At 64.0% G+C, this 57,671-nt stretch carries 49 protein-coding genes, 2 tRNA genes and 1 other RNA gene; 28 read left to right on the top strand and 24 right to left on the bottom strand.

The window, feature by feature from the left end; genetic code table 11:
* Positions 1-396: 396 nt before the first annotated feature.
* Entirely contained in the window at positions 397-1,065 is a 669-nt protein-coding gene (locus tag BJP07_RS05090; RefSeq protein ID WP_071566416.1) for a queuosine precursor transporter, read from the bottom strand.
* On the opposite strand from BJP07_RS05090, the gene gluQRS reads away from it, so the two are divergent.
* Together gluQRS and BJP07_RS05100 are read left to right on the top strand one after the other, a co-directional pair.
* Positions 1,064-1,984: a tRNA glutamyl-Q(34) synthetase GluQRS gene (gluQRS, locus tag BJP07_RS05095; protein WP_071566417.1), complete on the top strand. Its 921-nt coding sequence runs from the start codon at positions 1,064-1,066 to the stop codon at positions 1,982-1,984. The genes BJP07_RS05090 and gluQRS overlap by 2 nt on opposite strands.
* Positions 1,985-2,156: 172 nt before the next feature.
* A complete protein-coding gene (locus BJP07_RS05100) occupies positions 2,157-5,798 on the top strand; it encodes a YPDG domain-containing protein (protein ID WP_143109676.1) in 3,642 nt (1,213 codons plus the stop codon).
* Positions 5,799-6,319: 521 nt separating this feature from the next.
* On the opposite strand, the gene BJP07_RS05105 is transcribed toward BJP07_RS05100, so the two are convergent.
* Positions 6,320-6,405, bottom strand: a tRNA-Ser gene (locus tag BJP07_RS05105).
* A 113-nt stretch (positions 6,406-6,518) separates the two neighbouring features.
* On the opposite strand from BJP07_RS05105, the gene ffs reads away from it, so the two are divergent.
* The 6 genes from ffs (at position 6,519) to recR (ending at position 11,664) form a co-directional block, all read left to right on the top strand.
* An RNA gene (gene ffs, locus BJP07_RS05110) (signal recognition particle sRNA small type) lies at positions 6,519-6,617 on the top strand.
* A 114-nt stretch (positions 6,618-6,731) separates the two neighbouring features.
* Positions 6,732-8,018, top strand: a complete 1,287-nt coding sequence (locus tag BJP07_RS05115; protein WP_255365927.1) for an aminotransferase class I/II-fold pyridoxal phosphate-dependent enzyme — start codon at positions 6,732-6,734, stop codon at positions 8,016-8,018.
* Positions 8,015-8,551, top strand: coding sequence for a hypothetical protein (locus BJP07_RS05120; RefSeq protein ID WP_071566419.1), 537 nt, complete (start codon positions 8,015-8,017; stop codon positions 8,549-8,551). Before BJP07_RS05115 ends, BJP07_RS05120 begins: the two co-directional genes overlap by 4 nt.
* A gap of 18 nt (positions 8,552-8,569) precedes the next feature.
* On the top strand, positions 8,570-10,528 hold the full coding sequence (locus tag BJP07_RS05125) for a DNA polymerase III subunit gamma and tau (protein WP_071566420.1): 1,959 nt from the start codon (positions 8,570-8,572) through the stop codon (positions 10,526-10,528).
* 73 nt (positions 10,529-10,601) lie between these two features.
* Positions 10,602-10,979, top strand: coding sequence for a YbaB/EbfC family nucleoid-associated protein (locus tag BJP07_RS05130; RefSeq protein WP_070363280.1), 378 nt, complete (start codon positions 10,602-10,604; stop codon positions 10,977-10,979).
* Positions 10,980-11,037: 58 nt separating this feature from the next.
* Positions 11,038-11,664: a recombination mediator RecR gene (gene recR, locus BJP07_RS05135; protein ID WP_071566421.1), complete on the top strand. Its 627-nt coding sequence runs from the start codon at positions 11,038-11,040 to the stop codon at positions 11,662-11,664.
* Between the two features lie 209 nt (positions 11,665-11,873).
* Here recR and BJP07_RS05140 read toward each other — a convergent pair whose 3' ends face one another.
* From BJP07_RS05140 to BJP07_RS05165, 6 genes are all read right to left on the bottom strand, one after another.
* Complete coding sequence (locus tag BJP07_RS05140; RefSeq protein WP_071566422.1) at positions 11,874-12,593, bottom strand: type 1 glutamine amidotransferase; 720 nt, start codon at positions 12,591-12,593, stop codon at positions 11,874-11,876.
* Positions 12,586-13,845: a Mur ligase family protein gene (locus tag BJP07_RS05145; RefSeq protein ID WP_070477278.1), complete on the bottom strand. Its 1,260-nt coding sequence runs from the start codon at positions 13,843-13,845 to the stop codon at positions 12,586-12,588. Before BJP07_RS05145 ends, BJP07_RS05140 begins: the two co-directional genes overlap by 8 nt.
* 9 nt (positions 13,846-13,854) lie before the next feature.
* Complete coding sequence (locus BJP07_RS05150; RefSeq protein WP_071566423.1) at positions 13,855-14,847, bottom strand: hypothetical protein; 993 nt, start codon at positions 14,845-14,847, stop codon at positions 13,855-13,857.
* 14 nt (positions 14,848-14,861) lie between these two features.
* Entirely contained in the window at positions 14,862-16,271 is a 1,410-nt protein-coding gene (locus BJP07_RS05155) for a hypothetical protein (RefSeq protein ID WP_071566424.1), read from the bottom strand.
* A gap of 227 nt (positions 16,272-16,498) precedes the next feature.
* Entirely contained in the window at positions 16,499-18,259 is a 1,761-nt protein-coding gene (gene leuA / locus BJP07_RS05160) for a 2-isopropylmalate synthase (RefSeq protein ID WP_083584095.1), read from the bottom strand.
* A 151-nt stretch (positions 18,260-18,410) separates the two neighbouring features.
* Entirely contained in the window at positions 18,411-19,268 is an 858-nt protein-coding gene (locus tag BJP07_RS05165) for a DMT family transporter (protein WP_071566426.1), read from the bottom strand.
* A 114-nt stretch (positions 19,269-19,382) separates the two neighbouring features.
* Between BJP07_RS05165 and BJP07_RS05170 the strand changes: the two genes are divergently transcribed.
* Together BJP07_RS05170 and BJP07_RS05175 are read left to right on the top strand one after the other, a co-directional pair.
* Complete coding sequence (locus BJP07_RS05170) at positions 19,383-20,648, top strand: aspartate kinase (protein ID WP_071566428.1); 1,266 nt, start codon at positions 19,383-19,385, stop codon at positions 20,646-20,648.
* Positions 20,649-20,663: 15 nt separating this feature from the next.
* Positions 20,664-21,698, top strand: coding sequence for an aspartate-semialdehyde dehydrogenase (locus BJP07_RS05175; RefSeq protein ID WP_071566429.1), 1,035 nt, complete (start codon positions 20,664-20,666; stop codon positions 21,696-21,698).
* 402 nt (positions 21,699-22,100) lie between these two features.
* Here the strand turns inward: BJP07_RS05175 and BJP07_RS05180 are convergent, their stop codons facing one another.
* From BJP07_RS05180 to BJP07_RS05190, 3 genes are all read right to left on the bottom strand, one after another.
* Positions 22,101-23,375: a hypothetical protein gene (locus BJP07_RS05180; protein ID WP_071566430.1), complete on the bottom strand. Its 1,275-nt coding sequence runs from the start codon at positions 23,373-23,375 to the stop codon at positions 22,101-22,103.
* Between the two features lie 72 nt (positions 23,376-23,447).
* Positions 23,448-23,840 (bottom strand): helix-turn-helix domain-containing protein, encoded by a 393-nt coding sequence (locus BJP07_RS05185; RefSeq protein ID WP_177222521.1) that lies wholly within the window; start codon positions 23,838-23,840, stop codon positions 23,448-23,450.
* Between the two features lie 64 nt (positions 23,841-23,904).
* A complete protein-coding gene (locus tag BJP07_RS05190; protein ID WP_083584096.1) occupies positions 23,905-24,498 on the bottom strand; it encodes a sigma-70 family RNA polymerase sigma factor in 594 nt (197 codons plus the stop codon).
* A gap of 48 nt (positions 24,499-24,546) precedes the next feature.
* On the opposite strand from BJP07_RS05190, the gene BJP07_RS05195 reads away from it, so the two are divergent.
* Positions 24,547-26,103, top strand: a complete 1,557-nt coding sequence (locus BJP07_RS05195) for a catalase (RefSeq protein ID WP_071566433.1) — start codon at positions 24,547-24,549, stop codon at positions 26,101-26,103.
* Positions 26,104-26,404: 301 nt separating this feature from the next.
* Here the strand turns inward: BJP07_RS05195 and BJP07_RS05200 are convergent, their stop codons facing one another.
* Genes BJP07_RS05200 through BJP07_RS05225 form a run of 6 tightly spaced genes read right to left on the bottom strand, consistent with a single transcriptional unit; the run spans position 26,405 to position 32,328 of the window.
* Positions 26,405-26,749 (bottom strand): Na+/H+ antiporter subunit G, encoded by a 345-nt coding sequence (locus BJP07_RS05200; RefSeq protein ID WP_071566435.1) that lies wholly within the window; start codon positions 26,747-26,749, stop codon positions 26,405-26,407.
* Complete coding sequence (locus BJP07_RS05205; RefSeq protein ID WP_070477293.1) at positions 26,749-27,015, bottom strand: cation:proton antiporter; 267 nt, start codon at positions 27,013-27,015, stop codon at positions 26,749-26,751. Before BJP07_RS05205 ends, BJP07_RS05200 begins: the two co-directional genes overlap by 1 nt.
* A 3-nt stretch (positions 27,016-27,018) precedes the next feature.
* Complete coding sequence (locus tag BJP07_RS05210) at positions 27,019-27,456, bottom strand: monovalent cation/H+ antiporter subunit E (protein WP_083584097.1); 438 nt, start codon at positions 27,454-27,456, stop codon at positions 27,019-27,021.
* 2 nt (positions 27,457-27,458) lie between these two features.
* On the bottom strand, positions 27,459-28,988 hold the full coding sequence (locus BJP07_RS05215; RefSeq protein WP_071566436.1) for a monovalent cation/H+ antiporter subunit D family protein: 1,530 nt from the start codon (positions 28,986-28,988) through the stop codon (positions 27,459-27,461).
* Positions 28,985-29,413, bottom strand: a complete 429-nt coding sequence (locus BJP07_RS05220) for a cation:proton antiporter subunit C (protein ID WP_071566438.1) — start codon at positions 29,411-29,413, stop codon at positions 28,985-28,987. Before BJP07_RS05220 ends, BJP07_RS05215 begins: the two co-directional genes overlap by 4 nt.
* Before the next feature lie 5 nt (positions 29,414-29,418).
* Entirely contained in the window at positions 29,419-32,328 is a 2,910-nt protein-coding gene (locus BJP07_RS05225) for a DUF4040 family protein (protein WP_071566439.1), read from the bottom strand.
* A gap of 137 nt (positions 32,329-32,465) precedes the next feature.
* Here BJP07_RS05225 and BJP07_RS05230 point away from each other — a divergent pair, with 137 nt between their 5' ends.
* Complete coding sequence (locus tag BJP07_RS05230; protein WP_071566440.1) at positions 32,466-33,875, top strand: hypothetical protein; 1,410 nt, start codon at positions 32,466-32,468, stop codon at positions 33,873-33,875.
* 282 nt (positions 33,876-34,157) lie between these two features.
* The gene (locus BJP07_RS05235) at positions 34,158-40,595 is read left to right on the top strand and encodes a YPDG domain-containing protein (protein ID WP_071566441.1); all 6,438 of its coding nucleotides are present in this window, start codon (positions 34,158-34,160) and stop codon (positions 40,593-40,595) included.
* A 566-nt stretch (positions 40,596-41,161) separates the two neighbouring features.
* Here the strand turns inward: BJP07_RS05235 and BJP07_RS05240 are convergent.
* Positions 41,162-41,238 (bottom strand) — tRNA-Pro (locus BJP07_RS05240).
* Positions 41,239-41,288: 50 nt separating this feature from the next.
* Positions 41,289-42,185 carry a metallophosphoesterase gene (locus BJP07_RS05245; RefSeq protein ID WP_071566472.1) on the bottom strand — a complete coding sequence of 299 codons (897 nt, stop codon included), beginning with the start codon at positions 42,183-42,185 and terminating at the stop codon, positions 41,289-41,291.
* Positions 42,186-42,241: 56 nt separating this feature from the next.
* Here BJP07_RS05245 and BJP07_RS05250 point away from each other — a divergent pair, with 56 nt between their 5' ends.
* Positions 42,242-42,691: a GatB/YqeY domain-containing protein gene (locus BJP07_RS05250; protein ID WP_071566442.1), complete on the top strand. Its 450-nt coding sequence runs from the start codon at positions 42,242-42,244 to the stop codon at positions 42,689-42,691.
* A 17-nt stretch (positions 42,692-42,708) separates the two neighbouring features.
* Here the strand turns inward: BJP07_RS05250 and BJP07_RS05255 are convergent, their stop codons facing one another.
* On the bottom strand, positions 42,709-45,102 hold the full coding sequence (locus BJP07_RS05255) for a transglycosylase domain-containing protein (RefSeq protein WP_071566443.1): 2,394 nt from the start codon (positions 45,100-45,102) through the stop codon (positions 42,709-42,711).
* Between the two features lie 155 nt (positions 45,103-45,257).
* On the opposite strand from BJP07_RS05255, the gene BJP07_RS05260 reads away from it, so the two are divergent.
* The 4 genes from BJP07_RS05260 to BJP07_RS05275 all read left to right on the top strand — a co-directional run bounded on the left by BJP07_RS05260 (position 45,258) and on the right by BJP07_RS05275 (position 47,149).
* Positions 45,258-45,614, top strand: coding sequence for a WhiB family transcriptional regulator (locus BJP07_RS05260; protein WP_083584099.1), 357 nt, complete (start codon positions 45,258-45,260; stop codon positions 45,612-45,614).
* Between the two features lie 21 nt (positions 45,615-45,635).
* The gene (locus BJP07_RS11015; RefSeq protein WP_071566444.1) at positions 45,636-45,791 is read left to right on the top strand and encodes a DUF4177 domain-containing protein; all 156 of its coding nucleotides are present in this window, start codon (positions 45,636-45,638) and stop codon (positions 45,789-45,791) included.
* Between the two features lie 5 nt (positions 45,792-45,796).
* Positions 45,797-46,261, top strand: a complete 465-nt coding sequence (locus BJP07_RS05270; protein WP_071566445.1) for a RidA family protein — start codon at positions 45,797-45,799, stop codon at positions 46,259-46,261.
* A 78-nt stretch (positions 46,262-46,339) separates the two neighbouring features.
* Positions 46,340-47,149, top strand: a complete 810-nt coding sequence (locus tag BJP07_RS05275; protein WP_071566446.1) for an MBL fold metallo-hydrolase — start codon at positions 46,340-46,342, stop codon at positions 47,147-47,149.
* 634 nt (positions 47,150-47,783) lie between these two features.
* Here the strand turns inward: BJP07_RS05275 and glxR are convergent.
* A complete protein-coding gene (glxR, locus tag BJP07_RS05280; protein WP_071566447.1) occupies positions 47,784-48,467 on the bottom strand; it encodes a CRP-like cAMP-activated global transcriptional regulator GlxR in 684 nt (227 codons plus the stop codon).
* 225 nt (positions 48,468-48,692) lie between these two features.
* Here glxR and nth point away from each other — a divergent pair, with 225 nt between their 5' ends.
* Genes nth through BJP07_RS05295 form a run of 3 tightly spaced genes read left to right on the top strand, consistent with a single transcriptional unit; the run spans position 48,693 to position 51,198 of the window.
* A complete protein-coding gene (nth, locus tag BJP07_RS05285) occupies positions 48,693-49,466 on the top strand; it encodes an endonuclease III (protein WP_071566448.1) in 774 nt (257 codons plus the stop codon).
* Entirely contained in the window at positions 49,463-50,017 is a 555-nt protein-coding gene (locus BJP07_RS05290) for a TlpA disulfide reductase family protein (protein ID WP_071566449.1), read from the top strand. Before nth ends, BJP07_RS05290 begins: the two co-directional genes overlap by 4 nt.
* Positions 50,017-51,198 carry a MarP family serine protease gene (locus BJP07_RS05295; RefSeq protein ID WP_071566450.1) on the top strand — a complete coding sequence of 394 codons (1,182 nt, stop codon included), beginning with the start codon at positions 50,017-50,019 and terminating at the stop codon, positions 51,196-51,198. Before BJP07_RS05290 ends, BJP07_RS05295 begins: the two co-directional genes overlap by 1 nt.
* Before the next feature lie 14 nt (positions 51,199-51,212).
* On the opposite strand, the gene BJP07_RS05300 is transcribed toward BJP07_RS05295, so the two are convergent.
* From BJP07_RS05300 to BJP07_RS05310, 3 genes are all read right to left on the bottom strand, one after another.
* Complete coding sequence (locus tag BJP07_RS05300; RefSeq protein ID WP_071566451.1) at positions 51,213-51,839, bottom strand: alpha/beta fold hydrolase; 627 nt, start codon at positions 51,837-51,839, stop codon at positions 51,213-51,215.
* 3 nt (positions 51,840-51,842) lie between these two features.
* Positions 51,843-52,355 (bottom strand): phage holin family protein, encoded by a 513-nt coding sequence (locus BJP07_RS05305; RefSeq protein WP_071566452.1) that lies wholly within the window; start codon positions 52,353-52,355, stop codon positions 51,843-51,845.
* Positions 52,356-52,436: 81 nt separating this feature from the next.
* Positions 52,437-53,243, bottom strand: coding sequence for an HAD family phosphatase (locus tag BJP07_RS05310; protein WP_071566453.1), 807 nt, complete (start codon positions 53,241-53,243; stop codon positions 52,437-52,439).
* Positions 53,244-53,396: 153 nt separating this feature from the next.
* Between BJP07_RS05310 and BJP07_RS05315 the strand changes: the two genes are divergently transcribed.
* The 7 genes from BJP07_RS05315 to BJP07_RS05345 all read left to right on the top strand — a co-directional run bounded on the left by BJP07_RS05315 (position 53,397) and on the right by BJP07_RS05345 (position 57,626).
* Positions 53,397-54,392 (top strand): hypothetical protein, encoded by a 996-nt coding sequence (locus BJP07_RS05315; protein ID WP_255365928.1) that lies wholly within the window; start codon positions 53,397-53,399, stop codon positions 54,390-54,392.
* Positions 54,393-54,397: 5 nt separating this feature from the next.
* Complete coding sequence (locus tag BJP07_RS05320) at positions 54,398-55,486, top strand: TadA family conjugal transfer-associated ATPase (RefSeq protein WP_071566475.1); 1,089 nt, start codon at positions 54,398-54,400, stop codon at positions 55,484-55,486.
* Positions 55,483-56,232, top strand: a complete 750-nt coding sequence (locus BJP07_RS05325) for a type II secretion system F family protein (protein ID WP_071566454.1) — start codon at positions 55,483-55,485, stop codon at positions 56,230-56,232. Before BJP07_RS05320 ends, BJP07_RS05325 begins: the two co-directional genes overlap by 4 nt.
* Positions 56,229-56,783, top strand: a complete 555-nt coding sequence (locus BJP07_RS05330) for a type II secretion system F family protein (protein WP_071566455.1) — start codon at positions 56,229-56,231, stop codon at positions 56,781-56,783. Before BJP07_RS05325 ends, BJP07_RS05330 begins: the two co-directional genes overlap by 4 nt.
* 79 nt (positions 56,784-56,862) lie before the next feature.
* Positions 56,863-57,033 carry a DUF4244 domain-containing protein gene (locus BJP07_RS05335; RefSeq protein WP_083584108.1) on the top strand — a complete coding sequence of 57 codons (171 nt, stop codon included), beginning with the start codon at positions 56,863-56,865 and terminating at the stop codon, positions 57,031-57,033.
* A gap of 3 nt (positions 57,034-57,036) precedes the next feature.
* Positions 57,037-57,300 (top strand): hypothetical protein, encoded by a 264-nt coding sequence (locus BJP07_RS05340; RefSeq protein ID WP_071566457.1) that lies wholly within the window; start codon positions 57,037-57,039, stop codon positions 57,298-57,300.
* Positions 57,301-57,302: 2 nt separating this feature from the next.
* The gene (locus BJP07_RS05345) at positions 57,303-57,626 is read left to right on the top strand and encodes an Rv3654c family TadE-like protein (RefSeq protein WP_071566458.1); all 324 of its coding nucleotides are present in this window, start codon (positions 57,303-57,305) and stop codon (positions 57,624-57,626) included.
* Positions 57,627-57,671: the final 45 nt, after the last annotated feature.

Consider the following 57,671-nt stretch of genomic DNA (forward strand, 5'->3'; position numbering starts at 1 on the left):
AACACCGACTGGGTTGCCTGAGAAAGTCACGATTATCCGCACAACAAGTAAGACCGCGCCGACGCCGTGTGCGTTGATGATGCATTGTTAACCATGATTCCAGTCCACAACCACTTGACACCGAACGTCCAAACATCTAGCACTTTTCGCACCAGCACTTTTGAATGTATGGCCCAAATGTGGTTGCGTCTTTTGTTACTCGGGCTGGCTGGGGCGACACCAAAATCCCTGTTTTTGGGAAACGCCGTCAGCATTTCCCCAGGTCGTCGGTGCTGCGTGGAGGAATTTGGTGCGTGCTGCCTCAGGGTGTGCACCGAATTCCCTGATTTCGGGAAGGCCAATAAGAAAAAGCCCAGGTCGGTCCTGGGCTGTGATGGAATGTGGTGCGTGGTTCCTTTAAAGCGCTTGCTCGCGGCGTCGCACCCACGCGATGGTCGGGTAGGTGATTGGGAGGAGGACGACTTCGAGCAGGGTCTTCCACAGGAAGCCGACGACGACGTAGTTGATGAACTGGCCCGGCGTTTCGATGCCGATCACTGCCGCTGCGATGGCGCAGAACAGGAGGGTATCGGCGAACTCGCCGACGATGGTGGAGCCGATGAGGCGTGCCCACAGTCGGTCGTGCCCGAACCGGTCTTTCATTTTCTGCAACACCCACGCGTTGAGTAGCTGGCCTGCGATGTAGCCTGCCAGGGATGCCATGACGATGCGTGGCATGAGGCCGAGGATCGTCGAGAAGGGTTCTTGCATGTCGTAGAAGTCGGCGCCGGGGAGCCAGATGGCGATGTAGAAGGATACGACGGCCAGGATGGCGATGCCGAACCCGGTGAAGATTGCCCGGCGGGCGGCTTTGAATCCGTAGACTTCGGCGAGCACGTCGCCGAGGACGTATGCAAGTGGGAAGAGGAAGAAGGCGCCGTCGGTGATGAATGGTCCGAGGGCGACTCCCTTCTGTGCTGTGATGTTGGAAATGAGGAAGACGGCGCAGAACACAGATACCAGTACAGGGTAAAGCGATCGCGCAATAGTTTCTTGGTTTGTCACGGCTACATATCCTATACACATGAATGCTGGACGGTATGCACCTTCTCCGAGTGGGGATCTTCATTTTGGTAATTTGCGCACGGCGCTGTTGGCGTGGTTGTTCGCGCGGCAGAGTGGGCGGCGTTTTTGGTTGCGGGTGGAGGATGTTGATTCGGAGCGTTCGTCGGAGGAGGCGGGGCGTCGTCAGATAGGGGATTTGGTGGCGTTGGGTCTTGATTTTGATCCGCCGGTGGTGTGGCAGTCGCAGCGGTCGGCGTTGTATAAGGCGGCGTTGTCGCAGCTCCCGGTGTATGAGTGTTACTGCACGCGCCGAGAGATTCGGGAGGCTGCGAGTGCGCCGCATGCGCAGCCTGGGCTGTACCCGGGCACGTGCAGGGACTTGGATGAGGAGCAGCGAGCTTTTCGACGTCACCAGCTTTCGCAAGAGGGCCGCATGCCTGCCCTTCGCCTCCGTGCCGAGGTGCGGGAGTGGACGGTGCGGGACTTCTTCGCGGGGGAGGTGACGGGGCCCGTTGATGACGTGGTGGTGCGTCGCGGTGGGAATCTTGCGCAGGCGCAGGCGGGTGACTGGGCGTATAACTTAGCCGTGGTTGTCGACGACGTGGAGCAGGGGGTTGACCAGGTGGTTCGCGGGGATGACCTGTTGATGTCGGCGCCCGCGCAGGCGTACATGACGCACTTGTTGGGCGGGCGGGAGCCGGAGTATGTGCACGTGCCGTTGGTGCTCAACGCGGAGGGGAAGCGGCTGGCGAAGCGTGATGGGGCGGTGACGTTCGCGGAGATGTCGCAACGTGTTGGGGCGGAGGGGGTTGTGCGGGCGCTGGCGGAATCGGTCGGGTGTGCGGGTGCTGGGACTGTGCAGGAGATCCTTGCGCGCTTTGATCCTGAGAGGCTTTCAGGGGATCCATTCGTCTGGACAAATACACCCGCGCGGGGGTAATCGCAGGTCGGATTACATGCATGTGATGGAAAGATTTTGACGACAACTGTGCAGGTCCAGGCACTCGCTGAAATTTAACTGTCAAAAGTGCTTGAAACTTCTTAAAAAACGTTCATGATGAATGGATAACTACAGATAACAGACAGCTGCCTCTGAGGGGAGTTTCAAGAACATGCGAAATCGTAGAATGTCAGCCACGGTGGTGGCGCTGGCACTGGGGGCGTCGGCGCTCGTAGCGCCACAGGTGGATGCGCAGAGCATGGGGGACAACCGCTGCCACGACGTGTTGAGCGCGAACACCCTGTTCCCGCACCAGCACGTCGGTGCGGTGAGTACGCCGAACGAGGGGTCGTTTGAGACGGGTACCCGTGCCGTCGTGAACGAGCATGGCCAGGTCGAGGTGTACTACTGGGTCAGCCTTCACGGTGATGGCGAACATGCTGTGGACTCGATGGTTTCCGAGCTTCGCATGAACCAGACCCGTATTGCTGCCGAGTTCGATGAAACTTTCACGCTGTCAGCGGTTTCAGTGGGGGAGACGATCCCGGGTGCGGGACGCACCGGAGAAGACAGCACGACCAATATGGACCTGAAGGTCACCGGAAGCGCCCTCGTCGACCGGACGGAGCTGCACCTGTCAGAGAGCACCCCGGAGGTTTCTGCGAAGGTGACCCTTGAAGGTGGCAAGGACATCGTCGAAGGCGAAACACGGACCTTCGCATGGGTCGCTCGAAGCGCAGGTACCGGCTACGAGAACTTCTCGAACCGGCTGGGGTTCGAAGCCCGAAATATTGCCGAGGTAGACCTGCTGCCAGTGCCGGCAGAGAACGCGCAGTGCTACCCGCTGCAGGCGGCCCAGGACAAGGTGCCGGTTGTTACCGCGAACGGCAAGGAATTTGCTACGAACATCCAGGTAAGCAACGGTTCTGAGGTCGACTACGGTCGTGTGATTGCCGTAGTGAAGCGCGACGGTAAGCCTGTTGAGGGCGCGAATGCGCGCGTCGACAAGGATGGGCGCGTTTACGTCACCCTGCCTGTCGGTGGGACTGGTGATGTCGACAACGAAAAGCCGGAAACCCTTCAGGTGGAGGTGTACGCCACCCCGCGCGCAGGCGCCGACGAGCTCAACCTGCAGAAGTACAAGGAAAACGCCAAGATCGGCGAAACCTTCCAGCTCAAGACCAAGCAGTGGGCCCCAAGCTACAGCGACAAGAAAACCTCTCCAGGCAAGACCGCAACTATCCCGCTGAACCCAGGCGAGCCGGCGTACCCCGACGGCACCACCTTCAAGGTCATCGGCGCCACCCCAAGTAGCGAAGATCGCCAATGGAACGTCGTCCTCGAGCCAAAAAGCAACGCGCTCAAGGTGACCGCTCCTCTCAATGCTCGCCTCGAAGACACCGTGACCGTGCAGGTCAAGGCATCTTACCCGGACGGCTCCCACGACGTGCTGACGTCCGTGGTCGGCGTTGACACGACCCTGGCGCAGGGCCACAACCCTGGCTACGACGTCGTGATCACCCGCCCATCCGTCACGGTCACCCTGCCGCAGGTCCGTGACCCAGAGTTGCCGGTCGGCTCGACGTTCAAGACCGCCCCTGATCAGCAGTTCGGTGACTGGAAGGTGGGCGTCGATAAGCGGACGGGCGTAATCACCGCCACGCCGCCAGCCAACGCCCGCGACGGCGAAACCAAGACCATCAACGTCGAGGTGACCTTCCCGGACGGCTCCACCAAGATTGTCCCAGGCACCGTCATCGTCAGCGCACCACCGCGTGCTGAGAACCCAGACGCCTACTACCTGGCGGAAACCACCCGCCCAGGCGTCGAAGTCACGGTCCCTGCCCCAGAGTTCAGCGCGGAAGCGCCGAAGGGAACCAAGTTCTCCATCCACGACGCCTACAAGATTCCGAAGGGCTGGAAGGCCAACGTCGGCCAGGACGGCTCCGTCACCGCCACCCCACCTGCCGACGCCAAGCCAGGCGACCGCATCGTGGTCCCCGTCCAGATCACCTACCCAGACGGCTCCTCGATCACCCGCCCGGCAGTCGTCGTCGTAATTGACGACGCCCCCAAGGGCACCAACGACGTCCAGTTCCCACCAAAGTCGACCAAACCGGGCACCGTCGTAGTCGTCACCCCGAAGGATGGTGCCGAAGGCTCCACCTACGTCGTCGAGCAGAAGGACGTCCCTGCGGGCTGGACCATCAACATCGACAAAAACACCGGTGTCGCGCACGTCACCCCACCTGCCGACGCCAAACCAGGCGACTTCGGCGTCATCAACGTGAAGGTCACCGATCCGAAGGGCAACACCATCACGCGGCCAATCGTCGTGACCGTCGTCGACGATCCAGCCGCCCCCGTCGACCCGAAGCCGGCCACCCCTGCTGCTCCGGACCAGAACTACGCCCCGAAGCAGACCAAGCCGAACCAGACCGTCACCGTCAACCCGACGCCACGCGCGCCGGGCGGCACCACCTTCGTCATCTCGCCTGGGTACAAGGCGCCGAAGGGCTGGAAGGTCACCGTCGGCGAGGACGGCGGCGTCACCGCCACCCCACCTGCCGACGCCAAGTCCGGCGACTACACCGTCGTCCCAGTCGACATCACCTACCCAGACGGCCAGAAAGTCACGCGCCCAGCAACCATCCTCGTTGTTGACGACGCCGACACCCCAGAAGGCCAACCACCAGTCGACTACAACCCAAGCCGCACCAAGGGCGGCGTCACCGTCGTCGTGCCGCCGAGCACCAAGCCAGACGGCGCGACTTTCAAGATCGTCGACGGCTGGAAAGCCCCCGAAGGCTGGGACGTCAACGTGAACGGCGACGGTTCCGTCTCCGTCACGCCACCTAGCAACGCTAAGCCAGGCGACCAGGTCGTCGTCCCGGTAGAGATCACCTACCCAGGCGGCAAGACCGTCACCCGCCCAGCCGTCGTTACCGTCACCGGCGACACCCCGTCGACCTCTGCCGGCAACACCCCTCCAACCATCGAGGTCACCCCTAAACCAGGCTCCACGGAGAAGATCGTTGTTACCCCGGGCACGCTGAACATCGTGATCAACGTGCCAGGCGCCAACATCGGCAACCTCAAACTGCCCGAAGGTTGGACCGCTAAGCGCGAGGGCGACAAGGTCATCATCGTCCCTCCAGCAAACCGGACCCCAGACCCCAAGGGCTTCGACATCAAGATCCCAGGCCGCGACGGCGACGTCACCGTCCACGTCGTAGTCGAGGGCGACAAGGACAAGCCGAAAACCCCAGGCAAGAGCTCGGCCGATGACCTGCAGCGCTGCTTCGCCGACATGTCCTCCCACGGCGGGCCACTCCTGTGGCTCATCCCGCTCGGGCTGGCAGTCGCCGTCGGCGCGCCGCTGCTCGCAGCAATGGGCCCAGAGATCAGTGCCTCTGCCCGCCGCGTCTCCGAGCAGATGAACATCCCGAACCCATTCGGCAACTTCGGCGACAACCGACCTGACTTCCTGAAGCAGCTCGACATCGAAGCCGCACGCCTGAACGCCAAGTTTGGCCCGCAGGCCACCGAGGCCCTCGGCGCCATCGCGGCAGTCACGCTCGGCATCGGTGCCCTGGCCGGCCTGCTCTCCCTGTGTGCCCCAGGTGAGAATGGCGCAGCCAACAAGATCCAGCAGAGCTCCAACGAGGGTTCCTCGCTCGGCGACTTCCTCGGGCGGAAGCCTTCGACAACTGCCACGGCTACCGCTACGGAGTCCGCTACCACCACGGCAGCAGCTCCTACGACGACGGAGCCTACAACCACCGCTGGACCGACCACTCCTAAGGAGAAGTAACCTCCCCTTGGGCCCCGCCTAAACCCCGCGACCTACCCCATAGGCCGCGGGGTTTTGTTTATGACCTCGCGCCGGACGCGCGCACCAAATTCCCTCGCGCGGAGGGCGTGACCTGGGGAAACGCCTTGGCGCCTTCCCAAAAGCAGGAATTTGGTGCGCACCGAGAAGGAAACGACACCAAATTCCCTCGCGCGGAGGGCGTGACCTGGGGAAACGTCTCGGCGCCTTCCCAAAAACAGGAATTTGGTGTCTTGCCGTGGGGTTTGAGTGACAATGGACGCAATTCTTGTTGGGGGAGAGGCTGAAAGCCCAGGTCGTAAAAATGGGGGGTGCGTCTTTTGTCACTGGTGCGGGGGAAGGAGCACCAAATTCCCTCGCGCGGCGGGCGCGACCTGGGGAAATGCCTTGGCGCCTTCCCAAATCCAGGAATTTGGTGCCCAAGCCCGAGCCACGAGCACAAGCCGAACACGAAAACAGCGCACCCGGCGAAAAACTTCGGTCGGGTGCGCTGTGAAAAAGCGCGGAGGATGTGGGATTTGAACCCACGAGGGTCGTGAAACCCGCACGCGTTCCAGGCGTGTGACATAGGCCGCTAGTCGAATCCTCCTAGTTGCGACACATCAAGCGTCGAGGGACTACTTTAACCCATTCACCGGCTTCATACAAAACGCCAGCGCAATAATTGTTTTGCAACGCCTAAAGCTTCAAGCTAGAGTGTTCTGCAGGATCTCACGCGGTGCTCATCTCGTGAACTCCCCCAGGGCGGGAACGCAGCAAGGGTAAGCGGGCGCTGGCAGGTGCGTGAGGTCCCCTTTTTATTGGGGTAAAACAGGGGAAAATCGGGATAAAACCGTCGCGCGGGGTGGGGTGTCGCTAGTACGATGATGGCTCGTTAGTAGACAGGACTCAGTACACGGATAGGACACCACGACATTGAATACCCCGTTGAAAGAATTAGATGCTGAGCAGCTCGCAAGTCTGGCTGCTGAGTTGCGTGAGCAGTACAAGCAGCTGGAGGAGACCAACATGGCGTTGGATCTCACGAGGGGGAAGCCGTCGGCGCGCCAGTTGGATCTGGCGGATGAGCTGTTGGCGCTGCCGGGTGTGGGGAATCACCGGGATGCGTCGGGTGTGGACGTGCGTAATTACGGCGGGTTGACGGGCATTTTGCAGTTGCGCGAGCTGTGGTCCGAGGTGCTCGGCGTTGATCCGAACCTGTTGGTGGCGGGGGACTCGTCGTCGCTAAATATTATGTTTGACCTGGTGTCTTGGGCGTACACGTTTGGCACGAATGATTCGCCGCGGCCGTGGGCTGAGGAGCAGCGCGAGCACGCGATTAAGTGGCTGTGCCCAGTGCCCGGCTACGACCGCCACTTCACGATTACGGAGCGTTTCGGCTTCGAAATGATCACGGTCCCGCTGCTGGAGGACGGCCCCGACATGGACGTCGTGGAGGAGTTGGTGAAGGACCCAGCTGTCAAGGGCATGTGGTGCGTGCCGGTGTTTTCCAACCCGACGGGTGCGGTGTACTCGCAGGCGACTATCGAGCGCCTGGCGGCGATGGAGACGGCCGCGCCGGACTTCCGCATTGTGTGGGATAACGCGTACGCGGTGCACACGCTGACGGATACGTTCCCGGTGAACGTGGACGTGCTTGAGGTGTCTGCGAAGGCTGGCAACCCGAATCGTTTCTGGTACATGTCGTCGACGTCGAAAATTACGCATGCGGGCTCGGGCGTGGCGTTTTTTGCCTCGTCGGAGGAGAACCTGGAGTGGTACGTCTCGATTGCGAATGTGCGCGGTATCGGCCCGAATAAGGTGAACCAGTTGGCGCACGCGATGTACTTCAAGGACGCGAATGGGCTGCGGGAGATTATGCAGAAGCATGCCGAGTCGCTGGCGCCGAAGTTTGAGGCGGTGCTTGAGGTGCTGGAGAACCGGCTCGGGGGCACGGGTGTGGCGTCCTGGTCGAAGCCGGAGGGTGGCTACTTCATTTCCTTGGATGTGATGGATGGGACTGCGACTCGCGTGTGGGAGCTGGCGAAGCAGGCTGGTATCAGCCTGACGAAGGCGGGCTCGGCGTTCCCGCATGGGCAGGACCCGAACGACCGCAATATTCGTTTGGCGCCGTCGATGCCGCCGCTTGAGGAGGTCACGAAGGCGATGGACGGCGTGGCCACGTGCGTGCTGCTTGCGGCGGCGGAGAAGCTCGGCGCATGACGGGAGACGAGCTCGCTGCCTGGTTGGCCTCGGTGTTCCCGGGGATGCAGCTTTCGCTTATCGACGCCCGCGCCGCCGCCACCGCGGAACTGGACGGTGCGAACGTAGCGGTGACTGCCGGGTTCAGCGGCACCGATTTGGGCCTGGTGTTGGCGGACGATGACGCCACCCAGGTGGTGTGTGAGGTGATGGCGGTGGGGGACGTCGATAAGCAGGTGCTTGCGCAGGCCGTCGTGGACGCGACCCGCGAACTTGAGCGGCTTGGGGTGCCGGGCCAGCCGGGCGTGCTGCTCGAGGGGCTGCTGGCGAACGCGCCGGGCACCGTGCGTCATGGGCTGTTGCGGGAGCCGGAGGTGTTTGCGCAGGGCACCCCAATGGTGCGTGAGCCGGGCCGAATCACGCTGCTTCTGGAGCTGATTGCCCTGACGGATGAGGAGTTCGGGATCGCTTCAGAGCAGGGCTATCCGGTGCTGGAGCGGCGTCTGCGCAGGCGTGGCGTGGATGTGAAAGATTGGCGCCGGGAAGAGGGCTGATCGTCTACACTTGGCGCCGTGGCTCTGTACCGGAAATATCGTCCTGCAACGTTTGGTGAGCTGGTTGGGCAAGACCAGGTGACTGTGCCGTTATCGAACGCTCTCGACAACGGGCGCATCAGCCATGCGTACCTGTTTTCAGGGCCGCGGGGGTGCGGCAAGACGTCCTCGGCGCGCATCCTGGCGCGTTCGTTGAACTGTGTTGAGGGGCCGACGTCCACTCCGTGCGGCAGGTGCGCGTCCTGTGTGTCGCTGGCGCCGGGTGGCAGCGGGAACCTGGACGTGATGGAGCTGGACGCCGCCTCCCACGGCGGTGTCGACGATATGCGTGAGCTGCGCGAACGCGCCATGTTTGCGCCTGCGGAGTCCCGCTACCGCGTCTTCATCATCGACGAGGCGCACATGATTTCGCCCTCCGGCAACAACGCCTTGCTGAAGATTGTGGAGGAGCCACCAGAGCACCTCATCTTCATCTTTGCGACGACCGAGCCGGAGAAGATCCTCGGCACGATCCGCTCGCGTACCCACAACTACCCGTTCCGCCTGCTGACTCCGCAGGCGATGCGCCACCTGCTGGAAAACATCGTGGCGGAGGAGGGCGCGCACGTCGACGAGAACGTGTACCCCCTGGTCATCCGCGCGGGCGGCGGTTCGCCGCGCGACACGCTGTCGGTGTTGGATCAGTTGTTGGCGGGCGCCGGCCCGGACGGCCTGACTTACGAGATGGCGTTGCCGCTGCTCGGGGTCACGGATCTCTCACTTCTCGACGCCGCCGTCGACTCACTCGCGGCCAAGGACGCTGCGGCGATGTTCCACACCATCGATAAGGTGATTGAGTCTGGCCACGAGCCGCGCCGCTTCGCCCTCGACTTGCTGGACCGCCTGCGTGACCTGCTGCTCATCGTCACCGTGCCGGATGCCTTCGGCGAAGGGCTTGTCGACGCCCCCGTCGACCGCGCCGAAATCCTCCGCGCCCAGGCGCAGCAGTTCCACCCCTCGACGCTGGCCGCGCTCGCGACCGAGGTCAACGACCGCATCGCGGACCTTCGCGGCGCGACGTCCCCGCGCCTGCTGTTGGAAGTGATGATGGCGCACCTGCTCACGATGGGCGACCGCCCGGCGGCCCCCGCTGCTACACCGGCGCCGGCCGTCCAAGCTCAGCCGGCCCAGCCGCCTGCGCAGGCCCCGTCGCAGGGTGGGGGAGCCGCGGCCGCTGCGGCTGCGGCGGCCAGGATCGCGGAGCGCCGCAAGGCGCAGAGCGCGCCGAAACCTGCGCCTGCACCGAAACCCGAGCCCAAGCCGGTGCCGCAGCCACCGGCGGAACCCGCAACGCCGCCGAAGCCCGAGCCAACCCCAGCACCAGACCCAGCGCCAGCGCCCGCGGAAGATCTCCTCGAGCGCGTGCGACGTGACTGGATGAAGTTGCGCCAGGCCGTCGGTAAGCGCAATCAGGTTGCCGAAATCATGCTTGCCGAGGCCAAACCACTCTCCCTCGACGACGAAGACGGCCAGCCCACGCTACTCATCGGGCACAACACGGGCGCGCTTGCGGAGCGACTCAACGCCGACAACAACAACGCAGACATCGTCGTAGTGTTCTCCGAAGCACTTGGCACCAAGGTTGCCGTGCGCTGCGTGGTGGGCACGGCAGGGGCGAAGGGGGCGTCGAAAAGTAAAGAAACCCCCGCGGCGCAGCAGCAGCCCACTGACTGGCGCGCGATAGCGAAAGCCGCCGGGCAACGCAGCGCGCAACAAGAACGCCGCGAACGCGAAGAAGTCCCACCACCGCCCGAACCAGTCCACGATGACGCCGGATGGGAACCGCCACCGCCGCCACCCGAGCCCTACAGCCAAGAGGACGAAGAACGCGACATGGTCAACCAAGCCGAGGCCGAATCAGCGTCCTTCGACCGCCGCGACGCCACCGAAGTCGCCATGGACCTGCTTGCCAGCGAACTTGGAGCCAAGCCCTTGTAAGCATTCAGGAACCACCGGGTACACTGGTGAGCAAATTAGACAAAATCACTGACACGAAAGGGTGTTACGCACCATGACCCAGCCAAATATGCCTCAGGACATGCAGGAACTCATCCGCCAGGCAGCCGAGGTGCAGCAGGCGCTGCAGCAGGCACAGCAGGAGCTGCTCAGCACCACCGTCACCGGCACCGCTGGCGGCGGCCTGGTCACCGTCGTCATGACCGGTGGCGCAGAGATCACCGACCTGCAGATCAAGCCGGAGGCTGTTGACGCCGACGACGTCGAGACGCTGCAGGACCTCATCCTCGCCGCATACCGCGACGCCCACAACAAGGCCGGCGAGCTGGCACAGGAGAAGATCGGCCCACTGACCGGCGGCGCAATGCCACAGGAGGCTCCTGGTGGTCAGCAGCCTGCACCTGGTGAGATTCCGTTCGGCGGCATCATCTAAACCCACCCGCTTGAACGCCTGGCACTTCGCCAGGCGTTTTGTGTTGTAAAGGACCCCCATGTTCGAAGGACCGCTCCAAGACCTTATCGACGAGCTCTCGCGCCTCCCCGGCGTCGGACCCAAGTCTGCGCAACGGATCGCCTTCCACCTCCTCCAAACCGAGGCCGAAGATATCGACCGGCTCCGCGCCGCCCTCGCCGGCGTCCGCGACGGCGTGACGTTCTGTCGCATCTGCAACAACGTCTCCCGCGAAACGGTCTGCCGCATCTGCGCCGACTCCGGCCGCAAAAAAGACCTCATCTGCGTCGTCGAAGACGCCAAAGATATCCAGGTCATCGAGCGGACCGGTGAGTTCAACGGCCGCTACCACGTGCTCGGTGGGGCACTGGACCCACTTGCGAACGTGGGCCCCAAGGACCTCGCCGTCACGCCCCTGCTGAAGCGCATCGGCGGCGTCCTTCCCGACCTCGACGGCGACGACGCCCCCCAAATCACCGAAGTCATCCTCGCCACCGACCCCGACACCGAAGGCGAAGCCACCGCCTCCTACCTGGCCCGCCTGCTCAAGGACTTCCCAGATCTGACCGTCTCCCGCCTGGCCTCCGGCATGCCGCTCGGCGGCGACCTCGAGTTCGTCGACGAGCTCACCCTCTCCCGCGCGCTCTCCGGGCGGCTCACGTTGTAGGAGGTGCTGTGCACCAAATTCCCTCACTGACCCTAGCAGGCGCTGAGGCGTTTCCCCAGGTCGCGAAAATCCAATGAGGGAATTTGGTGTCACCCCAACCGGGCCGAGTGCCAAAGGACGCAACCGCTTATTTGCGACCTGGGCTTTTCCCGAGTTCCTCGGAACGAATTGCGTCCTTTGGCACTGGCTCCTAGAGCGCTAGCGGCAACCTACCTGAGGCGCTCCTTGCGCAGCTGGTCCACCTCGGGCAACGCGAGTGGGGTGAGTTCCTGGGCGTGGATGCCGAGGGCGCGGGCGAGGAGGAGGTCGGCAAGTTCGGGGTTGCGGGCCAGGGCGGGGCCGTGCATGTAGGTGGCGATGACACTGCCCTGCACAACGCCCTCAACGCCAGCCCGAGAACCAGCACCCACGTTGTTGCCCACGCCGCGTTTCACCTGGCCGAGTGGGGAGGCGTCGGGGCCGAGGGTGGTGCCGCCCATGTGGTTTTCGAATCCGGTGAGGGGGGCGGAGAGGCCGTCGAGAAGTGGGTGGGATTGGACTTCCCCGATGGCGCGCTCCGACATGGGGGAGGTGCGGACGTCGAGGACGCCGATGCCGGCGACTTCCTCGCCGTGGGCGGTGAAGCTGTGGCCGAGGACCTGCATGCCGGCGCAGACGGCGAAGACGGGGCGGCCGGCGTCGATGGCGCGCTGCAGGCCGGGGGATGCTTGCAGGCGGGAGGCCGCAATGATTTGGGCGGAGTCCTCGCCGCCGCCGAGGGTGTAGATGTCGCAGTCGGAGGGGATGTCCTCGGTGAGGGGGATGGGTCGGATGTGGGTGTCGATGCCTCGCATGCGAGCGCGTTGGCGCAGGACGAGTGCGTTGCCGTCGTCGCCGTAGGTGCCGAGTACGTCGGGCAGCAGCAGGCCGATGGTCAAAGTGTTAGTCACGGTCCAGCTCCTTGTGTAGGTCCTTTTTGAGGTCGCGGAAGGCGGTGTAGTTGGCCAGCACTTCGACGCGGCCGGGTGGGCAGGCGCGGATGGCGTCGACGCAGTTGTGGATCAGTTCGTGTTCGATGTCGGCGTAGAGCAGGCGCACGGCGAGGTCGGTGCCGCGTTCGCCGGCGGCTTTGACGGCGATGCCGTGGAAGTCTTCGAACTTGACGTCCCAGAGCCAGGAGAGGTCTTCGCCGTCGGCGACTTGGCCGTTGACGGCGATGACGAGGCCGTCGGCGGTGCGGTCGACCATGGAGAGGGCCTCTTGCCAGCCTGCCGGGTTCTTGGCCAGCAGGAGGCGGACTTCGTGGTCGCCGAAGTGGATGGTGGAGTAGCGCCCGGCGACGTCTTGGACGTCGGCGACGGCGGCGAGCGCGGAGGCGAGTGGTACACCGAAGACGTCGACGGCGCAGGCTACGGCCTGTGCGGCGTTGCCGCGGTTGGCCCGCCCGGGTAGCGCCAGGTCAAGCGTGACGACGCCCCCATCCGGGCAGCGCAGGCCGTCGTCGGTGACGGCGTAGGTGGGGGTAGGGCGTCGAAACTCGGAGCCATCGGGGAGGGGCTCGACGGCGTACCAGTCGTCCTCGGTGCGTACGACGTGGCCGCCGCTGCGGGGGTTGGTGACGGAGTCTCCGAGCCAGCCAGCGCCCGCGGAAACCCAGATGACGTTGGGGTGGTCCCAGGCGACGGAGGTCATCAGCACGTCGTCGCAGTTAGCGATGACGGTGGCCTCCGGGTGGGCGTTGACGGCGCCGCGGAGGGCGCGCTCGATCTTGTTGATCTCGCCGACGCGGTCCAGCTGGTCGCGCGACAGGTTGAGCAGCACGAACGCCTTCGGCTGCAGCCGGTCGGCGACGTGGGGGACGTGCAGCTCGTCGACCTCGAGGGCGATCGTGGAGGCGTCCTTGCCCGCCATGAGCGCGGAGATGATGCCGGCGTCCATGTTGTCGCCGCCGTCGTTGGTGGCCACGGTCCTGGTGGAGCGCAGCGCCGCCACCAGCATCTTTGTGGTGGTGGACTTGCCGTTCGTGCCCGTCACCAGCACGGCCGGGCGCCCCTTGGACAGGCCTGCCATGATGTTCGGGTCGATCGCGTTGGCAACGAGCCCGCCGATCATGCCGCCGGCGCCGCGGCCGGTGGCGCGCGACGCGAACGTGGCGGCCTTCGCGGCGGCCAGCGCAACAGAGGTACGCAGTTGTGAGAGCATGCCTCTACGTTAGTCGCGCGCTACGGCCTGGAGAAACTCCTGCGCGCTGAGCACCGGGATGTTTTTGCGGTGCGCGTGCATCGCTTTGCCACGCAGTTCTGCGCCGCGGGAGGGGGCGTCGGATACTACGAGGGATGCGGTGCGTGTGAGCTTTTCTTGGTAGTTCAGCCCGGCGTCGAGCGCGGCCTGGATGAGCTCGTCGGGGTCGACGGCGACATCGTCGGAGATGGAGATCTCCATGCCTGGCTTGAGGCCCGCACCCGTGTAGACGCCCGGATTATCGACGTCCCCTTCGCGCTTATGCGCATCCACCCGCAGCGCGGAGCGCTGCAGGCCGAAGCGGTCCGCCTTGAGGTCCTCCGGGTCAATGCTGGTCAGCGTGCCGTTTTCGCGCAGCTGCAGGTACACCGCGACGAGCTTCAGTGTGGCCGCCCGGGAGAGTTCCTCCTCGGGGACGCTGGCGCGTTCGACGGTGGCGGTGGCCGGTTCGGAGAGCACGCCGACTTGGTTGGCCACGGCGTTGAGTCGCTCGTCGATGAGGATGTGGCCCTGGCGGCGCGCGCTGCCGAGGATGTCCACGATTGCTTCGGGGCGCGGGATGTGGCCGACGCGCTGGCGGCGCCGGTTGTGTTTGCGGGCGCGTTGGCGGTTGGCGCGGGCGGCGGCGTTCATGGCGCGGCGCGACTCGGAGACGAGGTACCCCCACTCCGTGGGGCTATCGAGCAGGATGAGGGTGCGGTCGTCGATAAGCTTGTTGAGTGTCTTGAGGTGCCGCGCGAACCGTGGCGCCTGAGCGAAGTCGCTCTTCTCCAGGTTGTGGAGGTGGCGCGGGCCGGCGTCTTTGACCGGGTTGAATACGGCGTGGAAGTCCTCGCCGACCTCGCCGTTTTCGTCGAACGTGACCGCATCGAGGGTGAGCAAACGCCCCGTGGAGGGGTGGATGCTTGTCGAAAGGGCGCTTACCGCGATGAACGGAAAGAGCTCGTGGTCAGGTGTTGTCATCACTTAGATAGTAGCTATGGCCACTGCACGCGGTGTAATGGGCCGCCGAGCGGCGTGTCCGACTGGATCTGGAGGCCGCCGAAATTGTACTCGTAGTCGGGCGCTGGTGCTGGCGCGGGCGCCGGGGCGGGCTGTTCCTGGGCCGGGGCCTGCTGAGCAGGTGCCTGTTGGACTGGCGCAGGGTTCTGCCACACCGGGGCAGGCTGCGCAGGTACCTGGTATGCCGGTTCCGGCTGGGCTGGGACAGGCACCGAAGCCGGCTCCGAGACAGGCGCGGGCTGGGGAGAACTCTCCGGGTGTGTTTCCGTGGTCGCCGGCTTCGCCTCGGAGGTGGAAGGCTCCGGCTTCTGCTCAGAGTTACTCGGGGAGTGCGCGGGCTCCGTCACGTACGTCGAGACAGTGTCCGGCGAACCGCTCCACTGTTCGCTGAACGCCAACGAGCCGAGTAGCGCGATCAGCAACGCGCCGACAGCGGCGGCCACCCAGCGCATCGGGTGGATAGGATCGTCCTTCTTCGGCTGGACCTGCGTCGTATTCTTGTCCGCAGGTGCCTCCACGGCGGGGAACTCCTCCGAATCGGCCTCTGCCGCGGCGGACTTGGCTACCGCGTCAGCGGAGGTATCCAGCTCCTCTGGACGCACTACCGGGATGACGGTGGTCGCCGACATCGATGAGGTGTCCGGGTGTCGAGGGTGGACCTGCACCGGCGGGATGGGGGAAAGCGGCGGCAGCTCGTCGGGGGCGAGTGGGCTGGCGGTTACGCTGAGCGAAGGCTTGCCGCCCAGCGGTGCCAGGTAGCCGTGGGCGACAGCCAGCAGGCCACGGTCCTGCAAGGAGCGCAGCGTCGGCAGCAACGCAGTGGCGACGGGTCCCGCCAGCGTGCCGACGGCCCGATCCCCAATCGCGACCTGCACAGTATCTTCAGCAGCATCCTCCGCGGCGCTCAGTGTGAGTAGGTAATGCTTCCTGTCCAGCATCGAGACCTCCCGGGCCTCGTGTGCGTCCGGCAGGAGGGACACGTCGTAGGTGCGGGCGTCGTCGAGAAATACCCACGGATCGGTCGGGGGCTGGTTGGTGGGGATACATAGGCCGGGGCGTGGCAGGCGGAGCACGGTCTGTAGGGAGCCGTCCGCAAGGCGGGTGGCGCGCACTGTGACCTGCGGAATCATTGACGCCTCTACGATCCAGGACAGCTCAGCGTACTCGCGGGCGTCCGACGCGCTCATGCTGCCGAGCACTGCATCCTGGAAGTGAATGTCGAACCCGCTGCTCTCGGCGCGCGGGATGAGCAGCGTTGCAAGGTCCGCAACATCCGTGTCGGCGGCATCGAGCAGTTCGATGATGTGATCCTGCGCCGCATCCTGCACCGGGATGTTGCGAACAGCACCAAGGCCGTGGTCTGGAACCACGTATGTCGTTGCCATCTCGCCCTGCCTTACCCGCTGCTGCCTCGCCAGTAGAAAAATCTCCGAGCATTGAGTATAAGGCGCACACCTGGGTCAACGCATGCCGCCCCACGTCGGCGTGCCGCACGTCGCGTTCGTACGCAGCGCGGATCCGTATTCGCTGAGAGGGGCGTAAGAGAAGCGAGCGCGCTTTATCACTCGCATCTCAGTCCGTCCGCCAGAAATACCCCCCGACGGGGGCGGTATTACGCGAGCGTCGAACGGTTCACCGCGGACACGATGGCCTGCATCGACGCCAACGTCGTCGACCCTGCCACGCCGGCGCCCCACGCGCACTTGCCGTCGACATCCGCGTAGATGTAGCAGGCCGCGTCGGCGTCGTCACCCGCGGTGCGGGCGCGCTGCGAGTAGTCCTGCACCTCGACGTTGATGCCGATGTGCTCCAGCGCGTTCGCGAACGCTGCGATCGGGCCGTTGCCCACGCCGGCAACATCGTGGTCATGCCCGTTGTAGGTCACGCTCGCGCGGATGCCGGTCGCCGCGGCGTCCTTGCCCTCCTCATCCGACGTGTGGAAGGAGTGCAGCTCCAGCGGAGCATCCAGGTCCAGGTAGGTCGTGGCGAAGATGTCCCACATGTTCTTCGAGTTGATCTCGCCGCCCTCGCTGTCGGTGATGCTCTGCACCACCGTCGAGAACTCCGGCTGCATCGCCTTCGGCATATCGATGCCGTGGTCCGTCTTCATGATGTAGGCAACGCCACCCTTGCCGGACTGGGAATTGACCCGGATGACGGCCTCGTAATCGCGGCCCACGTCCTTCGGGTCGATCGGCAGGTACGGGACCTCCCACACCGTCTCGCGCAGCTCTTCCCACTGCACCTCGGTGGAGTTCGCGCCGGGGCGCACCTTGCTCGCCAGGGCGTCCAGGCCCTTGTTGATGGCGTCTTGGTGCGAGCCGGAGAACGCGGTGAATACCAGGTCACCGCCGTAGGGGTGGCGCTCCGGGACGCGCAGCTGGTTGCAGTACTCCACGACGTCGCGGATGCGCTGGATGTCGGAAAAGTCGATCTGTGGGTCGACGCCCTGCGTCAGCATGTTCAGGCCCAGTGTGATCAGGTCGACGTTGCCGGTGCGCTCGCCGTTGCCGAACAGGCAACCCTCGATGCGGTCCGCGCCCGCCATGTAGCCCAGCTCGGCGGCGGCGATGCCCTCACCGCGATCGTTGTGGGGGTGCAGCGACAGGATGATGGAGTCGCGGCGCTGCAGGTTGCGGTGCATCCACTCGACCGAGTCCGCGTACACATTCGGGGTAATCATTTCGACGGTCGCCGGGAGGTTAATAATCATCGGCTGCTCCGGGGTCGCCCCCATGATCTCGACGACGGCGTCGCACACCTCAGCCGCAAAGTCCAGCTCAGTGCCGGTGAACGACTCCGGCGAGTACTCCCAGCGCCAGTTCGTGTCCGGGTAATCCTTCGCGATCCTCTTGATCAGTTCCGCCGCGTCCGTCGCCAACTTCTTGATCGCCGGGCGGTCCTTACGGAATACCACCTCGCGCTGCAGTTTCGACGTCGAGTTGTAGAAGTGCACGATGACGTTCTTCGCGCCCGAGCAGGCCTCGAACGTGCGGCGAATCAGGTGCTCACGAGCTTGCACCAACACCTGGATGGTGACGTCGTCTGGGATCATGTCCTGCTCGATGATCTCGCGCACAAAGCTGAAGTCAGTCTGCGAGGCGGACGGGAACCCTACCTCGATTTCCTTGTAGCCCATCTCCACCAGCAGGTTGAACATGCGGCGCTTGCGCTCCGGGTTCATCGGGTCAATCAGGGCCTGGTTGCCGTCGCGCAGGTCAACCGCACACCACTGTGGCGCGTGCGTGATGGTGGCGTCTGGCCAGGTGCGGTCCGGCAGGCGGATAGGCTCCACTTCCTGCGCAAACGGCAGGTAGCGGTGTGCCGGCATCGTGGATGGTTGCTGCTTATTCCATGCAGGTTGGGTGGTCATTGGGCTGTTCTCCTTCGCGGCGTGTTTTACGGTCGGCGTGCACAAACTCCGCGACGGGCGCCGGCCGTGTTACAACGAGGCCTGTATCCCGCCGCGGCAGACTAGGAGCAGCAGCTGATGTGACATGCGCCAAAGCATACACGTTATGCGACTAGCCCACTTGAATACTGGTCCGGGTGAGCATCGCCGCACTGGCCAGCATCATAATTATCGACGCCACCATCGCCACCCAACCCCCAACAGTGGACACAGCGAAGTTCTCCCCAAGCAGCACAATCCCCAGGGTGAGCGCCACCAGCGGCTCAACGACCTTCATTGCGGGCAGGGTGGTGGCCAGTTTGCTTGCGCCGAACGCGAACTGCTGCACCGCGGTGCCCAGCACCGCGCAGGCCAACATGGCCCAAAACTGCCAGGATTCCACCAGCCCAACGACGCCGCCGTGGACGTAGGCGTCCACCGCCACCTTGGAAAACACCGCCAAGTAGCCGAAGATCGCGCCGCACAGGATGCCGTAGGACAACGCCTGCGTCGCGGCGCCGCGGGTGCGGGCGAACACGACCGTGCCAACCATCCAGGCCACCCCAAACCCGATTGCCAACACCCAACCAACCATCCCAGGCGGGGCAGTGCCCGGCACCGGGCGGCCCACCAGGATCACCACCGCAACGAAAATGGTCAGCAGCGCCGCCCACGCCGTGCCCTGCGGCGACATCCTACGGTGTTCCACGCGCGCCGAAAGCAGCAGCGTGAACATGAGCGACAGCACCAGAATCGGCTGGACTACCAGCAAGGACCCGAACGCCAACGCCAGTGCTTGGAAGCCGTAGGCGGCCAGCGCAAGAGCGAGCGATGCCCACCAGGCGGGGCGTCGCAAAGAAGCGAGCGGTGCGGGATTGACCTCCGTCGTGGAGCGGCCGGCGCGCAGAATGCGGTGGCGCCACACCGTCCCCACCGCGATGAGCAGCGCAGACGCGAGCGCAAAGCTGATCGCGAGGAAGTCGTTCTGCATGGTCAACGATAATACTAATTTTCTGTGCCATGTCGCCCCATAAGCGTTTTTGAGACGCTATTCTTATGGTGCGGATTTTCACGCGACAGTTTTATACCGACGGAAGGTTCAATCATGGCATTGATCGTGCAGAAATACGGGGGCTCGTCCCTCGAAAGCGCAGACCGCATACGCGCGGTCGCCGAACGCATCGTTGCCACCAAGAAGCAGGGGCACGATGTCGTAGCGGTGTGTTCCGCAATGGGCGACACCACCGACGAACTGCTGGACCTCGCCGCCCGCGTCAACCCAACCCCACCCGCCCGCGAAATGGACATGCTCCTCACCGCGGGCGAGCGCATCTCGAACTCGCTGGTCGCGATGGCAGTCGCGTCCTTCGGCGCCGAGGTGCAGTCGTTTACCGGCTCGCAGGCGGGCGTCATCACCACCGAGCGCCACGGCAACGCCCGCATCATCGAGGTCACGCCAGGCCGCGTCCAAGAAGCTATCGACGCCGGCCGCATCGCCATCGTCGCCGGCTTCCAAGGCGTCAACCGCGACACCAAGGACGTCACCACCCTCGGCCGCGGCGGGTCCGACACCACCGCCGTGGCCCTCGCCGCCGCCCTCGGTGCCGACGAGTGCGAAATCTACTCAGACGTCGACGGCGTCTACACCGCCGACCCCCGCATCGTCCACAACGCCCGCAAGCTCGACAAACTCTGCTTCGAAGAGATGCTTGAGCTTGCCGCGTCCGGCTCGAAAATCCTTGTGCTGCGCAGTGTGGAATATGCGCGCGCATTCAACGTACCCCTGCGGGTGCGTTCTTCATACAGCAACGATCCCGGCACCCTCATCGCCGGAGCATTGGAGGATATCCCCATGGAAGAAGCAGTACTGTCCGGCGTTGCCACCGACGCCTCCGAAGCGAAAATCACCATCCTCGGCGTCAAGGACCTGCCAGGGGAAGCAGCCAAGGTGTTCCGTGTTCTCGCCGACAACGAGATCAACATCGACATGGTGCTGCAGAACATCTCCACCCTTCACAACCTGACCACCGACATCACCTTCACCCTCCCAATCGCCGACGGCCCCCGCGCCATGGAACTGCTCAAAACCATGCAAGAACAGCAGGGCTGGGACAACATCACCTACAACGACCAGATCGGCAAGGTGTCCCTCATCGGCGCAGGCATGAAGACCCACCCAGGCGTCACCGCCGACTTCACCGAAGCACTTCGCGACGCCGGCGTGAACATCGACATGATCACCACCTCCGAAATCCGCATCACCGCAGTAGTCCGCGAAATCGACCTGAACGACGCCACCCGCGCCATCCACGAAAAATTTGAACTCGGCGGCGACGAACCAGCCGTCGTCTACGCTGGCACCGGACGCTAAGAAAGGAAACGACTCATGACCACCATCGCAGTAGTAGGTGCAACCGGCCAGGTCGGCCGCGTCATGCGCGAAATCCTCGCCGAGCGCGACTTCCCAGCAGACAAGGTGCGCTTCTTCGCCTCGCCACGCTCCGCAGGCAAGCACCTGGAGTACCGCGGCCAGGACGTCGTCGTTGAAGACCTCACCCAGGTCACCGAGGACTCCGTCGCCGACGTCGACATCGCACTCTTCTCCGCGGGCGGCGCCACCTCCAAGCAGTGGGCCCCAGTATTCGCCGCCGCCGGCGCCACCGTCGTGGACAACTCCTCCGCGTGGCGCAAGGACGACGACGTCCCCCTCATCGTCTCCGAAGTCAACCCCGACGAAGCCAAAGCACCAGCCAAGGGCATCATCGCGAACCCGAACTGCACCACCATGGCAATCATGCCCGTGGCCAAAGCACTCCACGACGCCGCAGGCCTGACCACCATGCGCGTCGCCTCCTACCAGGCAGTTTCCGGCTCCGGCCTCGCCGGCGTGCAGACACTCGCGAACCAGGTAGCCGAAATCGGCGACCGCAACACCGAACTCGCCCTCGACGGCTCCCTCCTCCAACCCGAGGACCTCGGCCCATACGTCGCGCCGATCGCCTTCAACGCCCTGCCACTCGCCGGCAACCTCGTCGACGACGGCACCGAAGAAACCGACGAAGAACAGAAACTCCGCAACGAATCGCGCAAGATCCTCTCCATCCCGGACCTGCGCGTCTCCGGCACCTGCGTCCGCGTCCCAGTCTTCACCGGGCACACTATGGTCGTCCACGCCGAGTTCTCGAAGGAAATCACCCCTGACCAGGCGCGGGACGTCCTAGAAGCCGCGCCGGGCGTCACCGTCGTCGACGTACCGACCCCACTCGCCGCCGCCGGCAAAGACGACTCCCTCGTCGGTCGCATCCGCCAGGACCAGGCCATCGACGGCAACCGAGGCCTCGTCTTCGTCGTCTCCGGCGACAACCTGCGCAAGGGCGCCGCACTGAACACGATTCAGATCGCGGAGCTGCTTGTGAAGTAGCACGAGGGCCTCGAGAGCGGTCCCCCGGGGCGAGTTCCCTGGTGGGGCCGCTTTTTGCTGCGCTTTGGGGTGTGTTGCTCGTGGTAGGGGGCACCAAATTCCTTTGCGCAAAGTACGCGACCTGGGGAAACGCGGTGGCCCCATGTCGAAATCAAGGAATCTGGTGCACAGATTAGGAAGCGAGTGACAAAGGACGCAATTCTGTCGGCAGACTCCGGCAAAAGCCCAGGTCGTGAAAAGTGGGTTGCGTCCTTTGTCACTCGGGTGGGGTGACACCAAATTCCCCCCACCCGAGTGGGAAGGAAGGAATTTGGTGCGTGCACCCTTGCTGCAGGCAAAGGAAAAGTGCCAAAGCACGCAATCTGCGTCCCTTGGCACTTCGGTTGTTTAGCTAGGGCCGGACTACTTGGCCTGGCTGTCAGCTTCTTCCGTCTCGAGGACTTCTTCCTCCTCGAGGGCCTGTTCGGCCTCCTCGATCATGGCCTCCTTGAAGTCTTCGTTTTCCATGACGGACTTCTCGGTGATCTTATCCAGTTCGCGCTGGTCGTGGCGGGTAAATTTCACGCGTGGGTCGAGTTTGTCTTTCATGAGCTCGAGGGCGCGGCGTCGCAGGCTGCCTTCGTGGCGCAGGGTTTCGGATCCGCGGATGCGAGCGAACGTGACCACGACGATGAGCACCAGGCCCATGTAGCCCAGGATCGGGTAGACGAACGAGATGAGTTCCTTGAATCCGACGAAAGATAGGACAAACCCGATCAGGCATGCGGAGATGTAGATGATGCGGAACTTCTGTTGGCGGCCGCGTGCCAGGCGCTTGCCAAGTGCGTAGAACATGCCCAACGAGGTGGCGAAAATCATGCCGAAGATTACGAAGGTCATGATAAGGCCGAGTGTTGGGTTGATGTTGTTGATGAGGGTGAGCATCGGCATGTCGTGGCCGTTGACGTCGCTGATGCTGACCATGAGGCCCATGCCGAGCAGGAGCAGCATCGCAAGGTAGGCGATGCCGCCGAAGAGGCCGCCGAGGCCGGTTTCGCGCGGGTCGAGGTAGTTGCCGCCGATGACGACGGCCATGGATACAACGCAGATGAAGTTCAGGCCGGTGTAGTTCAGTGCGGCGACCCACCAGTTTGGCAGTTCGGTAGCGACGTCCTGGGCTGCGATGTTGATGCTGTCCCAGTCGGGCTGCGCGTTGACGATCGTCCAGGTGCAGCCGCCGATCACGAAAATTAGGAGGAATGGGGTGAGGATGCCGATTGCACTCGTCACCTTATTGACGTCCAGCATGCCAACGCCGAGCACCAACGCCAGCATGATAACCGCGCCGATCCAGACCGGGATCCCGAACTGCTGGCTCAGGTTTGAGCCGGCGCCGGCGAACATGATGAAGCCGATGGAGAACAGCGTGATAATGGTTGAGATGTCCAGGACCCAGCCCATCACCTTGCCGGTGATGTTGCCGAGTACTTCCATGTGTTCCGTTGCCTGGAAGTAGGAGCCGAGCTGGAGGATGGAGATTCCGCCGACCAGCATGAGTGCTGCGCTCAGTAGTGCTCCCCAGATACCTTTCGTGCCGAAGGCGACGAAGTACTGCATCGCCTCCTGGCCGGATGCAAACCCGGCGCCGACAACGATGCCGATGAAGGCAAAGGAGATCGCTATTGCGTTTCGAATCATAAAGGGCAGTGTAGTTGATGGATTGGACCTGGAAGGTGAATTTGAAACATTTTTGGTTTGGTTGCAAGTGGATCATTCATCCACGGTGGTGCGCTGCGCTTCGTCCCGTTCGCGTTTGAATGCGAAGACGTCGTCGGCATATAAGCGCCGGTGGGCTCCGACTTTGTGGCCAGTCAACACACCGGTGTCGATAAGCTTGACGACGTGGGGCCTGGACACGTGGAGGAGGTCCGCTGCCTGCTGGGTGGTGAGTTCTTTGCGTACTGGAACGACTTCGACTGGCCTGCCCGCGGCTGAGTTGGCGAGTACTTCCCGCAGCGCAGAGGCGACGGAACGCGGAATACGTATCGGCTGCTGGGACCCGTCGACGACGATGTCGACGCTGCTCAAGTGAGGGTGTGAAAGCACGACGTCAAGGTCTTCAAGGGCCTGCTGTGCCAGCCGTTCTACGGGGGAGCTTGTCATTTTTTTATGTTGTGGCATACTGTCATCATACACATAACCGAAACAAACGAAAAGGAGGTACGGGTTAGGCTTGTTCGGTGAGACGCAGGATGTCTTTCCTTGCGCGGGCGACGCGGGAGCGGATGGTTCCAATGCGCACGCCGGCAATTTTTGCGGCTTCCTCGTAGCTGTAGCCAAGTACTTGCGTGAGGACGATGGCTTCGCGCCGGTCGTGGGCGAGTTTGTTGAGGAGGTTGTGGGCGTCGATAATTTCGGGCCACAGGCTGGGGTCGTCGGCGCTGGGTTGCTGGGTGGCGACGTCGTCGTAGTTGCTGGTGGTGGTACGTGGGCGGCTGCGGTCGTGGCGGACGGCGTCGATCCAGGTGCGGCGTGCGATGGAAAGGAGCCACGTGCGGGCGGTGGAGCGCCCGGCGAAGCGCGGGAGGGCGCCAAGGGCTCGCAGGTAGGTCTCTTGGGTGAGGTCGTCGGCGGCGTCGTGTCCGGCGAGGTGGGCGAGGAGGCGCCAGACGTCGTCCTGGGTGGCGGCGATGAAGTCGGTGAGGGCAGCTTTGTCGCCGCGGCCGGCCCGCAGGGCAAGGTCGGTGACGTACTGGCTGTCGCTGCTGTTCACGAATAAAAAGGGTACCAGTATCGGGAAAAGCCTTGATACCACTCTCATATTCGCGTACTATATCAATCGGAACTAAACAATAAGGAGGGCCTAACAATGGCAGAGAAGAACGTAGACCACATCCTTTCGAGCGGTGAGCGCCCAGCGGGCAAGGGGCAAACCACCCAGCTCAGTGGCCAGCCAGTGCCGTCGGAAAACGTGAGTGTTACACAGGGGCGCCAGGGCGCGAACGTCCTGAATGACGTCCACCTCATCGAGAAGCTTGCGCACTTCAACCGCGAGAACGTCCCGGAGCGCATCCCGCACGCGAAGGGGCACGGCGCGTTTGGTGAGCTGCACATCACCGAGGACGTGTCGAAGTACACGAAGGCGAAGCTCTTCCAGCCAGGTGCCGTCACCCCGATGGCTGCACGCTTCTCCACCGTTGCTGGTGAAGCGGGTTCTCCAGATACGTGGCGCGACGTCCACGGTTTCGCACTGCGCTTCTACACCGAGGACGGCAACTACGACATCGTTGGTAACAACACCCCAACGTTCTTCATGCGGGACGGCATCAAGTTCCCGGACTTCATCCACTCCCAGAAGCGTCAGCCGAACTCCGGCCTGCGCGACGACGAAATGCAGTGGGACTTCTGGACCCGCACCCCTGAATCCGCCCACCAGGTGACCTACCTGCTCGGCGACCGCGGCACCCCGAAAACCTCCCGCCACCAGGATGGGTTCGGTTCCCACACCTTCCAGTGGATCAACGAGGAAGGCACGCCGGTTTGGGTGAAGTACCACTTCAAGACCCGCCAAGGTTGGGAGTGCTTCACCGACGAGGAGGCTACCGAGAAGGCCGGCACGGATCCAGACTTCCAGCGCGAGGATCTCTTCAACGCCATCAAGGACGGCGACTACCCAATCTGGGACGTGAAGGTACAGATCATGCCGTTCGAGGAGGCGAAGGACTACCGCTTCAACCCGTTCGACCTCACCAAGATATGGTCGCAGAAGGACTACCCGCTTATCGACGTCGGCTACTTCGTCCTCAACCGCAACCCGAAGAACTTCCACGCGCAGATCGAGCAGATGGCACTCGATCCGGCCAACTTGGTCCCAGGTGTCGGCCTGTCCCCGGACCGTATGCTGCAGGCCCGCGTCTTTGCGTACGCTGACCAGCAGCGTTACCGCATCGGTGCCAACTACAAGGACTTGCCGGTCAACCGCCCGATCAATGAGGTGAACACCTACGCTGAGCGCGGCTCCATGGCGTACTTCTTCAACGAGGAGAACGAGCCGAACTACAGCCCGAACTCCTACGAGAAGGGCGCCGGCTATCTCGACGACGGCGAAACCTCCGCCAGCGGCCAGGACTTGGGCCTCGCCGAGAACCTCTACATCAACCCAGACCCAGAGGGCACCGACCTGGTACGTGCCGCCTACGTCAAGCACGCTGAGGATGACGACTTCGGCCAGGCTGGCACCCTCTACCGCGAGGTCTTCGACGACGCGGCCAAGGAGCGCTTCGTGCACAACATCACGAACAAGATGATGGCGATCACCAACAAGGAGATCGAGGAGCGCGTCTACGAATACTGGGGCAAGGTCGACGCTGACCTGGAGACCAAGGTCCGCGAATCCCTCGCCGCGAAGCGGGCTGCACAGAAGTAACCCTGAACGCTCAAACCCGAAAACCCGCCAGGACGGTGACGTCCGTGGCGGGTTTTGGTGTGCTTGGGGCGTGAGAGCGGGCCGGGTGACACCAAATTCCTTTGCGGAGGTCTGACGACCTGGGCTTTTACAAACTGCCCTGTCGGAAACCCGGAATTTGGTGCGAAGAAGCAGTGGTACTGGGAACTTTCTTCGTGGACATTCGTCGCGACCTGGGGAAACGCAACGGTTGGTCGACGGTAACCGGCCTCAAACCCAAAATGGTTCCCCGGCCCCGGCCGGCCTCAAACCCGACCAGGCCCTAGATGCGGTGGTTCGGCCGGTTCGGGTGGCGGTCGCGCTTATCGGAGACGGTCACGCCGTAGAGGGTGCGGCCCATGATGAAGGAGCCGACGGAGCCGACGATCCATACGCCGGCGATGGCGATGATGGCGCGGAGGAAGTCGTTGAGGTCGAAGCCAGTGGTGGACCAGGACCAGATCAGTTTGGCAACGACCAGGAGCGGGAAGGCGAGGCAGACGGTTGGGCCGAGCAGGTTCGCGCGGGTCAGGGCGTCGGGGGCGCGTAGTTGCAGGAGCGCGGTGGCGACCACGAGCAGGGTGGCCACGATGACGAGCGCTGCGACGATGATTTCGATGATGGTCATTAGCGGCGTCCTCTCGTGATGATGCGGGCCATGGAGATGGTCGGGATGACGCCACAGACAAGGCCTGCGAGGATGGCGATTTCGTAGCCGATCATGGTCGGGGTCCAGATGGACCAGACGAGGAAGATGGTGACCATGGCGTAGAAGATGAGGTCGGCCATGACGGCGCGGGACAGTTCGTCCTTCACCAGGATCAGGCCAGCGAGGCCGACGAGCAGGCTGAGCGCCATGACGATGACGCAGCCCATGAGAATTGTTTCAAACATGTTCTAGTCCATCCTTTCCGCTGGTGGCAGGGTGTGGTCGTCGGGGTCGCCGAGGTCCACGTAGGGGTCCCACCCGATGGATGCGGGGTCCAGCGGGGTTGATTTGATGGCCGGGTTGATGCGCTCTTCCATGTCGATGAGGCCGGCGATCTGATCTAAAGGATCGCTGCCGAATGCGGCCTGGACCAGCAGCACTATCGGGCCGCCTTCCTGGGCGGGGTAGCGCAGTCCGAGGGACAGCGTGCCCGGGGTGACGGTGATGGAGGTGGAGTACCAGAAGATCTGCCAGTCGGTGGTCAGGCGCAGCGGGTAGTAGATGATGATCGGGTCCAGCCCAGTGTTGGGCTTGAACGCGGCCGCGGCTGCGCTGAAGCCGGAGGCGAAGATTTCTTTGATGAGCCAGGCGGTGTAGCCCACGCCGTGTGCGAAGCGTTGCAGCATGGTTAGTTACCTCCTTGGAGGGTGTCCACATCGGGGATGCCGATGGCGTCGTCGCCGAGGACGGCGGTGGTGTAGGAATCGACGTCGAGAAGACTGTCGACGGCCGCGGTGCTGGCCGCCCAGAGCGGGCCGGCACCGATGAACATGCCAAGCGACATGAACATGAGCAGCGCGGACGGTGCGAGCAGCTTCGCGCGAACGTTGAGGGCTTTCGGGTAGTGCTGCATCGGGCGGCCCCAGAAGACGCGTTTCCAGACGCGCATCATGGACAGCAGCGCACCGAAGGACGCGACGATGATGGTGGTGATTGCCACCCAGGAGCGCCAGTCGCCGGCCGTGGCGGCGGCGAGCACGATGGTGACCTTGCCGAAGAGGCCGGAGAACGGCGGGAAGCCGACGATGGAGAACGCGCCGGCGACGAAGACCGCGGAGGTCAGCGGGTCGCGGCGGGCAAGGCCGGACAGTTTCGAGATGGTGCCGGTGCCGTAGGTTTCTTCGATGGCGCCGACGTTGAGCACGAGGGCCGCGATGGTGATCATGTGGTGCAGTGTGTACATGAGGCCGGCGGCGAGCGCGTAGCGGGCGTCGTCGGTTGTGAAGGCCAGCATGATGAGGATGAACGGCATGCCGTTGACCATCTGGTAGGCGAGGACGCGGCGCATGGTGTACTCGGCAAGGCCGGCGAAGCCGCCGATGAGCATAGAGATCACCATGATGACGATGATCAGCGCGTTCCAGCGGGCGTCCATGTCGAAGATGACTACCCAGATGCGGAAGAGCATGTAGACGGCCACCTTCGTGTGCAGGCCTGAGAATAGGCCCATGACGGCGGCAGACGTGGAGGGGTAGGTGCGCGGCAGCCAGGTGTGGACCGGGAAGACGCCGGCCTTGGCGGCGATGGCGATGATGACCAGGCCGGTGGCCACGGTGATCGGGCCGTTGCCAGCCGCCGCGCCACGAAGGGCAGCGATGTTGACCGCGCCGGCCACGCCGTAGATGTAGCCCACGCCCATCACGAGCAGGGTCGACGCCGCCAGGTTCACCAGCACGAACGTGCGGGCAGACAGGAGGCGATTGCGGGTACCGGTCATGGCGATGAGGCCGTAGGACGGCAGCAGCATCACTTCGATCATGACGAAGAAGTTGAACAGGTCCGCGGTGAGCAGCGCGCCGGAGACACCGGTGATGAGCACCAGGGTCAGTGGCGTGAAGTAGCGGGCCTGGGTTTCACCGGCGACGCTGGCGAACCAGTTGGAGGTCAGCGCCACGATCATGGTGGTGATCAGCATGATGGCGGAGAACTGGTCGGCGGCAAAGGAGATGCCGACGCCACCCTGGTACAGGCCGATGACGTGGGAGATGGTGCCGTGTTCGGCGGTGTAGCCGTACAGCCAGATGGCCAGGCCGAGGTTGATGGCGGGGATGATCAGGCCCAGGGCGTCGTTGCCGCGTTTCCAGGGACTGAGCGTCGTCACTGCCGCCATGATCAGGGGCAGCGCGACGAAGACTGGGAGGATTGCGTCCGCACTCATGCGCGTGGTGCTCCTTCCGTGTTGTTCATCTTGTTCGGGTTGAGGCGCGCGGTGCGGCCTGCGGTGGACAGCGCGGACGGGCTCAGCCGCATGAGGTCGTAGGTGCCTGCGACGCCGGTTGGGTTGTCCATGGTGTCGTCATCCCTGCCGAGTGAGGCCAGCATGAGCAGGATCGTGGTCGTCGCCATGGCGATAACGATGGCGGTGAGCACGAACGCCTGCGGCAGCGGGTCGGACAGGTCGGCGAAGGCGGTGCGGGAGGGGAATGCCTCGCCGCGCCAGGCGCCGATGCCGGTGGCCAGCAGCGTCAGGTTGGAGGCGTGTCCGAAGAGGGACATGCCGAAGATGATGCGGACCATGCCGCGCTGCAGGATCATGTAGACGGACCCTGCAACCAGGACCGCGATGGTAAGTGCCATGACCATGTGGTTTACAGCTCCTTCGTGGTAACTGGGCGCGGGTTTTCCGCGGGGTTGAGTGGGGCTGGGTGTGCGTCGACGGGCTCGGCGGGTGCCTCCGGCTCTGGGACATCCGGCAGCGGGTTTTCGCCGCCGCGGGTGTAGGTGAGGTCGGAGATTTCGGTGCCGGGGCGCAGGTAGCCGCCCAGCGCGTTGAGCGCCTGCGTGACCATGCCGAGCACGGCGAGGTAGATGCCGAAGTCGAAGATGAGGGACGTCGTCATGTGCTGCCCGGCGATGGTGCCATGGATGGCGTACATGAAGCCGCCCTCGAGGAAGCCGAGGAAGCCGGAGCTAATCGCGATGATGATGCCCCAGCCCGTCAGCCTGATCGGGGTGAGTTGCTTGACGACGTACGCGTCCGCGCCACGGGACAGGTAGTTGATGCCGAACGCGGTGGCCAGCACGAGCGCTGCGACGAAGCCGCCGCCGGGCGCGGTGTGGCCGCGGAAGAAGATGAGCACGGACAGAATCGACAGGATCGGCACGACGAGCGCGGAGGCTTTGCGCAGTGGCAGCGAGTTGAGCTGCGACTGGCCGAATGGGCGTGGGCGGGTGCCGGCCTCGAACATGTGGCGTGGCATGGACTGGACGACGGCCGCGATGACCACTGCCGCCATGCCGAGCACGGAGAGCTCGCCGAGGGTATCGAAGCCACGGAACTCAACGATGATGACCGCGACAATATTGTCCGCGCTGGTCATTGTGCCGCCCTCGGTGAGGTACCAAAGCGCCAGGTCGGAGCGGTCGTGGCGGCCCAGCAGGGCGTAGACGCCGAGGAAGGCGACCACGCCGGCGAGGGCGGCGACGACGGCCGCGAAGACCTTGCGTGAGGTCGGAGTCTTCGGGAAGGTGCGGGGCTGGTAGCGCAGCACCACCATGATGACCACGACGGTCAGCGACTCGACGAGGAACTGGGTGAGCGCCACGTCGGGTGCGCCGAGCATGAGCATCTGCAGCGTCATGCCCACGCCTGTGGTGCCCAGCAGAACTGCCGCGGCGAGGCGGGATCGGGTGCGCGCCAGGCCGATGACGGACAGGGTGATGATGGCGAATGGGATGAGGTCCCACCAAACGTCGATGCCTTCGGCGCGCGGCGCGAGTGGCATGCCGTCGACACCCTCGGTGAACACGGCGGTGCTCACGCCGAGGACGAGGATGCACAGCACGGTCGGCAGCAGATGGCGCGACGGGTTGAACGTGTCCGCCATGAGCCCCAGCCAGCGCCCGACAGCGCTCAGCCCGCGGACCATGGCGTTGAGCAGGTCGTTGCCGCTGGTTGGCAGCAGCTGCTTATTCTCGACGGCCGCAAAGAACGGCTTGCGCACGAAGAGGATGAAGCAGATGCCCAGCACGAGCACCGTCAGCGAGACGATGAACGGCGCGTTCAGGCCGTGCCACAGCGCCAGGTGCGAGTGGAACTCGGTGTCGCCCGTGATGGTGCGTACACCTGCGTTGATTGGGCTGTCCACCCAGCCGAGCATGAACGGCAGCAGCAGGGAGGTCAGGCCGGGTAGCGCGGCTGGCAGCCAGAGCGCGACGGGCGCTTCGGTGACGTGCGGCATGGGCTTCGTGCCGTCGATAAATGCGCCGAAGACGATCTTTGCCGAGTAGATGAAGGTCAGCAGGGCGGCAAGGCCGGCGACGGCGAGCAGGAGCGGGCCGAAGCGGGTGGCGTCGAACGCCGTGAGGATGGATTCCTTCGAGATGAAGCCGAACAGTGGCGGGATGGCGGCCATGGAGGCCGCGGCGACGCAGGTGGAGGCGAAGGTGAACGGCAGCTGCTTGTACAGCTGGCCGAGGCGGCGAATATCGCGGGAGCCCGCCTGGTGGTCAACGACGCCGATGAGCATGAACAGGGAGGACTTGAATAGCGCGTGGGCCAGCGTGTGCACCATCGCGGCGGCGAGCGCCGCCGGGGTACCGATACCGATCGCCGCGACGATCCAGCCCAGGTGGGAAACCGTGGAGTAGGCCGTCAGGTGCTTCAGGTCCGTCTTCGTGATGGCGAAAGCGGCGGACATCAGCGCGGTGAACAGGCCGGTGACGAGCAGCAGCGTGTTCCACGCGGTGACGTCGTGGAAGATGGTGGAGAAGCGCAGCAGGAGGTAGACGCCCGCCTTGACCACTGCCGCCGCGTGCAGGAACGCGGAGACTGGTGTGGCTGCCGCCATGGCTTCGGGCAGCCAGAAGTGGAAGGGGAACTGCGCGGCTTTGGTGAAGGCGGAGAAGCCGATGAGCAGCGCCACCGTGGTGGTCAGCCCTGGCGATTGCGCCCACACCGGCGAGGCGAGCACCGCGCTGAGCTGCGTCGTTCCCGCCGTGACGGAGACGACCGCGAGGCCAGCCAGCAGCGTCAGTCCGCCGAAGAAGGTCAGGATGAGCGTGCGGTAGGAGCCGGCTTCGCCGCCGGAGCCGGAGCGCGCGATGAGCAGGAAGGACGCAATTGAGACGAGTTCCCAGCCGATGAAGAGGAGCACGGTGTCGTCCGCAAGCACGAGCAGCAGTACCGAGAGGGTAAACGCCGTCATGATGGTGTAGAAGCTGGTGTTGCCCTCGCGCTTTGGCAGGTAGGCGGCCGAATATATAAGGACGATTCCGCCAATGATGAGTGCCAGGAGCGCGAAGAAGATACTCAGGCCGTCCGCGCGTAGCGAGAACGCGATCTCGGTGCCGGGCCCGAGGATGTCATTGGCCCAGGTGACGGACCATGTTTCTACGTTTCCTTGGGAAACGCTGGGAAATTCGCGGCCCAGCGTGACCGCTGCGGCGAACAGCAGGAGCGCCAGTGGCCAGCCTGCTTTCCTGTCGAACACTCGCACGAGCAGCGGCGATAGTGGGACCGTCGCGGCCACGAATGCGAGCACGAGAGGTAGTGCCATGGTGAACCCTCTCCAAGATTGAAAACTGTCAGTTGCTTTAAAGGGTAGCAACAAGCTTGGACAAGGCCACAACAACTTTGCGAACGTGCGGTGTGCCCTCCAGCCTTCATGCAGTTGCAGGGGTTACATTGTGCACCATGAAGTGGCGCGTGTTGTGTGTGTTGTTGGTGTGTATTGTTGCGGCGTTCTTGCCGTTGAGTCCGGTGAGTACCTGGATGTCCTCGCAGGGGGACGCCAGCGCGCCGCAGCTGCCGTCGGACAAGGGGAATCCGAATGAGGCGCGCCGCGCGGCGGGGGAGGCCAACACGCAGGCGGGCTTCCTCACGCAGGGCACTCAAGAGCTTGTCGACGGCACCTCCCAGCTCACCGGCGGTGCCGACGAACTCGTCGCCGCGATCTCCCAGGCGCAGGCTGGTGCTCAGGAGTTGTCGGCGGGGATGGTGCAGCTGCAGGCGGCCACGGGGCAGCTCGGGGGCGGGGCGACGGAGGTCGCGGACGCGATCGGCCAGGTCGTCGAGCAGGCCACGGCGTTCGATGCGGTGCGCGGCCAGGTCACCGCTGCCATCGACCGCGCCCTCGTATCGACGAAGGCCTCCAAGGACCCGGACGTCATCGCCGCGCGTGAGCAGCTCCAACAGCTGAAGGTGCAGGCAGAGAACGCGCAGCTGCCGCCGGAGGTTGTAGCGCAGATGAACAAGCTGCGCGACGGCTCCCGCGAGGTGGCCAACCAGCTGGCGGTGCCGGGGTACGCCTACCACGACGGTGTGTATAGCGCCACGAACGGCGCCCAGCAGCTTGCAACCGGCCTGACCCAACTTAATAACGAGGCGCAGGGCGCGGTCGGAGGTATCGCCCAGCTTGATGAGGGCGTCGCAAAGATTGACCACATGGCGAACTTGACCGCCGACCAGATCCGCGCGGTACGCGGCGCGCTCCCGGCGCCCGCCGCAGCGCAGGCCGACACGGAGGGATCGGAGCAGGAGCCGCAGGAGTCCTCGCTGGCCCCGGTCGCTGCGATGCTGGTTGCAGCGCTCGTGGGGCTTGGTGGCGTCGGTGTCGCCGCGGCGGCGTGGTTGTCCCGCACGAGGCGGTGGTTGGCGCTAGCGCTGGGCGTCGTGCTGCTGGCGGTTGCCGGTTGGGTGCTTGTACTCATCCTGGGCCAGAACTTAAGCCCCGCGGCCCTGGGGATCGCTGCTCTCGCGCTGCTGTGCGGTGCGGCTGCATCCGCCGGTGTGACGACGGCGCTCGCGGCGTTGTTCGGGCGCGGATGGGGGACCCTGGTTGCCGCAATCCTGATAATTTTTCAGATGGGGGTAGTCGGGTGGGTCTGGAAATCCGCCGCGACTGCTCCTGTGGGTGGGGTTCTGGAAGCGCTTTCGGCGGCGATGCCGATGCACTGGCTGGCCGCGTCGCTCTCGAGTGCGGGCAATAACGGCTCTGCACAGGCACTGTGGATTGGTGTCGGTATGAGCGCGCTCGTTGCGGTGGTTGGGCTGCTCGGTGGGGTGCCGACGCGAAGCAGTATTGCGGCTCACGTGGAGGAATAACCCAAGCGCACAGACACGGTTCCTACTTTCGGAGGGGTTTGTGTTAATCTAGCAATGCTCATTTCAAGTAATAGGGGCTTGGATTGAGTAGTCTCCTTTCGCCCCATTGTGGGCAAGAAAGGGGTTAGGGATGGGGAAGGCCCCGTCGGCTTCGGTCGGCGGGGCCTTCACTTATGCAAATTTAAGTGTTTTACCGATGTTGGGGATTGGTTACACTATTCCTGTATTTGCAATGTTTGTGCGGAATAACGTAACGCGCAATTATTGATTGGAGCTTTTTTCATGAATCCCAAGACCAGCCGCAGCGGCCGTACTGTCGGCCGTGCCGGACTCACCCTTACGTCGACGATCGCACTTGCCCTCGGCGGCGCGGCCGTCGTTGCGCCCACGCCGCACGCGGGCGCGCAGGAGACAGGAGGTGAGAACCTTGCCTATACCGGCGACATTGTGGCCCTCGGAGATCAGCAACAGTCGGAGGGGCTTGGTGAAAACTCCTGCGCGATAGATCTGGGCAGTACCAACGAAGGCCAAAACCACGCGGGGTTCAGGTTCGACCTGAAAAACCCCACTGATGAAACCCCGAGTAAGACCGAATTCGGCCTCCAAATGCACTTTGACACCTCAAAGCAGCGCACGTTTACTTGGGGTTATTTCACCGACTCGGGGCGAGTCCCCGTGGCCCCCGGTAAATCAGCTTTAGGGGTCGTCCCCGTGGGGGAAAAGTTCAAAGAGGAAAACCCTTTTACGGTCAACGACGAAGCTGCCCCCGGCAAAATTACAGCCAGCAAGCAGCAGCGAAACCTAAATGGCGAGTTCACCTTCAGCGAGCAGTTTCAACAGAAGGCCGTGGGGGACGAGGGGCTGACGCTGGCGTGGCGCGGCGACTACACCACGGAGGACCCACAGACTAAATTCTTCGGGGGTAATTTCGCTATCGGAGCGAAGGTTAACCCGTGGCCGAGTGAGAGCGATAGCTGCCAACGCTTAGAGCTTGACTGGAAAGACGTGGTCAACCAGGTAGTCAAGCCTGGCGAAAAGATCGTCATCGCCGAGGCTAAAGGGAAATTCACGGAAGCCGACCTTGACCGCATCCGCATCAAGATCGAATCCGGTGACAGTGGCGCGCTAAAAGACGCAAAGATTACCCGCAACGGCAACAAATTCGAGCTCGAGTGGCCAAAATTTGTTGACGACCGTTTGCTGGACAGTCAGCAGAACCTCAAGTTCACAGCCGTTGCTATGCCACGAACCGTTGAGCAGCTCAACACGCTGGCAAATACCGGGGAGAATGAATACGGAGAGCAGAATACGGGCAAGGTCACCGAAAGCTCCATTGCGCTGCCACGCTACAACACGGCAAACGAGCTCAGCTCCCACTCCATCAGCGTCGATGACACCCGCCTGCACAACCCGCAGTACACCAAGAACCAGGTGGCAATCACATCCGGGGTAGCGAACAACACGCCGACCGATCAACCACAGGAGATCATCTTCGAGGAAGTTGCCGACGAAAATGGCGATAAGCTCGCGGACCTGAAGAAGAAGTACGACGCCGAGATCACCCTCGACGACCGCCTCGTGTATGACGGCTGGACCGCCAAGTTCGCTGACCCCGAAAAGGGCGACTACCGCGTGATCGTCACGGCGCCAGCAGGCTTCGAAAAGCCTGTTCCTGGTACGTTTGCCCAGCCTGTTGTTCACGTGCGCTACACCAACGGTTCCAAGGATGTCATCCCACTGCTCGTGGTCGTGGACCCGAACCACACGCAACAGACCCAGCTTGATTACCCTGACAAGCCCAAGCAGAAGCCACAAGGCGTCGAGATGAAGCACACGCCCAACCTGACGCGGGTTCTGGGCAAGGGGGGCGTCATCAAGCCTGCTAAGTACGAGCTTGTCGAGGGCTCCTACGACAAAGACAACTGGGACGTCAAGATTAACCCAGACACTGGTGAAATCACCGCTACGGCCAAGGAAAACGTCCCGAACTTCACCTTGATCAAACCCGTAGTGAAGGCAACTTACCCGGACGGCACCACCGACGAAGCGTCGGCGCCGTTCCAGGTTGTCTCGAACGTGAAGGTGCCGGAATACGGCGCGACCTCCGGTAGAGCCGAAGATACGGTCACGCTGAAACCGACACTGCCGGATTTCGGAGTCGGCGGCAACGCCGATGACGAAGCCCCGAACCGTTACACCTTCCCGGATGGTTCCCTGGAGTACAAGGCCGGCGACTGGACGATCACCATCGACGAAAAAACCGGCGAGCTGACCAGCACCATCCCGAAGAACGCGCTGCCTGGGGCCTACATCACAGTTCCGGTGAAGACGCACTACGCAAGCGGATCTGTGCCGCAGGAAGTTACCGGCACCATTAACGTGATCGGCAACGGTACAGGTTCCGATATTGCAAACTACCCGCCGCAGGTGACCAAGGCTGGTGTGCCGGTATCTTCGAACATCAATACCCAGCTGTCGGACCCGAAGCTGGCGAAGTATGAACTGCCGAAGAGCCTGCCGAAGGGGTGGAAGTTCGACGTCGCCAACGACGGCACCGTGACCGCCACCCCGCCTAAGGACGCGAAGCCTGGGGACGAGGAAACCGTCGATGTCCACGTAACCTACCCGGACGGCTCCAAAGCCGACGTGCCCGTCACCGTCACCGTCGTGGGCGCCGACAAGGACATGAACAACCCGAAGTACCCAACCAAGCACGGCAAACCGGGCGACACTGTAGAAAGCAGTGTCGATGGCAAGGACATCCGCAAAGAGTCGGAGCCAAAGTTCTCGCTTATCACGGACCCGAAGGACCCGAACTACATCGCGCCGCCGCGCAACCTGACATGGGACCAGGTCACAATCGACCCAGAAACGGGTACGATTACCACCCCAATCAGCAAGAACGCCGTGCCGGGCACCTCCGCGGACATCCCTGTGCGCGTCACGTACAAGGACGGCTCGACGGATACCACCATCGCCACCGTCGTGGTTGTTGGTGACCAAGCCAACGTCCACGAGCCACGCTATGCGCAGCAGGAGACGAAGCCGGGCGTCAAGAAGACATCCGACATCACTGAGGACACGAAGGTCCCCGAGAGGGACCTGGCCGACAAAACGCCGTATAGCGTGCCCAAGACCGTCGACGGTTGGACCGTCAGCGTCGACGACAAGGGCGTCGTCACCGCAACCCCGCCGAAGACAGCGAAGCCAGGCGATCACATCGACGTGCCCGTCACCGTCACCTACAAGGACGGCTCCAAGGACGTAGTCAACGCGCCGTTCGTCGTGCGGCAGGAAGACAAGGACATCTATGAGCCGGGCTACTCCGTCGAGTCGACTGCCCCGAACAAGTACGTTAGCCGTGTAATCACACCGGAAAACCTGCCGAAGGACACGAAGTACGAACTCGCACCTCGCCAGGAAGGCGATTGGACGTACGAGATCAATCCGGACACGGGCGAGGTCACCGTTACGCCGCCAGCAGACGCAAAACCAGGCGACAAGCAGACCAAGAACGTCACGGTCAAATACCCGGACGGCTCCACGGAGGACGTCCCGGTCACCACAATCGTGAACCTGACCAACAACTATGAGGCGGAACCGGTGTACCCGCCGAAGACCACCTACCCGGGTGAGCAGACGGTGTCGCCGCTGCGCATTGAGCAAGCGGCAAACGCGAAGCAGGACGTGAAGCCGGCAGCGAAGGACCCGTACCGAATCGTGCCGAAGCCGGGCGTCGTTGACCCCACCGGGGAGACGAATGAATTCGGCAACCCTGTGTTCAAGATTCAAAGCGCGAAGGGGAAGGAATGGATCGCCAGCCTGGATAAGGACGGCAACGTCCTTGCCACCCCGCCAGCTGACGCCGAACCAGGCGACCTCATCGACGTGCCCGTGAACGTCACCTACGAAGACGGCTCAATCGACACTGCCAACGCGCCGATCACGGTCGTTGGTCAGCCGAAGCGCGAAGTGCCGTTCGACGTGAAGGTCGTCGAGGATCCAAACATCCCGGCCGGCCAGCACAAGGTCGTCACCAAGGGCGTACCGGGCACCGAGGTCATGGACCGCGACGGCAATTGGATCCGCAAGATGGACCCAGTGACCGAAGAGATCCATGTTGGCACCAAGCCAGCCACCGCTGGCACGAAGACCACCTGGACCGCGCCAATCCCGCACGGCTTCATCGAACGCCCGAACAAGGACCTGGCGCCCGGCACCATCAAGGTTGTCCAGGAAGGCGAGAACGGCGAGAAGACGTTCACCGCTGACTTCAGCGCGACCGGCGGCGAAGCTGGCGTCGAAACGAAGGAAGAGATCACGAAGAAGCCGAAGGACCGCATCGTTGAATACGGCCCGGCGGCGGACGCAACCGAACTGGTCACCAAGACCACCAAGCGCGTCCCATTCGAAACCGAAGTCACCATCGACCCAACCCTGAAACCAGGCGAAAAGGTCGTCGACCAGCAGGGTGAGTATGGCGAAGAGGTAGAAACCTCCACGCAGAAGATCGAGAACGGCAAACCTTCAGGCGACCCAGTTGTTGAGACGAAGCGCACCAAGGACCCAGTCACCGAGAAAATCCGTGTAGGCGGTGCGCCGACCGAGAACACCGACGTCACCAAGACCGAAATCGAAGTGCCGTTCGAAACCCGCATCGTCTTCGACCCCGAGCTGGAAGTCGGCGAGCAGAAAGTCGACCCCGATCACCCAGGCGTACCTGGCAAGGACGAGTTGACCACCACCCGGACCATTAAGAACTCCCAAATCACCGACACCCGCACCGAAAAGACGCGCGTCGCTGAACCACAGGACCGCATCATTCGCGTCGGAACCAAGGAAAAGCCAGGCATCACGCCTGAAATCCACTGGACGGAAGAGACCCCGTTCAAGGTCATCGTGAGGGAGGACCCAACACTCGACGCCGGCACCCACAAGATCGCGCAGCCAGGTAAGGCAGGCAAGATCTCGCACAAGGTAATCGACGGCGTCCCACAGAAGCCAGAGGTCCAAGAGCCAGTCGACCAAATCATCCTGGTTGGCACCAAAAAGCAAACCAAGCAGACTGAGCTACGCGAGACCATCCACACCCCAGTCCCATTCGAGACCGAAATCCGCAAGGTAGACACCCTGCCAGCCGGCGCAGTACGAACCGTGCAAGAAGGCACCTACGGCGAAAAGGTCACCGAAAAGATCTGGAAACTTGTCGACGGCAAGGTGGTCGGCGACCCCGTCGAAAACACCACCGACACCAAGCAGCCAACCAAGCGCATCATCGAAGTCGGCGTAGGCAAGGTCGTGCCAACCTACGGCAAGGTCGTGCAAGACCCAGGCGCCACCAACGAAGTGCCACTGCAGGAAGGCTCCAAGGTTCCAGCAAACGCCAAGATCGAAATCGACCCCAACTGGAAGCCAGAGATCGAAGGCTGGAAGGCCACCATCGACGAACACGGCAACGTCTTATCGACGCCACCAGCGGACGCCAAACCCGGCGACTCCGTCCTAATCCCAGTCAAGGTCACCTACAAAGACGGCAGCAGCGTCATCGTCCCGGCCTTCGCCTCCGTGAAGGACAAGTCCGACGCTCCGAAGGCAAACTATGGCGCCCTCAAGGTGCTGCCAGGCGAAACCGGCACGCAGCAACCAGCCGACGCCACCGATGGAGATAAGTACTCCGTACCAGGCGACGTCGACGGCTGGGAGACCAGCGTCGACGAGCGCGGCGTCGTCACCGCGAAGGCGCCGAAGAGCGCCAAGCCAGGCGACTGGATCCGCGTCCCCGTCACCGTCACCCCGAAGAACGGTGAAACCTACACCACCTACGCGGTGTTCACCGTCGGCAACCAGCCAATCGAGCCATCGGAGCCGCTGAAGCCGAGCGAGCCTTCGACGCCTGCAGTTCCAGGGCTGTACTACCCGCCGGCCATCACCACGCCGGGCACTGAGACTCAGATCAAGATCGGCAAGCACACCGACGGCAACACCTACGCCCTCGGCGCACTGCCGAAGGGCTGGAAGGCGACCGTCTCCAAGGACGGAAACCTGCAGGTCACCCCACCAGCCGACGCCACCCCAGGCGAAAAGGTCGACATCCCAGTCACCGTCACCACCGCCAGCGGCAAGAAGTACGAGGTGAAGACGGTCGTGGGCGTCATCGCCAAGGACAACGCGAAACCTGGTGAGCCCGGCAAGCCCGGTGAGCCTGGCAAACCTGGTGAAGGCTCCTCCGCCGACGGCTTCAAGCGCTGCATGGCCAACATGTTCGCGCTCAACAGCCCAATCCTGTGGCTGCTGCCAATCGGCCTCGCAGCCGCAGTCGGTGCCCCAATCGCGGAGGCCCTCCAGCCGCAGTTGAACGGCCTGACCGCCCAGTTCAACGAAGCAATGCGCCGCAACACCCCAGACCGGGGTGAGGGCGGCCGCGGCTGGGAACGCCCAGACTGGGTCCGCGAAATCGACGCCCAGGTTGCAGCCATCAACAAGCAGTTCGCCCCAGTCGGCGAGCAGCTGCGCCCAATCGGTATCGCACTCGGCGCAATTGCCGCCGGCGCCCTCGCGATCTCCCTAATCAAGCAGGCGTGCGAACCCGAAGGCTTCGACCACGGCATGACCATCTTCGGATCCTCCAAGGAAGGTGAGCCAAGCGCAGCCTCCAGCAAGAAGGGTGCCATCCATGACGCCATCATGGGGAGCTCCAACAAGGAGAACAAGGAGAAGTAGCGCCGTCTAGGCCAGGGAACCCGTCCAGTCGCCGTCTCGTGTCGGTGGCTGGGCGGGTTTTCGCCTTCTCGGTGGCTTTCGGGGTGTTCTCCTGCCGGCCGCAGACACCAAATTCCCACCTAGCCGCTCGGTGAACTGGGGGAACGCTGGTGCCTCTTGCCCGAATCGGGGAATATGGTGCGGAAATTGTGCAGCGAGTGACAATGGACGGTGACAATGGACGCAAGTCTGCCGACTGACTCCGGCAAAAGCCCAGGTCGTGAAAAGTGTGTTGCGTTCTTTGTCACTCGAGTCGGGTGGGCACCTAGGGGCAGACACCAAATTCCCTCGCCGAAAGTCGACGACCTGGGGGTTTGCATATCCGTCTTTCCAAACCCTGGAATTTGGTGCGTGGGGTGTTTGATGTGACACCAAATTCCCTCCCAGCCCCTTGGTGGCCTGGGGAAACGCTGGCGCCCCTGCTCGAAACAAGGAATTTGGTGCGCGGGGCGTTCGCGGGCGTTCGGCAAAGCCCCAGGCTCACCCAGGCAACGCGAAACCCCGCCGCAGAAGCGGCGGGGTTTAACTGGTCGGGATAACAGGATTTGAACCTGCGACCTCTTCGTCCCGAACGAAGCGCGCTACCAAGCTGCGCCATATCCCGTGGGCACCTGGTTATGTTACTCCTGTGCCCGCGAAAAACAAAAGCGCTGGTCAGGAGCGTTCCGTGATGTGGAGCAACGCCGCGGATGGTGGGCAGAAGATGCGCACGGGGGCGTATTTGGAGGTGCCCAGGCCGTTGGAAACTTCCATCCACATGCGGCCGAAGCGGTGCAGGCCGGAGGCGCGTTCGCGGTCGATGTCGGCGTTGGTGACGATGGCGCGCTCGCCAGGCAGGCAGATTTGGCCGCCATGGGTGTGGCCGGACAGTGCCAGTTGGTAGCCGTCGCGTTCGAAGGCGTCGAGGACTTCCCGGTAGGGGGCGTGGAGCAGCGCGATGGAGAGGTCGGCGTCGGGGTGGGGTGCGCCGGCGATGGTGGAGTAATCGTGCAGGTTGTGGTGGGGGTCGTCGACGCCGGCGATGGCGAGGCGGACGTCGTTAATTTTGAACTCGAGGCGACGGTGGGTGGCGTCGTGCCAGCCGTGCTCCTGGAATGCGGCGCGCATGCCTTTCCAGGGGAGGTCGACATAGGAGGGTTCGCGCTTGGTGCCAAGCAAGTATTTGAAGGGGTTGACGGGGCGGGGTGCCCAATAGTCGTTGGTGCCGAAGACGAACGCGCCCGGGATGTCGAGGAGCGGGCCGAGGGCTTGGAAGACCCAGGGGACGCCTTTGGGGTCGGAGAGGTTGTCGCCGGTGTTGATCACGAGGTCGGGGTGGAGTTCGGCGAGGCTGGAGACCCAGGCGACTTTGGCGCGCTGACCGGGGATCATGTGGAGGTCGCTGATGTGCAGGATGTCGAAGGAGTCCCGCCCGTCGAGGGTGCCGGGTGGGAGCAGGGGGAGGGCGTATTCCTTCAGGCGGTAGTTGTTGAGCTGGCTCACGCCGTACGCGGCGGCGACTCCGGCAGTGGCTCCGGCGACCCCGGCGGCAACTCCGGCGGCGCGCGTCAGGCGTTTGAGGGAAGTGTTCACGCGTCCTAGCGTACAGATGGACTACGCTTTCCCACATGAGTGAATTGAAAGAGCAGCTGCGCGCAGACCTGAAGGCTTCGATGAAAGCGAAGGAGAAGGAGCGCACCGGCACGATTCGTATGTTGTTGGCCGCGATCCAGACCGCTGAGACCGAGGGTGCGAAGCACGAGGTGGACGACGCGGAGATTTTGAAGATTATTGCCCGCGAGGTGAAGAAGCGCCGCGAGTCCGCGGAGATTTACGCCACGAACGGCCGCCAAGAGCTTGCCGACGCCGAACTCCACGAAGCCGAAATCCTTGAGGCGTACCAGCCCGCCCAGCTCACGGACGAGGAGGTTGACGCCCTGGTGGAGGAGACCGTCGCCGAGGTCGGCGCTGAGTCGATGGCGCAGATGGGGCAGGTCATGAAGGCTGCGAACGCGAAAGCCGCCGGCCGTGTTGACGGCAAGCGGCTCTCCACGGCGGTCAAAGCCCGCCTGAGCTAGAGGCCTAGAGCCTAGCCTTATTGGAAGACGTTCGTGAGCGCATCGCGGGCGTCGTTCAGCGATTGCTGAATGCCGTCGAAGTCGACGGCGGGGGCTTGCGTGCTGGTCGGCGGCGGGGTGGACGCCGACGGTGACGCGGTGGGGGAGGCGGCGCTGCCGTCGGACACGTTGAGGGTCACCATGGTGCCCTGCGTGAGTGCGGGATTGGCGGGGATCGCGGCGATGACGTTACCGGCGGGCGCCCCGTTGCCGAAGACGGTTTGGGTGGTCACGTTGAACCCTTGCGCCTGGAGCTGCTGCTTGGCGGTGGCGGCCGGGAGGCCGACGACGGCGTCGAGCGCCGACTGCTTGGTGCCGCGCGTGTAGGTCGCGTTGGTCGGCGGTAGGCCCGCGGCTGCAGCTCCGGGGACGCCGTGGGCGGCCTGGAACCAGGTGCGCGCGGCCTCGTTGCCGCCGAACAGGTTGCCTACGGAGCATTGGCGCACCGGGCCGGTGCACAGCGGGGTGGTTTGGGTGCCGTCGTTGAAGATGTAGGGCGCGCCGGCCATTCCGCGGGTGAACCCGAGGAACGCGGAGGACTGGTGGGACTCCGTGGTGCCGGTCTTGGCTGCGACGGGCGCGGTCCACCGGGAGGCGGCGGCTGCGTCCTTGGCGGTGCCGTCGATAGTGTCGTGTGACATGCCGAGGGCGAGCGCGCCCGCGATCTCCGGGTCGAGGACTTGCTCGCACGGCGGGCGCTGGATGAATACTTCCTGCCCGTGCTTGTCCACGACGCTCTTGATTGGGTTCGGCTCGCACCAGCGGCCACCCGCGGCCAGTGTGGCGCCTACGTTGGAGAGTTCGAGCGGGTTCACGGCGGTGGGGCCCAGGACGAAGGAGCCCATGTTTTCTTCCTTCGCCGCTTGGGCGACGGAGCGGCCGTCGCCAAATGAATTGGGGTCGGTGTAGGAGCGAAGGCCCAGGCGCACCGCCATATCCACTGTTGGGGTGACGCCGACGCTCTGGATGAGCTCGATGAACGAGGTGTTCGGGGACTGGGCCAGGGCGTCACGCAGGGTCATTTGTGGCGGGTAGACGCCGGCGTTCTCCACGCAATAGGCGCCTGCGGGGCAGCCTGCGGCGCCGCCCTTGCCCATGCCGTAGACCACGGAGCGCACCGGCGTGTTCAGCATCGAGTCGAGACCGTAGCCCTGCTCGAGCGCAGCCGCGGCGGTGAAAATCTTGAACACGGAACCTGCGCCGTTGCCCACCATCGACGTGGGCTGTGGCAAGATCGTCTGGTTCTTCTCCAGCTCAAGGCCGTAGTAGCGCGAGGACGCCATTGCGAGGATGTCGCGGGAGTCCGCGCCGGGCCGGATCACGTTGAGTACCTCTGCCACGCCGTGGGTGGCGGGGTTCACGTTGCTGCGTACCGCCTGCACCGTTGAGGCCTGCACCGCCGGGTCCAGGGTGGTGGTGATGGTGTAGGAACCGCGCTCGATCTCGTCGAGGCTCAGGCCCTTGCTCTCCAGGTATTGCAGGGCGTAGTCACACATGAACCCTGCGTCGCCGGCGGTGATGCAGCCGTCCGGCAGGCCCTTCGGCTTGTCCACCACGCCCAGTGGGGTCGCCGCGTAACGGTCCGCCTCCTCCTGGGTGAGGTGGCCTTCGTTCGCCATGTTCTGCAGGACGGTGTTGCGGCGCTGCGTCGCGCCCTCCGGGTTCGTGTACGGGTTGAGGTATTCGACCGACTGCAGCAGCCCCACCAACAGCGCCGCTTGTGGCGGGTTCAGCTCGGATGCTGGGATGTCGAAGTAGATGCGGGCTGCGGCCTCGATGCCGTAGGCGTGGTTCCCGAACGAGACCAGGTTGAGGTAGCGGGTGAGGATCTCGTCTTTCGTCAGTGTCTTGTCCAGGTCGGAGGCCATGCGCATCTCGCGCAGCTTCCTCGGGATCGACTGCTCGGTCGCCGCCTGCGCCTCCTCGTCGTTGCCGGCCTCGACGAGCCACAGGTAGTTCTTCACGTACTGCTGATTAATTGTCGACGCCCCCTGCTCGACACCACCGGCCAGCACATTCGTCACCATGGCCCTCGCGAAGCCTTGCATATCAACGCCGTCGTGCATATAAAAGCGCCGATCCTCTGTGGAAACCAGTGCATGTTTTACATGTGCTGAAATTTTTTCGCTTGGAACTTCGTATCTACGCTGTTTGTATAACCACGCAATGGGGGTGCCGTTGACGTCCGTGACGGTAGTGACTCCGGGGACATCGCCGTGCGTCAGGTCGAGCAAATTCGACTGCATTGTATTCGCAGTGCGCGCAATAGCGAGGCCCGTTAGGCCTGCGACCGGCGCTAAACACAGGGCAATCGCCAGCGCAACGGCGCAAAGGCCGAGCAAAAGGTTACCAAAGGAACGAAGTGCACTCACACCGTTACCTTAAATGAAACGCGGGGGAGAGTGAATAGGACGCCCCCATCTTTTGTGTGATGCATTTTACAAGGTTCATACCCTGTGAATACACTTACAAGCGCTTAATGGGTCTAAGTATTATACTTTGCCTCCCCTTGAAAGGAGACCGATTCATGACTGCCACTCTTGGAACCGCGACTTGCGAGGACACCCGCGCCATTCCGCGCCGCGTGAACTCTGCTGGGGATCTTGTGTTTGACCGTGGGGAGTGGATTACGCGTGCAATCTGTCGCGCAGGTGACCCAGATGCTCTCTTCGTACAAGGTGCCGAGCAGCGCAAGGCCGCAGAAATTTGTCGACGCTGCCCCGTCCAGCTCGAGTGCCTCGCCGAGGCGCTCGAAAACCGGGTCGAGTTCGGCGTGTGGGGCGGGCTAACCGAACGCCAGCGCCGCGCAGTTCTGCGCAAGAACCCCCAGGTCAACGACTGGGGTGAGCACCTCGTTGCCGGCCGCGAAATTATTGGGCTCTAAATATCGTCTAGGGTAGTGGCCATGACGAAATGGGAATACGCAACGGTACCGTTGCTCACGCACGCCACGAAGCAAATCCTAGACACCTGGGGTGAAGACGGCTGGGAACTCGTCACCGTCACCCCAGGTCCGACGCCCGACAGCGTCGTCGCCTACATGAAGCGCCCGCTGGAATAAGCGCCATGGCACGCACCGATTGGGCCGCGCGCCTCGCCGAACTCGGCATCACCCTGCCCGCAGTTGCCGCGCCCGTCGCCGCCTACGTCCCCGCGGTGCAGACCGGCAACCATGTGCACACGTCCGGGCAGCTCCCATTTATCGACGGCACCCTCCCCGCCACCGGCAAAGTCGGCGCCGACGTTTCCGCCGAGGACGCCTACAGCTACGCCCGGCAGGCCGCCCTGAATGCGTTAGCCGCCGTCGATAGTTTGGTGGGCCTCGGGCGCATCAAGCGCGTCGTGAAAGTCGTAGGCTTCGTCGCCTCCGACCCAACCTTCACCGAACAACCCGGCGTAATCAACGGCGCCTCCGACGTCATCGGCGAAATCTTCGGCGACGCCGGCGCCCACGCCCGCTCCGCCGTCGGCGTCGCCGTCCTCCCCCTCGACAGCCCAGTCGAAGTGGAACTCATCGTCGAGCTGCACTGATACAGCGCAGTGCCCCTAAGCGGGGGAATCGCGCTGTTTCGCAGCAAAATCCGCGCACAAGGCGGTAGGGTGGGTGACATGCAGCATCCCGCTTATAGTCAGTTGCGTCCTGTAACGGCATCCGTCGCGGTCGTTCTAGCGCCCAATCCAAGCTACGCGGCGCTCGAAGGCACAAACTCCTGGGTTGTGCGCGACCCCGAAGACGAATACAGCATCGTTGTCGACCCAGGCCCAGAAGACGAAGGCCACCTCAACGTTCTGCAAGCAAAAGCAGACAAAGTCGCCCTCATCCTGCTAACCCACCGCCACCACGACCACGCGGACGGCGCCCGTCGCTTCTCGCAGCTCACCGGTGCCCCAATCCGGGCCCTCGACGCCCGCTACACCCACGGCGCCGAACCGCTCACCGACGGCGAAATCATCTCCGTCGAAGGCATCTCCCCCAAGATCCAGGTTGTTGCCACCCCCGGCCACACCGCCGACTCCGCCTGTTTCTTCGTCTACACCCACGACGTCGAAGACGACCAGCTCGAAGGCATCATCACCGGCGACACCATCGCGGGCCGCCACACCACCATGATCTCCGAAACCGACGGCGACCTCGCCAAATACATGGAGACGCTCTCCATGCTGGAAGGCCGCGGCAAGAACATCCCGCTGCTGCCAGGCCACGGCCCCGACGCCGACGACCTCTCCGCCTTCGCCCGCAAATACATCGACCGTCGCGAGCAGCGCCTCGACCAAATCCGCGAGGCCCTGAAGAAGTACGGCGAGGACGTAGACATCAACACCCTTGTCGACGCCATCTACGACGACGTCGACCCCGTCCTCCGCGGCGCCGCCGAACAGTCCACGCGCGTCGCCCTGCGCTACCTGAAGGAACACTAGTTCCTGGCGTTTTGGGGGTTTGAAGCCCTAGTTGCCCTAGTTGCGGATGCTGGCAACTAGGGCTTTTGCTTTGCCTTACTGATTCGGGGAACTTTTTGGGCTCTCCGGGCGCTTCCGGGTGGGTAAGGCGGCGTTTCCCCAGGTGGGCCGGAGGGTTGCTCCTTCGCACACCTGGAAGAGTCCCCGCGCCGGGCTGGGGCTGCACCAAATTCCTGCTTTTCGGGAGGGCAACCCCGCGTTTCCCCAGGTCGCAACCCCGGCGCAAAGGAATTTGGTGTCTGGCCCGCCTACCCCCAACGGGCAGAAGACAGCGCCTTGTGTGGTGGGGAACTATTTGGGGTTCCATACCGACTTCGGAGGGGGGCTGCACCAAATTCCTGGATTTCAGGAGGGCGGGTTTGCAAAAGCTCAGGTCGCCGGAGGTTTGGGCTGGAATTTGGTGCGTGCTACTCCTGGGACTGCACCAAATTCCAGGATTTCGGGAGGGCAACCCCGCGTTTCCCCAGGTCGCGACCTCTGCGTAAAGGAATTTGGTGTCTAGCCCGCCTGCCCTCGCCCCAACCGATACGCCAAACAGGCAGAAGAAAGCCCCCGGGGAAGGCCCGGGGGTTCACAAATAGCAGGCAAAAGCAGTCTAGCGCGCGCGGCGGGCGAGGTGCTCTGTGTTCACGATGACCACGGACTTGCCTTCGAGGCGGATCCAGTCGCGGTGGGCGAAGGTCGCCAAGGCTTTGTTGACGGTTTCGCGGGACGCGCCGACAAGCTGGGCGATTTCCTCTTGGGTGAGGTCGTGGTTGACGCGCAGGACGCCACCTTCTTGGGAGCCGAAGCGGTTCGCCAGCTGGAGTAGCGTTTTGGCGACGCGGCCGGGGACGTCGGTGAAGATGAGGTCGGCGAGGGACGCGTTGGTGCGGCGCAGGCGGCGGGCCAGGACGCGCAGGAGCTGCTGGGAGATTTCCGGGTGGTTGTCGATCCACTTCTTCAGCAGCATGGAGTCCATGGTGGCCGCGGTGACTTCGGTGACGCACACTGCGGAGGAGGTGCGTGGGCCTGGGTCGAAGATGGAGAGTTCGCCGAACATGTCGGAGGGGCCCATGACGGAGAGGAGGTTTTCGCGTCCGTCGGGGGCGTGGCGGGCGAGCTTCACTTTGCCGTTGATGATGATGTAGAGGCGGTTGCCGGGTTCACCTTCGTCGAAAATGGTGGTGCCGCGGTTGAAGGTGACTGTTTCCATGTCTTGGATCAGTGCTGCGACGGCCGCGGGATCCACGCCTTGAAATATGCCCGCGCGGGCGAGAATTTCGTGTGCGCCTTCCATGAATCCTCCTTGTGAACGGGTGTGACAGGCCCGTGTTAGTTGTCACGTTTGCTATTGGAGTGTGCGTGTGTCACACCACACTGTGAACTGTACCACTAGTCGACTACTGCGGACTCCAGATGTTCCATTCCTACGGTGAACAGACCGAGAATGAGGGGGATCGCGACGACTAAGAGTACTGCCATGGCCCCCATCGTATCGCTTACCCCGTTAAGGTGAGAAAGCATGTCTGGTTCGTTGACGCCGCAGCAGCGGCGGGTCCCTGGTTCGCATCCGGTGTTGAAGGGGGAGGAGTCGCCGTTGGCGCGGAAGCGTCGGGCGCGGAGGATTAACCGTACGCTGGCGAAAGCGTTTCCGGATGCGCACGCCGAGTTGGATTTTTCCAACGCTTTGGAGTTGCTTGTGGCGACGGTGTTGTCGGCGCAGACGACGGATGTGCGGGTGAATCAGGTCACCCCCGAGTTGTTCCGGAGTTACCCGACGGCGGCGGATTACGCGGCGGCGTCGCAGGCGGATGTGGAGCGCATTATTCGGCCGACGGGGTTTTTCAGGGCGAAGGCGGCGAACTTGATTGGGTTGGGGCAGAAGTTGGTGTCGGACTTTGGGGGTGAGGTGCCGGTGGCGCTGGAGGACTTGGTGAGTTTGCCGGGGGTGGGCCGCAAGACGGCGCATGTTGTGCGGGGGAATGCGTTCGGTAGGCCGGGGCTGACCGTCGATACGCATTTTCAGCGTTTGATGCACAGGCTCATGCTTATCGACGCCTCCTTGGGCTCGAATGCGGTGAAGATTGAGCATGCTGTGGCCGAGTTGATTGAGCCTGCAGAGTGGACGATGTTTTCCCACAGGATCATTTTTGAGGGCCGGAGGGTGTGTCATGCGAAGTCGCCGGCGTGTGGTGTCTGCCCTATCGCGTACGATTGTCCCAGCTTTGGTCTGGAGGGTCCGACGGATCCTGCTGAGGCCGCGAAACGTGTCAAGGGCGAGATGGAGCAGCTGTGAGTGCGAGTAGGTCGGTGGGTGCGAGTGTTGCCGCGATTGTGGTGGTGACGGCGCTGGTGGTCGGAGGTGCGTGGCAGTTGCTGCGCCCTGACCAACCTGCGCAGCCGGGCGACCAGCCCGCACCGACGGCGCAGGTGGCGCAGCGCCCGGATTGCCCGGGTCCGACTGTGGCGGGTGTCGCGTTGCCGTGTTTGGGTGGGGACACGGGGCAGGGATCGGAGTCTGGCCTGACGGTGGTGAACGTGTGGGCGTGGTGGTGCGAGCCCTGCCGCGCGGAGTTGCCGTTGTTTGACGCGTTGGCGAAGGCGCACCCGGACGTGCGTGTGGTGGGGGTGCATGCGGATGGCAACGCTGCGAATGGGGCGGCGTTGTTGGGGGATGTGGGCGTCGATGTGCCGAGTTTTCAGGATGGTGAGAATGCGTTTGCGGGCGCGTTGGGGTTGCCTGCCGTGGTGCCGTTGACGTTGGTGCTGCGTGATGGGCAGCAGGTCGGGCTGTTCCCGAAGGAGTTCGGTTCGCTTGAGGAGCTTGAGGCGGCGGTGGGTCTCTAGTGCTTATCGACGCCCTCATCCTCTTCATTGTGCTCGCCGCCTGTGTCAGTGGTTGGCGGCGTGGCGCGTTTTCGGCGGTGCTGTCAGCGCTGGGCATCGTGGCTGGTTTGACGCTTGCGGTGGTGGGGCTGCCGCCGCTCATTGAGCGGGCGGATGCACAGTTGGTGCGCGTTGTGGTGCTGATTGTGGCGGTTGTGCTGGTGGTCTGCTTGGGGTCTTTCGCGGGCTCGACGGTGGGTGACTGGATGCATGACAGGTTCCGCAGGAAGTCGGCGCAGCGTGTCGATTCGCTGTTTGGCGCCCTGTTCCAGGGGGCCGTGGCGGTGGTGTTGGTGTGGTGCGTGTGTATGCCGTTGGCGGCGTCGTTACCGGGGGAGAGCGCGAAGTACCTGCAGAGCTCGCGGGTGTTGACGAGGATTGATGCCGCGATGCCGGCTGCGGGGAAGCAGTTGCCGGCGCAGGTGGCGGCGGTGCTGGCGGATTCGGGGCTGCCGCCGCTGATTTCGCCGTTTGCCTCGGATGGGCATGCGGAGGTCGACGCCCCGGACCCGTCGGTTGCGCGCCCCGAGCTTGTCGACGCCGCGCGCGCCTCCGTAGTGCACGTGATGGGGGACGCGGAGTCCTGCAGCAGGCGGCTGATGGGCTCCGGCTTCGTGATTGAGGATGGCTACGTGCTCACCAACGCGCACGTCGTGGCGGGGACGGAGACGGTGTCCCTGGACACGGTGCTTGGGGTGAAGAAGGCCAAGGTGGTGCTGTACGACTCGGAGGCGGACATCGCGGTGCTGCACGCGGAGGCGCTGGGGATCGCGCCGCTGCGCTGGGCTGAGGGGACGCTGCGCACCGGCGACAGCGCCCTGGTGATGGGCTTCCCGGAGTCCGGCCCGTTCGAGGCGATGCCGGTTCGGGTCCGTAGCCAGGTCAGCCTGTCCGGCCCGGATATTTACGCGAAGCGTCACGTGCAGCGCCAGGTGTACACCATCCGCGGCAACATCCGCCAGGGCAACTCCGGCGGGCCGATGCTCACCCCATCCGGCGCGGTGGCGGGCATGGTGTTCGGCGCCTCTGTGGACGCCACGGAGACCGGCTACGTGCTGGCGGCGCACCAGATCCTGGAGCGCACAGGCGAGATCACAAGACTGCGGGAGCAGGTTGGGACGGGGGCCTGCGTCGGGCGCTAGCTTCTGAGCACGTGCTACATGCGGGCTTCGATGCGTGCGAGCTCCATGATGTACGGCAAGGCGTTGGTGATGTGGTTGCCATCTTGACGCAGCCGGAGGAGGTCGGCGGTAGCGTTCTCGGGCTGATTGCGCAGCAGGTCGCGCAGCCACAGTTGGTCGAAGAGGGCCGGGACGTTGCGGTAGAGGGCCGTCGGCAAGAAGGCGGCTTTGCTGCCCGTCCACGGGCGTGGCGTGTGCCGCGTGACCAGCTGCGGGGAACGCTCCCGCAGCGTGTTCGTGATCACGGTGGAGGCACCAGCGCTGATCACTTCCGCGGAGGTGTGCCCCAGCGTGTGGATCGCGCCCTTGATATCGCCGGCGTGCAGCAAGAGGGTGTCGCCGCTGCGGCGCACCGGCTTGTCGGACAGGCCGCAGCCACGCAGGTCGAGGGCCGCGACGTGGTAGCCGGAATCGGCAAAGTCGGCGATGCGGTGGCGGTAGTCATACCAGCCGCCGAACGCGCTGTGCAGCAGCAACAGCAGAGGGTTCGTAGGGTCGCCCGCGACGGCCGCATGCAGGCGTAACCCACGAGTGTGCAACCACTCGTGGGTGAATGGGCCAGGTAGGTCGATGGCCGAAGGGGACGTCGAAAAGTGTGGCACGCCTTAGTTCGAGGCGGTGTAGAGCCCCGAGCTGTCCTTCGCAAGGTTCTTCTGTGCCTGGCCTGGGCGCAGATTCTTCAGCTCGTTGACGGAGTCGATGGTCTTCTTTGGGGCGCGGATCTTCTTCAGGCTCTTCACGCCGACCAGCGCCAGGATGCCCGCCAGGGCGATCATGATGGCGAAGACGATCAGAAACGCCCAACCGCGGTCCACCCAGATGGACAGCATCTCGGCGATCGCGAAGAAGAGGAAGAACGTGGAGTACAGGGCGATGACACCCGCGACGCCCAGGAGACCGCCGCCGACGGCGCCCTTCTTCGCCTCGCCGATGACCTCGGCCTTCGCCAGCTCAATCTCGCCGCGAACCAGGGTGGATACCTGCTCGGAGGCGTTCGAAATCAACGTACCGATGGAGTCCTTGCCCGGATGGGTGACATCGGTGTCGTGCAAAGGAATCGAGTTGACCTTTGCGGACACTGCGGACGTTCCACTGGTGTACAGACCTTCGTTGCTCACTGTAGTTTCAACCTTCCTGCGATTATTGAATGCACTCAACCCTAGCAACCATTGATGGGATTTGTCGCACACCCTCAGGGCTTAAGCAGACTTATCCTTCTTGATGGCCTTCGCCAGCAGCGTCCCTGCCACGGCCAACGCGGTCACGCCCGCGATGACGGACGCCCCGATACCGACTTCTTTCGCGTTCGGAATCTGGATCAGCGGCTCCGGGTTTTTGAACGTTTGCACGTCCCAGCCCTCCGCCTGCGCGTGCTTGCGCAGCGCCCGGTCCGGGTTGACTGCGACGGGGTTGCCCACCAGCTCCAGCATGGGGATGTCGGTGGCGGAGTCGGAGTAGGCATAGCTGCGCTCCAGGTCGTAGCCGTGTTCGGCGACGAATTCGCGGATGGCTTCGGCTTTGGCGTCGCCTTTGAGGTAGCGGGTGATGCGGCCGGTCAGGGTGCCGTCGACAACTTCGACCTCGCTGGCCACAATCATGTCGATGCCCAGCTCTTTCGCAATCGGCGCGACCAAAATATTTGCCGACGCCGAGATAATAATGACGTCGTGGCCGAGCTTGCGGTGCGCCTCGATGAGCTCGCGGGCCTCCGAGTAGATCGCCGGGGTGATCACGTTGTGCATCGTTTCGGTGGTGACGGCGGTGACATCCTCGACGCTCCAGCCGGTGATCATGTTGGCCAGGTTGTCGCGGGTGGTGTCCATCTTTTCGCTGCTCTGCCCGACGAGCATGTAGGCGGCCTTGGTCAGGTAGAGGTCCAGCGCTTCCTGGCGCGTGATCATGCCGTTGTTCAGGAACTCTTTGCCGAACGCGAACACGGACGAGGTGGCGATGATCGTTTTGTCCAGATCAAAAAACGCCGCTACCGGTGCCGAGTTCGAAGCCATGAGGCACATTCTAACGCCACATACACGATTGTGTTGGGCCATGCAGCGTTTTCTCCACAAAAGGAGGTTGAACGTTCAGGGCGCGGGGGAGTTATCCACAGGCGCGGTACACACCGTTGTGGCGGCGGTGCAATGTGGGCGAAGCTCGAGGCCATGAGCACGCACAACATCACTATCGCCGTCAAAGACGCGGCACTGCACCCCGAGGCCATGCACCTCGCGGCGGCCACCGGTCTGCCTGTCACCGACCTCAGCGGAGCCGAGCCAGCGGAGGTCGCCCGCCGCTGCGAGCAGGCCTTCGCCATACTTATCGACGCCCACTTCGCCACACACCTGCCCCCGGCAGTACTGCGGCGCCCGAACTGTTTCGAGCTCGGCCAGCAGCGCGGCGCCTACGACGTCCCGGACCAGTCAGGGCAGTTGCTGCGCGCGCTCGGTGCGCTGCGGACCCCGAAGGACCACGAGAGGGGCCGGGTCATTGGTGTGGTGGGCGCGTCCGGCGGCGTGGGGGCCTCAACATTCGCGGCGGTGTGCGCCAGGGCTGCGGCGCCGTCGACTTTGGTTGATGGGCACGCGCACTCGGGCGGGTTGGACCTGCTGCTCGGTATTGAGGAAGAAATCGGCGCGCGCTGGGGCGAGATCGCGATCGGGGAGGGCGCGGTCGCCCGCGAGGACGTGCGCCGCGCGCTGCCCGCCACCCCGTATGGTGTGGCGGTGATGACGTGTAGCAGGGAGGTCGCGGGCGCGGGGTTGGGCTCTTGCGTTGCTGCTGAGGAGCTTGAGGCGCTGGTGGAGGTGCTCGGCACCGGCGGGGTGACCGTGGTGGATGCCCCGTGCGCGCAGCTGCCCGCGCGCGTTGACGTGGTAGCGATCCTGGTCGCGCCCCAGGTCAGGGCGGTCTCTGCGGCGGCGCAGCTGGTCGCCGAGTGCGAGCGAGCAGGGCTGCGCCACGTGCTGGTAGTCAGGGACATCGGGTGGGCAGGCATCGGCGTGGACGAGATCGCGGCGATTGCGGGCTCGCGGGTGGTGGCCACCATCGGCCAGGTCCGCGGGCTGACGAAGCGCGTCGAGCAGCGCGGGCTACCGTCGCGCTTGCCTACGGGGCTTGCGAAGGCGGCGAAGGCCGTGCTCGAGGAGGTGGCCTCATGAGCCTCATGGACCGGGATCTGCTGCTACGTGTGCAACGCCGCATGGCCGACGAGCCCGGGGAGGTCGACGCCACCCGGCTTGCGGCGCTGATTCGCGAAGAGGCCGTCGTCATCAGTGACGTGGACGTGCTGGCGGCGATGCGCCAACTTCGCGACGACACCTCCGGCGCCGGGCCCCTGGAGCCGCTGCTCGCCGGCGGCGAGGTGACCGATATCTGCGTCAACGCCCCCGACCGCGTGTTCGTGGACCGCGGGCACGGCCTGGAGCGCAGCGAGATCCGCTTCGACTCCGAGGAGTCCGTGCGTCGCCTGGCCACGCGCCTGGCGCTGCGCTGCGGGCGCCGCCTTGACGACGCCCAACCCTACTGCGACGGGCATTTCCGCAGGCCGGACGGCTCGATTATCCGCTTCCACGCGGTGCTGGCTCCCACGGCCGTGGCGGGCACGTGCCTGTCGCTGCGCGTACTGCGCACCACCACCGCGACCTTCGACGAGCTGGTGGCCAGCGGCACGATGGACGAGGAGCGCGCCGAGATGCTCCGCGAAATCGTGCGGGCCCGGCGCGCATTCGTCATCGTGGGCGGGACCGGGTCGGGCAAGACGACGTTGCTCTCCGCGATGCTCGCGGAGGTGGCCCCGCACGAGCGGATCGTGGCGATTGAGGACACTCTGGAGCTGACCCCGAACCACCCGCACGTGCTGAACCTGAATACGCGGGCGGTGAACACGGAGGGTGCGGGCCAGGTCACGATTGCGGACCTGGTGCGGCAGTCGCTGCGGATGCGCCCGGACCGGATCGTGGTGGGGGAGATCCGCGGGGCGGAGGTGACGGACCTGCTTGCGGCCCTGAATACTGGCCACGAGGGTGGCGCTGGCACGTTGCACGCCAATGCGATTGAGGAGGTCCCGGCGCGGTTTGAGGCGCTTGCCGCGCTCGGCGGGATGGGGCGCGACGCCCTACACGCGCAGTTGGCGCCGGCGCTGGACACGGTGATTGTGATGCAGCGTCGCCCCGACGGCCGCCGCGTCCTGCACCAGGTCGGCACCCTGGAGGGCAACCCGGTGACCACGCGAGTGATTTGGCAGCGGCCATGACGTACCTGTTCGCATTCGCGGCCTGTGTGGCCTGGACGGGAGGGGTGCCTGCGCGCCGGATTCGCCCGCACGTGGTGTCGTGGGGGTGGGTGCCGCCGGTGGCGCTCGCGGTGGCGCTGCTTGTCATCGTGACGGATCGTGCGGCGGTGGTCATCGCGGTGGCGCTCGCCGGGGCGACGGCGCTCTACGCCTATTCGCGACGCCGCTCCGGGCAGGCGTTGGTGCGGCGCCAGGAGGCGGCGTCGCAGTTCCTCGGCCACATCAGCGCTAGCCTGCAGGCCGGTTCCTCGCTTCTCGACGCCACGCTGCGCGCCACCGACCAACTCCCCGACACCACCCCCACCGACCTTCGTGCCGACGCCTCCCTGTTCTGCCACGTGCTGCGCACCGGCGACGCTGCAGGCCTGCGCACCCCGGAGCTGTCCCGCGTGGAAGCGCTGTGGCGGGTCGGGGTGCAACGCGGCGTGCCGATCGCCTCCCTGGTCACCGCCGCCCGCGAGGAGATCGACGCTGCGCTGCGCCACCGCGCCGCCACCACTGCGGCGCTGGCCGGGCCGAAAACGAGCGCGGTGGTGCTCTCCCTGCTCCCGCTGGCCGGGATCGGGATGGGTGCCGCGATGGGGGCGCGCCCGCTGCACTTTTTGTCCGGAACCAACCTGGGCGGGGTGCTACTCATCGTCGGCACTGCGCTGGTGGGGGCCGGTTTCTGTACGTCACAACACATCATCGAAAGGGCAACCCAATGAGTACGTTTGTTACCGCTTTGTGTATCGCTGGCGCGATGGCCGTCGCCGGGCACAGCCCGCGCGACAGGGTGGGGCGCGACGTGCCCCGGGCACCGAAAACCCCGCGGGACGGGCCGCTGCCAAGCCCCGGCAGGAGCGCAACCGACATCCGGCTCTTCGCGGCGTGCTGCCGCGCCGGGCTGCCGGTTGCAGCTGCCGCGGGCGCAGTGGCCGACACTCACAGCGAGGGCCCAAGCCCCTGGCACACCGTGGCAGCGCTCAGCGCGCTCGGGGCCGACCCGGCGCGCGCCTGGGCGGAACTGCACACAGTGCCGGGCGGTGAGGAGCTCGCGCACCTGGTGGCTCTGTCCAACGCCACTGGCGCCACCCTCGCCGCGGGTTGCGAGCGCATCGCGGTCAGCCTGACCGCGGACGCCGCCGACCACGCCACCGCCCGCGCCGAGCGCGCCGGGGTGCTCATCGCACTCCCGCTGACCGCCTTCTTCCTGCCGGCGTTCTTCGTCCTCGGCCTGGCACCCGTGGTGGTCAGCCTGGGCCAAACCCTGTTGTAAAACACCAATCATAACCATTTAGGAGAATGAAATGTCTACGAACTTTATCCACGCTGTCGCTGCCCGCATTGTTGTTCATATGCAGGTGAAACTCGCCAACGATGAGGGCTTGTCCACCATCGAGTACGCATTTGGCACATTGGCGGCCGCCGCCCTTGCCGGGGTGCTCTACATGGTGGTCACCAGCAACGGCGTCTCCGACGCCATCGAAGGCGTAATCACCGACGCACTGACCAACAAGCCGGGCTAGCCCATGAATACCATCGAGGCAGCGCTCTCCCTGAGCGCCCTGGTGGTCGTCGCCAGTGCGATCGTTGCGGCGCTCGCCGCGATGGGCGCCTACATCTCGGCGGTGGACATCGCCGGGGCGGCCGCCCGCGCGCACGCGATCGGCCTGGACTACGACCCTCCCGTCGGGCGCGTGAGCACCCAGGAACGCGGTGGCATGGTCACCGTGACCGCCCGCGTGCGCGGCATGGAGGCCACCGCCGTCTTCCCGACCGAGTTCGGGGGCTAGCCATGCTTGGTCAACTCCGAAATGAGGAAGGCTCCGCGTCAGTCACCACGGCGGGCATCATCGCCGCGGTGACCGCGCTGGCGATTGCGGTCGCGGCGGTGGTCTCCGGAGTGGCGAACGCCCACCGGGTGCGCGTCGCCGCCGACCTCGCAGCCGTCGCCGCGGCCACCGCCCTCTACCAAGGTATCGATGCCTGCTCCGCCGCCAACGACACCGCTCAAGCCAACGGTGGAAGCGTCGAAACGTGCGAAGTCGACGAGTCGGACGTGCAGGTCAGCGTGCGCGTCGGCCGGGCCGTGCAGAAAGCGCGCGCCGGTCCGGTGTAGTGCCGCGAGTGCCGTCTCGTCGTGAGTATCTCAGTGCGCGTGTGC

Source organism: Corynebacterium sp. NML130628, assembly GCF_001875665.1.
In the GTDB taxonomy this organism is placed as follows: Bacteria; Actinomycetota; Actinomycetes; order Mycobacteriales; family Mycobacteriaceae; genus Corynebacterium.

Bases quoted from the DNA above. Each gene is read 5' to 3' on its own strand.
- gluQRS (WP_071566417.1), top strand. From the start codon at position 1,064: ATGAATGCTGGACGGTATGCACCTTCTCCGAGTGGGGATCTTCATTTT.
- BJP07_RS05090 (WP_071566416.1), bottom strand. From the start codon at position 1,065: ATGTGTATAGGATATGTAGCCGTGACAAACCAAGAAACTATTGCGCGA.
- BJP07_RS05100 (WP_143109676.1), top strand. From the start codon at position 2,157: ATGCGAAATCGTAGAATGTCAGCCACGGTGGTGGCGCTGGCACTGGGG.
- BJP07_RS05120 (WP_071566419.1), top strand. From the start codon at position 8,015: ATGACGGGAGACGAGCTCGCTGCCTGGTTGGCCTCGGTGTTCCCGGGG.
- BJP07_RS05130 (WP_070363280.1), top strand. From the start codon at position 10,602: ATGACCCAGCCAAATATGCCTCAGGACATGCAGGAACTCATCCGCCAG.
- recR (WP_071566421.1), top strand. From the start codon at position 11,038: ATGTTCGAAGGACCGCTCCAAGACCTTATCGACGAGCTCTCGCGCCTC.
- BJP07_RS05145 (WP_070477278.1), bottom strand. From the start codon at position 13,845: ATGCTCTCACAACTGCGTACCTCTGTTGCGCTGGCCGCCGCGAAGGCC.
- BJP07_RS05150 (WP_071566423.1), bottom strand. From the start codon at position 14,847: ATGACAACACCTGACCACGAGCTCTTTCCGTTCATCGCGGTAAGCGCC.
- BJP07_RS05155 (WP_071566424.1), bottom strand. From the start codon at position 16,271: ATGGCAACGACATACGTGGTTCCAGACCACGGCCTTGGTGCTGTTCGC.
- leuA (WP_083584095.1), bottom strand. From the start codon at position 18,259: ATGACCACCCAACCTGCATGGAATAAGCAGCAACCATCCACGATGCCG.
- BJP07_RS05165 (WP_071566426.1), bottom strand. From the start codon at position 19,268: ATGCAGAACGACTTCCTCGCGATCAGCTTTGCGCTCGCGTCTGCGCTG.
- BJP07_RS05170 (WP_071566428.1), top strand. From the start codon at position 19,383: ATGGCATTGATCGTGCAGAAATACGGGGGCTCGTCCCTCGAAAGCGCA.
- BJP07_RS05175 (WP_071566429.1), top strand. From the start codon at position 20,664: ATGACCACCATCGCAGTAGTAGGTGCAACCGGCCAGGTCGGCCGCGTC.
- BJP07_RS05180 (WP_071566430.1), bottom strand. From the start codon at position 23,375: ATGATTCGAAACGCAATAGCGATCTCCTTTGCCTTCATCGGCATCGTT.
- BJP07_RS05185 (WP_177222521.1), bottom strand. From the start codon at position 23,840: ATGACAAGCTCCCCCGTAGAACGGCTGGCACAGCAGGCCCTTGAAGAC.
- BJP07_RS05190 (WP_083584096.1), bottom strand. From the start codon at position 24,498: ATGAGAGTGGTATCAAGGCTTTTCCCGATACTGGTACCCTTTTTATTC.
- BJP07_RS05195 (WP_071566433.1), top strand. From the start codon at position 24,547: ATGGCAGAGAAGAACGTAGACCACATCCTTTCGAGCGGTGAGCGCCCA.
- BJP07_RS05200 (WP_071566435.1), bottom strand. From the start codon at position 26,749: ATGACCATCATCGAAATCATCGTCGCAGCGCTCGTCATCGTGGCCACC.
- BJP07_RS05205 (WP_070477293.1), bottom strand. From the start codon at position 27,015: ATGTTTGAAACAATTCTCATGGGCTGCGTCATCGTCATGGCGCTCAGC.
- BJP07_RS05210 (WP_083584097.1), bottom strand. From the start codon at position 27,456: ATGCTGCAACGCTTCGCACACGGCGTGGGCTACACCGCCTGGCTCATC.
- BJP07_RS05215 (WP_071566436.1), bottom strand. From the start codon at position 28,988: ATGAGTGCGGACGCAATCCTCCCAGTCTTCGTCGCGCTGCCCCTGATC.
- BJP07_RS05220 (WP_071566438.1), bottom strand. From the start codon at position 29,413: ATGGTCATGGCACTTACCATCGCGGTCCTGGTTGCAGGGTCCGTCTAC.
- BJP07_RS05225 (WP_071566439.1), bottom strand. From the start codon at position 32,328: ATGGCACTACCTCTCGTGCTCGCATTCGTGGCCGCGACGGTCCCACTA.
- BJP07_RS05230 (WP_071566440.1), top strand. From the start codon at position 32,466: ATGAAGTGGCGCGTGTTGTGTGTGTTGTTGGTGTGTATTGTTGCGGCG.
- BJP07_RS05235 (WP_071566441.1), top strand. From the start codon at position 34,158: ATGAATCCCAAGACCAGCCGCAGCGGCCGTACTGTCGGCCGTGCCGGA.
- BJP07_RS05250 (WP_071566442.1), top strand. From the start codon at position 42,242: ATGAGTGAATTGAAAGAGCAGCTGCGCGCAGACCTGAAGGCTTCGATG.
- BJP07_RS05260 (WP_083584099.1), top strand. From the start codon at position 45,258: ATGACTGCCACTCTTGGAACCGCGACTTGCGAGGACACCCGCGCCATT.
- BJP07_RS11015 (WP_071566444.1), top strand. From the start codon at position 45,636: ATGACGAAATGGGAATACGCAACGGTACCGTTGCTCACGCACGCCACG.
- BJP07_RS05270 (WP_071566445.1), top strand. From the start codon at position 45,797: ATGGCACGCACCGATTGGGCCGCGCGCCTCGCCGAACTCGGCATCACC.
- BJP07_RS05275 (WP_071566446.1), top strand. From the start codon at position 46,340: ATGCAGCATCCCGCTTATAGTCAGTTGCGTCCTGTAACGGCATCCGTC.
- glxR (WP_071566447.1), bottom strand. From the start codon at position 48,467: ATGGAAGGCGCACACGAAATTCTCGCCCGCGCGGGCATATTTCAAGGC.
- nth (WP_071566448.1), top strand. From the start codon at position 48,693: ATGTCTGGTTCGTTGACGCCGCAGCAGCGGCGGGTCCCTGGTTCGCAT.
- BJP07_RS05310 (WP_071566453.1), bottom strand. From the start codon at position 53,243: ATGGCTTCGAACTCGGCACCGGTAGCGGCGTTTTTTGATCTGGACAAA.
- BJP07_RS05315 (WP_255365928.1), top strand. From the start codon at position 53,397: ATGAGCACGCACAACATCACTATCGCCGTCAAAGACGCGGCACTGCAC.
- BJP07_RS05320 (WP_071566475.1), top strand. From the start codon at position 54,398: ATGGACCGGGATCTGCTGCTACGTGTGCAACGCCGCATGGCCGACGAG.
- BJP07_RS05325 (WP_071566454.1), top strand. From the start codon at position 55,483: ATGACGTACCTGTTCGCATTCGCGGCCTGTGTGGCCTGGACGGGAGGG.
- BJP07_RS05330 (WP_071566455.1), top strand. From the start codon at position 56,229: ATGAGTACGTTTGTTACCGCTTTGTGTATCGCTGGCGCGATGGCCGTC.
- BJP07_RS05335 (WP_083584108.1), top strand. From the start codon at position 56,863: ATGCAGGTGAAACTCGCCAACGATGAGGGCTTGTCCACCATCGAGTAC.
- BJP07_RS05340 (WP_071566457.1), top strand. From the start codon at position 57,037: ATGAATACCATCGAGGCAGCGCTCTCCCTGAGCGCCCTGGTGGTCGTC.
- BJP07_RS05345 (WP_071566458.1), top strand. From the start codon at position 57,303: ATGCTTGGTCAACTCCGAAATGAGGAAGGCTCCGCGTCAGTCACCACG.